Raw genomic sequence first — 44,738 nt, 5'->3', positions numbered from 1 at the left:
CCCCGGTACAATACCGGGACCATTTATTAGCTGCTTAGGCACTTTTTTATACTGTCCGTAAAATGGGGCACAGTTCAAATGGGATAGCCGCTTTCTTAGTTTATTCCATCGAAATTCATGATTTTATCTTTTAAGCGGGACAGGATGTACGATCGTACGTGACTGTTTTTTTGTAATGGAATTTTGGCGATGAAGGATTGCATTTATTTCTCCGCCAATCACAAAAATCAGACCACTCAAATACAGCCATAGCATCAAGATGATGACGCCTCCTAAACTGCCGTATGTGGAAGAATAGTTGGCAAAGTTACTGACATAGAATGAAAATCCAAGTGATATTCCCAGCCAAAGTACAGTTGCGGTCACTGCCCCGGGGATGACATGTTTAATGGGAAAACTTTTATTAGGTGCAAAGCGATATAGAAAAGTCAGGACGAGTGAGATGACTGCAACTGCGATAACCCACCGTAATAAGCTGAATAAAATTTGCATTTCTTCAGGAATCGGAATGACTTGCTGTAATATATCGATGATGACTTTTCCGAAGACTGGGAGACCCAACATGACGATGAATGCTACAACCAAGCCTAATGTCAACATAATGGAGATGAAGCGGGCTTTAAGGAAATTCCTTGTTTCTTCGACATCATAAGCGATATTCATGGAATGGATGAATGCATTCATTCCGTTGGAAGCGGACCATATGGTGCCAAGGAAACCAAAAGTCAGTAAGCCGCCGTTCCGTTCAGATAATATGTTGATGATATTTTTCTCGATGACTTCCATCGTTTCCGTAGGCATGAAGGTTTTTATCGTGTCCAGGGCTGTCTGAATATCAATATTCAGATAGGGTAATATGGACAGCAGTAAAATGAGTAAAGGGAATAGTGCGAGTAAATAGTAATAAGCTTGTTCAGCGGCCAGCCCCGTTACACGATCTTCCTTTATTTCTTTAATCAGTTCCTTTGAAAATTTAATCGACTTATTCATTCGCATCACTCCTGAATAGTTACTTAGGTTATCTGCTTCTTTTCCCTCTGTTCATGTAAGTTAATCCTCAAAAATTAAAAGAAATTGAAATGGTCTTCCAAAGAAGAAGTCCCTTTCATGTTTAATCCGCCCGCTTGTAGAAGCTTGTAACAATGATATAACCTGCAATTACTCTAGTGATCGTATTTAATGTGGTGGATCCATTTTCGCCGAAATAACCAAAAACCAGCTTTGAGAGGGGCAAATCAATTTTAACTGCTTCAGAGAAATACAAAATCGGAATGATGGCGAAGTAAAGGAATGGCAAGCCAAGGATGACTATTTTTAGCGAATTCCCTTTTAAATTCCCTTTTTTGAAAAAATTTGCAGAATTCGGGGTATGGCGAGTACCATGCCCAGGAAAATCGGGAATGAAGATTCGAACAACAAGTACCCCTTAATCTCGTATGTTTCGCGGCTAAGCTTAAATAGGTGCTGTTGGTACTTTAATCCTATGAATAATCCGCCCGATAATACTACTAGGAATATTAAATATCTAATGGCTCTTTTCAAAGAAAGATTCATGTTTTTTGCCCCCTTTATAACAAGTATAATAATAACTAGGAAAATATGGAGGTTATTTCGAGCGTGTTATTATAGGTAAACGGAAAAAAAAGCCAGACAGCTTGTCTGGCTTTTTTATCTATTGCACTTCTTTTCCCTGTTCCTTTGGAACCTTGGGCGGGGTCCATTTGAAGACTTTATTTAGGATATTATAGATGTGTTTGGATTCTTTTGTAAGGATCGGCCCAAGAATCGCTAAGGTCAAAACATAAAGTGCCGCGAACGGGGTTAGTATAGGCATTAAACCGCCGGCAATGCCTAGGTTTGCCAAAATTATGGAGAATTCGCCACGTGAAACGATCGTTAAACCGATGTTTGCGGAAGCTCTGTGAGATAAACCGGATTTGCGTCCGGCAATCATACCAGCAACAAAGTTACCGATTATAGTGATGATGACAGCTCCAAGAACCATCCAGACAGCTCCACCAAGCGTCGTCGGATCGATACTCAATCCAAAGCTAAAGAAGAATATGGCCCCGAAGAAATCTCTAAAGGGAATGACAAGTTTCTCAATCCTGTCGCTGTGTTCCGTCTCAGAAAAGACTAGGCCGAGCAGTAATGCACCAATGGCTTCCGCAACATGAATCGTTTCCGAGAAACCTGCAATGAAGAATAGTAAAGCGAACACGACGATGATAAAAATCTCATCAGAGGTTATATTGAATAATTTGTTAAGGATCCCAGATGCTTTCCGGGCGATAACAAAAAATACAAGCATATACCCAATCGCGATAAAAGTGGAAAGTAACGTTCCCCAAATGGAACCAGAGGAGCTTAATACCAATCCGGATACGACTGATAAATAAACAGCGAGGAATATATCTTCAAACATGATGATGCCAAGGATAAGCTCCGTTTCATTGTTCCCGGTCCTTTTAAGGTCCACAAGCACCTTTGCCACAATGGCGCTGGATGAAAAGCTGATTATCCCCGTTAATATTAGTACTTCTTTTAAAGGAAGACCGAGAAGGAAACCATATACAAAGGCTAATCCGGCGTTGATTACAATGTAATACGTTCCGCCTGTCACGATATTTTTCCCGGACTTCATAAGCTTTTTAACGGAAAATTCCAGACCTAAGTAAAAAAGAAGGAATAAGATACCGACACGTCCGAGGAACGCTATGATTTCATCACTTTCAATGAAACGTAGGTCAATTAATCCGAATTGTGGGGCATGAGGGCCAACGAGCATCCCGATGATAATTAATAGTGGAACATTTGAGATTTTAAATTTACCTGCAACGAGAGCAGCCAATGCTACTAGAAGTAGGGCAGTTCCCACTTCAAAGACTAAATGGTCCATATGAGCTTAGTCACTCCTTTCGTCGGTCAATAATTCTCTTGTCAGGTTACGGATATCTTTTCTTTCCCCGGATATCACAAGGGTATCGCCTGTTTCGATGATAGAGTCGGGACCAGGATTATTCAGTTGTTTTTTTCCTTTTTTCGAATGGGCAATGACGGTTACGTTATAATTGCTCCTGATATCTATCGATCCGATCGTTTGATTGATGGCCTTGGAACCAGGTTCCACTTTGAACCATTCAATCACTAAGTCTCCCAATGACATTTCAATCGTTTCAAGTGCTTGTGGTTTATAAACCATTCCGCCTATGATGGAAGCCATTTGCCGTGATTCTTGATCGTTAAGGGTGATGCTCGATATGACGTCTTCATGTTCACTATCAAAATGGTATAATTCCCGACGGCCGTCATCGTGAATGACGATTACTAACTTTTCATCATTCCTTGTTATGATTTCAAATTTTTGACCAATACCAGGAAGTTCACTTTCTCTAATTCTCACTGGAATTCCTCCTTAAAATGTTGGTTAGAGTTTACAGAAGATAGCAGAATGTTATAAGTTAACGTCAATATTCGTCTTGAATTTCTTCTCCTTGGATATGCCGATGTATTTTAATGTCTCCGATGGACTTGAATGATGGTAATGCTTTTGTATCAAGGCTAGTGAAACTCCTTGTTTATAGGCATGGTAGCCAAAAGTTTTACGCATCGAACTTGCTCCGAATTTACCTGTCAGACCTGCACCTTCCACAGCATCATGGATAATCCGGTGCGCCTGTTGACGTGTAATTGGCTTTTTCGTCTTAGGGGAAAGAAATAAAAACTGACCTTCGATAACCTTCGAACCTTTAAGGTATTCTTGTAAGGCAGTTCGGACTTTCAGGTTCAAATAAATTTGGTTGACCTCGTCATTTTCCATCCGTTGCTCATAGAACTCCTTGATTTTTCCAGTTTCATCGAGAACGTTGGCGGCGGTGATTTCGAGCATTTCATTTATCTTCATACCAGTATTGATGCCAAGTACGAACAATAAATAATCCCGACTGGAATGAGCTCGTAAGTATGTTTTAATTTTGCTGATCTGATTGATATCCTTAAAGGCTTCTACATATTCCATAAGATCTTCTCCTCTTACCAATGTAACATAATTATATTGTATCATAACTTATGTTACATTGCATGAGTTTAGTCCTGGAGAAATAATCTTTCCCAAAAAGCAACGCATACTGTCGAACTAAAAACCATTTTCCTTATTCTCCACCCAAACGAGGTAAAATATATCAGGGAAGTTATTTAACTTTAAAATGTGGAGATTATTTTTAGCATCATGGGAACATCAGGCTTTGTAGATAAAAAAAAGAAACCCCAAGTTGGGATTCCTTCATCATTTTAATATACGGCTTTTTGTAATTTGTGAATGACCTCAAGTGAAAGCCCTGTTCCGATGGCAACTGATTCAAGCGGATTATCTGCAAGTTGGACTGGGACGACAATTTCATTCGTCAGCCATTCTTGTATCCCGTTGAGAAGTGCACCCCCGCCGGATAAAATGACACCTTGATCGACGATATCCCCGCTTAATTCAGGAGGACAGTCTTCCAAAGTGGCCCTGATTGCTTCCAATATATGAAGAAGCGATTCTTGGATGGCTTCCTGGACGTCAGTGGATGATATTGTAATCGGCTTTGGAAGACCCGTTACAAGATCGCGGCCCCTAACTTCCATGGTGATCACAGGATGTTCAACGAGTGCGTAGCCAATTTCTTTTTTTATTTCCTCGGCTGTTCTTTCCCCGATCAGCACATTATGTTTTTTTCTAACATATTGGCTGATATCTTCATCCAATTGATCTCCGCCAATTCTAATTGAATTACAAGAAACGACGCCGCCGTAAGATATGATTGCGACCTCAGTCGTGCCGCCGCCGATATCAACGATGACATTGGCAATGGGCTCTTCGACAGGCAGGCCTGCGCCGATTGCTGCCGCTACTGGTTCCTCGATAAGGTGGACCTGTTTGGCTCCGCAGCTTTTGACAGCATCCTGAATGGCCCTTCTCTCAACTGATGTGGAACCTGATGGTGTACAGACCACTACACTAGGCTTTCGAATCGATAAGCCTAATGCCTTACTTGCTTTTTTCATGATTTCCCGAAGCATTTGCGCGGTTACATTAAAATCCGCAATGACACCGTCCTTAAGTGGACGGATCGCAACGATATTTCCAGGTGTTTTCCCGATCATGTTTTTAGCATCCACACCGACTGCCAATACTTTATTAGTCTCTATATCAATGGCCACCACCGATGGCTCATTAAATACGATTCCTTTATTTTTACTGTAAACTAGCGTATTTGCAGTTCCTAAGTCAATGCCTATTTCTGTATTTGATAACATCTAGTCACCCCTCCATAAGAGTTTGACCCCTATATATTCATTCTACCTTTTGTAGCGAGTTTGTGGGGGTGGGAAATCTAGTAAATAGTGGAAATGCCGAACTGTTCCTATTCCATAGAGCGAAAACATGATGAAATATAAAAATGCGCTGGCGATGGAGAGCGGGGCCAACATTCTGCCTATTGCAGATGCTGCAAAATATTTCCCCTCATATGTGTAAGGGCAAGCTTGGATACAAATGCTTGCTGTTGACTACCAAATCGATCTGCACAATAGCCGCCAAATAAATTGGCCACGACGGCAAAAAAATGTGAAAGGATCAGCGGTAATCCAAGAAAAGGAAAATGAAACCCAGGATGACCGGCAAGGCAGATTTTTAAATTATTTCCAATCTCGTAAGTCATAAGTAATTCTCGCTTCCTCGTATTTTCCCCATCATACCCCTCGCTTCAGTTGAAAGGGTGCAAGACAGCTTTGAACCAGCTTATTTTATGTTAAAATATAGATGAAAATCCGCTTAGATAAAGTAGGTAATTTTGTGAGTGCAAATTTAATCGAGAGTAAGAGTTTTAGAGTCATCTTTACATCTTTTCTAGCTTTCCTGGGTGGATATGCGTTTGATTGCCTTGGGATATACTTACCATGGATGCTAGGACCATTATTCGTGGTGATGATTGCGAAAGTGAAGTTAGGGAAGTACATGTTTTGGTCTAAAACCTTTAGAAGCACAGGATTAGTCATTCTTGGTTTGCAACTGGGCAGTTCATTCACGAAACAATCGTTAAATGAGATGCTTGAATATTTGCCGGTTATGCTTTTTACGACAATCGCAATCATTTTGTTTACAGTTTTGACTGGCTGGTTTATAGGGAAGCGAATGGACTTATCATTGAGCACTTCCATGCTTGGCAGTTTTCCGGGAGGTCTATCCCAGATGGTGGTCTTAAGTGAGGAAATGAAGGATAGTGATGAAACGGTTGTAGGTTTCATGCAAACACTTAGGGTCATCCTTGTGATATCCATTGTTCCTTGGCTTGTGACCCATGTAATGTCAGTTGAATCAGGTGCGGTATTGGCCAAATCGGAGCGGCCGTTTTTCTTATTTGAATATGATGGGAAGTTAGCAATCATGATGTTGGCAACCTTGCTATTATTCATCTACATCACAAAGAAGGCGAATTTCCCGCTGCCTTTTTTACTAGGACCTCTCATGGCCGCAGCCTTATTTAATTTAGTAGGTCCAGGTGCCCCGCAAATTCCTGACTTTTGGCTGAACTTTTCACAATTGTTGATTGGCGCACATTTAGGCTACACACTGAAGGTTGATAATCCCCGACTTTTCAGAAAGATGTTCGGGGCCGTATTCCTCAGTAATGTCCTGTTAATTGGATTTTGCTATTATCTTTCCATTCAATTTGCTCCGATCCTATCCTTGCAGGCGAACGAATTATTTTTGAGCATGGCGCCAGGCGGCGTGGCCGAAATGGCAGTCACAGCCATGTCTGTACATGTGGATTTATCCGTTGTCACAAGCTTTCATTTATTCAGGATCTTATTCATTTTATTTTTTCTATCACCCATCATAAAATGGTTGGATGGAAGAATCCATGGGAAGCAGAAACAGGGACAAAGCTGACAGGCTTTGTCCCTGTTTTCAATATGGAATTACTATGTCGAAAACTTTTAGCATGTTGCCCATAAAAGGGTAGCACTCACGAGTAAAAGCACGAAACTCACGAGTAAAGCGGCGAAATTCACGAGTAAAAGCATGAAACTCACGAGTAAAGCACCGAAACTTAAGAGTAAATGAACAATTTTCAGGCGCAAAGCGAAACTCACGAACGAAACGCCCTGAAATTCCATTTTCGACGGAATTTTTACCTGGGTTATTGAAATATGGCTGTTGAATTTGACCTTGCAAGTAGTGGAAAAGGTGGGATTTGTGGTAATTTAATTAAATTTAAAATTAGTAAAATAATCCTCACTTTTTTTAAACTTCATCCGATATAAGGAGGAGACGAGACTTTAAATGAATGGGTGAGTAATATGGATATAACATCAGTTTTGGGCGTAGTTCTGGGTAGTGTGGCCATCTTAGTCGGAATGGTGTTGAAAGGCGTTAGTGTTACAGCGTTGATTAACCCTGCAGCTATTATGATCATTATTGTAGGGACGATAGCTGCTGTCGTAACGGCTTTCCCTTTGCCAGAATTAAAAAGACTACCAAAAATATTCAAGATTTTATTCTTTGAACAAAAATTGACAAAGCCTGAAGAATTAATAAAAACTTTTTCGGAATGGGCGGTCATTGCCAGGAAAGAAGGCTTATTGGCATTGGAAAGCATTTCGGATCAAGTGGATAATACTTTTTTGAAAAATGGCTTGAATCTTGCAGTCGAAGGTCAGAGTGCCGATTATATTCGTGATATTTTAGCAGAGGAAATAGACGCGATGGAAGAACGTCATCTGAGTGCGGCAGCGATTTTCAGTCAAGCCGGAACATACGCACCGACACTTGGTGTATTGGGTGCGGTAATCGGGCTGATTGCTGCATTGGGTAATATGGCTGACACGGAGGCATTGGGACATGCGATATCTGCCGCTTTCGTTGCAACCTTGATGGGGATTTACACGGGGTATGTGTTATGGCATCCATTTGCCAATAAGCTCAAACGGAAATCCAAGCAGGAAGTCCGGATCAAAGAAATGATGATAGAAGGGATTTTGTCGATCATCGAAGGGGAAGCGCCAAGGACGATTGAACAGAAATTAACATCATATTTGCCTGCTGGAGATCGTAAAAAGTGGTTAGAAGGCGATGTGAGAGAAGATGGCTAGGCGAAAAAAGAAACAAAGGCATGAAGAGCATATCGATGAATCATGGTTGGTTCCTTATGCCGATATCTTAACATTGCTTCTTGCGCTTTTTATCGTCTTATTCGCTTCAAGTTCGGTTGATGCAGTAAGGTTCCAGCAGTTGTCCAATGTATTTAACCAGGTCTTTACGAGCGGGACGGGTTTTATGGAATTCCCAAGTGATTCCCCCAGCAATGAGCCTACATCACCAGAGCAAAGATCAGGGGCAGAAGATCTTAAGAAGTTAGGGAAAAACGAACAAGAAAAACTTAGGGAAGTTCAGAAACGTGTAAATTCCTATATAAAGAAGAATGATTTAACGGATAAATTGGGAACGAACCTTACGGATGAAGGCATGTTGATTTCAATTAGGGAAAACGTGCTGTTTGAATCGGGTGTGGCTAAAGTGAAAAGTGAAAACCGAAAAATCGCTAAGGAAATCTCGTATTTACTGGTCATGGACTTACCCAGAAACATTATCGTAAGCGGACATACCGATGATGTTCCAATTAAAAATTCCCGGTATGAATCCAACTGGGATCTGAGCGTGATGCGATCCGTGAATTTCATGAAACTTCTCCTCGAAAATAAAGAGTTGGATCCCGAAATGTTCAGTGCCAAGGGACATGGGGAATTCAAGCCGGTTGCTTCTAATGCAACGAAAATAGGAAGAGCGAAAAACCGGAGAGTTGAAATCCTGATTGTTCCAAGGGACAGCAATAAATGAGTGAAAACCCTGCCATAATATGGACGGGTTTTTCTTCTTGAAGGAGAATGTATGGAAAGACAATATACAAACGTGATGGAAGAGATCGTTGTGACATGGGTCAAGGTTTTAATATCAGGTATGGAATACCAAACATTTTGTTCGTGCAGCAAATGTAAAAATGACATCATCACATTATCACTGAATAACCTGCCTAATTACTATGTAACCACGGAAGAACGGCGGAAAAGGATATTTGAAAATTTGAATACAGAAGAGAACAAGAAGTGGATCAACAAAAGAATCATCAATCCCATACACGTTGTTGGCCAGTATCCCAAACGTTGATCAGGCTTGGAAAAAGAAAAGAGGTCAGGAACCCCTTATCTTTTAGATTTTAAAGCCGAGGTGTAGCAACCTCCGAAAGAATGTCGGAAATTTTAGCGGGATCTCACTCAAATGAACGGAAATGATTTTTGGTAGTGACATCTTTAAATTGTGTTTTATTCATGCTGCAAGAGGGAACATAATTAAAGTACAAAGTAAGTTCATTCGATCAAAAATTGAGGAGATGAATTTTCATGGGTAAAAATATCGCATGTGTAGTAACGAATATGTTTGAGGACTCGGAGTACAGTGAACCCGCAAATGCATTTGAAGAAGCCGGCCATACGGTTACGACGATTGAAATGGAAAAAGGGAAAATTGTTAAAGGGAAACAAGGGGAAGTAGAAGTAGAGATTGATGAAAGCATCGATTCGGTGAAACCAGAGAACTTCGATGCATTGTTCATCCCAGGAGGGTTCTCGCCTGATCAACTGCGTGCTGATGAACGCTTCGCATCGTTCGCCAAATCGTTCATGGATGATAAAAAGCCTGTATTTGCAATTTGTCATGGACCGCAGTTGCTGATTACAGCGAAAACACTTGAAGGACGCCACGCAACAGGATATACATCCATTAAAGTGGATATGGAGTATGCAGGTGCCACATATTTGGACAAAGAGGTCGTTGTATGCGGCAATCAGCTTGTAACCAGCAGGACGCCAGATGATCTTCCGGCATTTAACCGGGAATCGCTTAATCTATTGAAATAATGAAAAATCCCGGCAGCTGCCGGGATTTTTTATTTAATAAGATTTAAAGGATTCATATACTTCAATCTTTGCAGTAAAATAAAAGGAGAGACGAATAAAAAAGGAAGTGTCACGATTGATTGTATTAAAATCTGCACGTGAAATTCAAGCGATGCATGAATCGGGTAAAATTTTGGCAGCTTGTCATAGGGAGATTGCAAAGTTGATTGTTCCTGGTGTGACAACATGGGAAATAGAAGAATTTGTCGAAGGATTCTTAAAAAAACATGGAGCGAAGCCGGAACAAAAGGGTTACAAGGGGTATGAGTATGCGACATGTGCCAGCATAAATGAAGAAATCTGTCATGGTTTCCCCCGTAAGACCCCTTTGAAAAATGGAGATATCGTAACGATTGATATGGTCGTCAATTATAACGGGGCCCTTTCCGACTCTGCCTGGACGTATACGGTCGGAAAGGTTTCCAAGGAAACTGAACATTTAGTGCATGTGACGAAGGAATCTTTATATAAGGCGATTGAAGTGTGTGTGGAAGGCAATCGGATTGGTGATATTGGTCATGCCATTCAAACCTATGTCGAAGCGGAAGGCTTCTCGGTCGTTCGTGATTTCATCGGACATGGGATAGGAAATGTCATTCATGAAGAGCCGCAAGTTCCGCATTATGGGCTGCCGAATAAAGGTCCGCGTCTTAAAGAAGGTATGGTATTCACTATCGAACCAATGGTAAACGTAGGTACATATAAAGCCAGCAGGGATGCGAATGGATGGACGGCTTCCACTGCAGACGGGAAATACTCGGCTCAATATGAGCATACGATTGCCATCACGAAAAACGGTCCGCTTATTCTGACAGAACAATGAACGTAATAAAACAGCATCAATTATGATGCTGTTTTTTCATTTTAATCAATCGGTCGTTCCAATGAATATAAATCCTCTTCAATATTGCCTAATCTGTCCTCAATCACTTTTTTCGCATCATTAATGCCTTCATTATAAATAAAGGGAGCGATGTTTTCCAAAATGAATTGCAAGTGATTTTCAGCAGCGATTTCACCGATTTCCTTGCCATGTTCCTGATACACATATTCTTGGATACGTTCGATCATCTTGCGGCGTTTCTCTAAGGGAAATTGAATGAACATTGTGCCCTCCTTCATATTTGTTTTAAAAACCATGGAATGAATTGATCCGAATCCAAAGGGAAGACGGGTACTGAAGCATGATCCCTGGTTCGTTCCAGACATTCAGGCCAAGCCACCGCTGCTTTGACATTCGTAAGTCTTTCCAATAGCAGGAGGTCACTCTCTTCTTTGATTATAATGACCTTAGGAAAGTCCTCTTGCTTATAACCTTCAATTAAAATCACATCTGGGAGAAATAGACCCAATAATTGAATCAACTCAGCGATAGGGGCTTCGCCCTTGAAATTGCCGAGCAATTCTATTGTCCCGTCTCCTTCAACAAGTGAAGCGGCTGCCCCAGCCTGAAAGTGTTTATGGGAATCCTTCATACCAGTGATATCTGGTTTTCCGCCATGCCCATGGTGTTTTAAAATGGCTGTTTCTAATTTTACTGCGCGAAGCTTTTCGATTATATTCGTTATGAATGTCGTTTTTCCTCTATTTTGGTAGCCAACCACTTGAAAAATAAAGGGTTTTACCAAGGCCATTTGCTTCCTTCTTGGTCATCGAGAAGCAGAACGTCCACGATATCTCCAGTTTGAAAGCCACGGGTCCCCCCAGGTAATACAGTCAATGAATTGGCACCAGCCAGGCTTGTTGTAATATTGGATTTATCCACACCACTAGGAATTACCTTCAACCGGCCGGATTCGTAAAATAGTCGGGTTCGAAGCAGACGTGAGAATGGGTTGGGCTTTAAGAAGTCCTCTGCCAATTGAGCAGTCTCTTTTCGTAAATGCGGATGTTCCGAAAACAGCATGGTGCGGATGATGGGTCTTGCAAATAGTTCAAAGCCGACATAACTGGCGGATGGATTACCGGATAAACCGAATAAAATCTTGTTATTATATACGGCTACGGTCGTCACGCTGCCAGGGCGCATGGCCACTTTGTTGAATAAGACATCAGCGCCAATTTTTTGATAAATATCTGGGAGAAGGTCAAAATCACCGACGGAAACGCCTCCAGTTGTAATGAGTAGATCGACTTCCTCCAAAGCCGTTGAAATGGCTTCGTAGCTTAATTCGAATTCATCTTTAAGCTTTCCATAAAAACGGACTTCTCCTCCCGCCCTCCGTATTTGAGCGGAAAGGGCATACGAATTGCTGTTGCGAATCTTCCCGGGCTGCAAAGGTTCATTAACATCAAGTAGTTCCGAACCAGTAGCGAATAATCCGACGACAGGCTTTTTGGCAACAGGGACTTCTGCATAACCGAATGTTGCCAGTAAGCCGATGATCCCTGGATTGATCGCTGTTCCTTTTTTTACAAGAAGATCCCCTTTCTTTGCGTCCTCACCTTGAAAAGAAACATTTTCCCCTTCTTTAAGTGAGCGTTTAAATGATATGTACTTCTTTCCATCCTTTTCGAATTCCTTCGTGAGCTCGAGCATAATTACGGCATCACACCCAGCTGGCATCTGAGCTCCAGTCATGATTCTTGCAACTTGTTTTTTTTGCACGGGGATAGTCGATACCATACCTGCAGCTAACTCTTCAACCACTTCGAATTCGAGTGGGTTATTTATGGAACCTTCAACGGTATCCCTGGACCTGAGGGTGAATCCATCATATGGCGAGCGATTAAAATGCGGAACATCATTTGTAGCTGTAATATCTTGAGCCAAAAAACGATCTTGACTTTCTTCCAGGGGAATCAGCTCCACTTCTCCTCCTAATTTATGCTTCATCACTTTTTCCACTGCTTCAGCGATACTGATGGGCGTTCTTCTATCTATCATGCTTACAACTCCTGTCTGTTTTCAACAATAAGTTCTATATCAAATGTAGCAGAAATCTTTAAAAATTGAAAAAATCCTCACCGGAATGGGAGGATTTGAATGTTACTTATTACGCAGTCTTCCAAGTTCTTCAGCGATCGCTTCCATTTCACGGACACTGAAATTGTTTTTTTTCATCACCATTTTATAAATAGCGTGCAGTTCTTCGTACATTTCGATATCAAAATGGGTTGATTTGATTGCACCGAAGTTCATCACCTTCAATTTATCCTTAATTGCTTCAACCATAAACTCGACACTTTCGGCTGTGTTTTGTGTTAAATCCATACCCCTCATCCTTTCATACGTTCCTAAATTATTTACATCTTTGCATGATTACCCCTAGAAGTCAATGAATATTCGGGTGGAAAACGAAGCTTGAGCCTCAATTCACTTTGTCGTCTTTGTGTTTTAAAGTGAGAGAGTTTGGGAAAAGATAGGAAAAAACTTTTTTAAACATTGTATAATGGAGATAGCTACCATTATCATCAACCAATATATGACGAGGAGGAGAATATATGAGCAACATTCGAGAAGAATATAAATGTGCCAAGAAAAGTAAATTTATGCAAGCGGTCTTTATCGGGGCGTTAGCAGGGGCTGCAGTAAGCCTTTTTGATAAAAATACGCGTTATTCGGTATTGGAAAACAGCAAAAGTTGCTTGAGTAATATGAAAGAATTAGTGAAGAATCCCAATGGGGTACTTTCACAAGTACGTGAAACATCATCTAAGGTCCGTTCCACTGTTGAAAAAATTTCCGATGATGTATCATTCATTTCCCAAAAGGTGGAGGAAATGAAAGATATTCCATCGCAAGTTGCGCAAGTGGTGATAGAGACGAAGGAAGTCTTTGCTGCAGAGCCGGAAGATTCGACTTCAAGTCAGGATCCGCAAGGACGGGTTTCCTCAAATTAAAAAATGGGGTGGGGGTATGGCCAGTAAAAAAGAATGGCTGAAAGGCTCATTCTTCAAGACATTCATAAAACGGTTACAGATGGATGATGTGTCGGGACTTGCCGCACAGCTGTCTTATTTCTTTTTGCTTTCCCTGTTTCCGTTACTTATTTTTTTGTTCACTTTATTGGCCTATCTGCCATTTTCCCAAGAAGATATTTTAAATACTATAAGTACATATGCACCCGCGGGTTCGATGAAAATAATTGAGGCTAACCTCTCGGAAGTGATGGAAGGGAATAGTACTTTATTGTCGTTTGGTGTCATTGGAACCATATGGTCGGCCTCGAATGGGATGAATGCAATCATTAAAGCATTTAATCAAGCATATGGTGTAAAAGAAAGTCGAACTTTCTTTATTTCCCGGGGAATGTCGATTCTTCTCACTTTAGCGATGATTTTTGTGTTTATTGTCGTTTTATTGCTTCCGATATTCGGAAAACAGATCGGAGTATTCCTATTTGCTGAAATTGGACAATCCGATGAGTTTCTAATCATTTGGAATCAACTGCGCTGGGTGATCAGCACGCTTGTATTTTTAATAGTGTTCACGATCCTTTATTGGATTGCGCCCAACAAAAGACTGAAATGCCTAACCGTATTGCCTGGTTCTATCTTTGCAACGGCAGGATGGAGCCTCGTTTCCCTTTTGTTTTCTTTTTATGTGGAGAACTTTGCTAATTATTCGGCGACATATGGAAGTCTTGGAGGAATAATCGTATTAATGGTCTGGTTTTATTTATCTGGGCTCATCATCATACTGGGCGGGGAAATAAATGCCCTGTTAAGTGAAAAGGAAAATCCAGAATGTAAATGATCTTCCTGGAGTTCCCGTAATAGAGGACTATCCTGAAGCAGATACTATTCTAGAAATGACATAACTTTTGTAGAGGGGGAGTTCTTTCATGAGTAAAAAGGATGGCAGCACAAAGCAAAAAGGAAAAAAAGGTTCGAACCATAAAACATCAGGTTCAGCAAACGGTAAGAACGGATATCATTAAATGAAACGAACATAAAAAAGGGAGCCTTATAGGCTCCTCAGGCTGTCGACAAAGTCGACAGCTGTTTTTTTATAAAAAGTTTAGCAACAATATATTGTGTCCTTCTTTCAAATTTACAACTAAATATGCTAATTAAAAGATAAAAAAACCCCTTTTTCTCCAACAATTCTTTTGGAAAAGGGGTTTGTCTACACTCTGGGGAGCCTTATAGGCTCCTTCTTTTTCATTTTAGTTTCTCAAAAGTCTTAAGCTATTCAGTATAACAAGGATTGTGCTTCCTTCATGGCCAATGACACCATATGGAAGGTCCAGGAATTGAAGGAAATTGGATGCTATCAGAATCATGATGACCGAGATCGAGAAAATGACGTTTTGTTTGATGATTCGATTCATCTTCTTGGATAATTTGACGGCTTCCGCGATACGCGGGAGGTCATTCTTCATCAGAACAACATCAGCTGTCTCCAAGGCAACATCCGTGCCTTCACCCATTGCTATTCCAACGGAAGCTGTTGCCAGTGCAGGTGCATCATTGATGCCATCCCCAACCATTGCTACTGTACCAAAATTTTCTTTCAGCTTTTTCACTTCATTCACTTTGGTTTCAGGTAGGCACTCGGCAATATATGCATCAATATGGATCTCCGACGCAATCGCTTTAGCTGTTTTTTCACCATCACCTGTCAGCATGATGGTATGGATCCCCTCATTTTTCAAAGCCTCGATGGCAGCGATCGTTTCTTCACGCACGACATCTTTCAAAGTGAGTATACCAGCAATCCCTAGATCATCTTTAGCATAAACAATTGTCTTACCTTGTTCAGCAAATGTCAGCGCAATGCCGTTTTTGAATCGTTCGGCTTCGCTGCGGCCGACGAAATCAGCTTTTCCGACTTGCCAAAGCATGCCTTTGAAATAAGCTTGAACCCCATTACCTGAGATATCTTCCATGTTATCCGGTTTAATGATGTCCTTTTGCAATTTCGTTTTAGCATAACGTACGATTGATGTTGCCAAAGGGTGGTTTGAATAATTTTCAACAGAAGCAACATGAAATAAGAAATCTTCTTCGCTTAAATCTTCACGGATGATAACATCCGTTACCTCTGGTTTACCTTTTGTCAGTGTTCCGGTTTTATCTAGGGCAATAGCCTGTAGATTTCCTAGATTCTCAAGATGGATGCCGCCTTTAAATAAAATGCCATGGCGAGCGCCATTTGAAATGGCAGAAAGTGTAGCTGGCATTATAGATGCCACAAGGGCACAAGGAGAAGCGACAACGAGCAGGATCATCGCTCTGTAGAATGTTTCGGTCCAGCTCCAGCCCAATATGAAATGTGGTACGAACATCATCAAGCCGACAACTGTCAATACGACTTTTACATAAGTTCCTTCAAACCGTTCAATGAACAGCTGGGAAGGGGACTTTTCGCTTTGTGCGGATTGAACGAGAGTGATTATTTTTTGAAATAATGTTTCACTTGCTGGTTTGGTAATTTCCACGGTAATCGTCCCACGGAGATTAACCGTTCCCGCAAAAACTTCATCATCCAAGGATTTGCTGACTGGTATGGATTCACCAGTGATGGCCGCTTCATCTAGATTGGTACGGCCGTCCGTGATTTTTCCATCAGAAGGAACTCTCTCTCCTGGTTTCACTAAAATCAGATCCCCGACAAGCAACTGGGAAACGGATACGGTCTCTTCATATCCGTTAGTGATGCGTAGCGCTTCTTCTGGCTGTAAGTCCATAAGCGCCGAAATCTCTTTATGGCTTTTATTCATCGTGTATGTCTCAAGCGCACCGCTTAAAGCGAAGATGAAAATCAATATGGCACCTTCCGTCCAGTATCCGATGATCGCAGAACCGATGGCGGCAAAAATCATCAGCATCTCAACATTCAATTCCCGGTCGGCAATCGTATCTTCTATGCCTTCTTTTGCCTTGGCGTATCCGCCAATCAGGAAAGAGGCTAAGTATATGACTATGGAAGTGGACTCCATTCCGTTCTTTGAAAGAGCCCAGCCCAAAACTATTAATAAACCGCTGAATAATGCAGCAATAAGTTCTAAATGAGGTTTTGCCTTTTCCAACCAAGAGGTTTTGCATGTAGCCGGTTGGGTTAAATGTTTAGTATCTGTAGTCATAAGATTCCCTCCCAAATTCTTCTCTATTTTTGTGTAAATGATATGGATTATCATTTGTGTAATATCTAATTGAGAAAGATAATCAACGTCATTTCTCTGGATAAAATATGAAAGCTGTCATCGTAATTGCGATGACAGCAATGATTACAAAGATTTATTAACGTGATGTCCCTTTTGTTAATATTATATTACCACATATCCTATTCAAAAATAAAGAAGAATGATTCTAATCTAGTAAAAAATATAAAATGCCAGTTATTTCAATATACAAGGGCTATTGTAAATACCATGCAAATTGAATAATAAATGGAATTGTCCAGATAATAAACTATATTACATAACAGATGCAGGCATTTTCTCCTTAAAAAAGGCCAATGAAATAAAGACAAGGAAAAGCATGATATTTATCATATGAAAAAAATTCCCACTGTGTACATGATCTATTACAAGGCCGCCAAAGACTGGACCGCCGATGCTGCCCAGACTATAGAAAATACTGCATAATAAATTTCCTGCTGGTAAAAGGTTTCGAGGTAACAGATCTGCCATATAACTGATTCCCAGAGAGAAAGTCGAACCAACCATCATACCTCCAAGCATGAAGCAGATGAATAGTCCAAGCACTGAATAGGAATAAATACCTGCTAGAGAAAATATGGTAAAGCCCGAAAAGAGGATAGTCAGCAAGGTCTTTCGCCGGCCAAAGCGGTCACTGATCATACCCAGGGGAATCTGTGTAAGCAGAGTTCCGCCTGAAAATGCCGGAATTATGATGGATACCGCAGTTAAATCGATTCCGGAGCGCAGGGCGAAAACTGGAAAGTTGCTATTCAATGATGCTTCGAGCACGCCAAAAGTGAACGGAAGTAAAAAAGCGACCCAAGCTATGCGGCTCACCTTCGTAAACCTTTTAAGTGTGCCCAGAAATGATGTGTTTTCAGGGTCATCCTGTTCAGGAAGCTCATTTCTAATAAGGAAAACAGTTAACCAAGTAAGAAGACTGAGTATGGATGTAAAGATGAAAGGCAAAGACTGATTAATCTCGAGAAGCTTCGTCATTAGCGGGCCAACCATGAAGCCAAGACTGAAGAAAAGCCCGTAAATAGCGAGATTTCTACCGCGCTTCGCTATTGGTGAAATGGCAGTTATCCATGTCTGGGTAGCAAAGTGAAGTGTATGATCGCCGATTCCAATGAAGAAACGTAGTACGAACCAAAACCAGAATGATTTCCAAACAGGAAATAAGGCAAGAGAGAGAATGACCGTTATCCCGCCAAATAATATCAATGGCTTATACCCATATTTACGGAGTGGTGCTTCCATAAAAGGAGAAATCAACAGAATCCCAATATAAAGGGAGGCGGCATGAAACCCGTTTAAGGATGAACTAATTCCGTCATTTTCAAAAATGATGGCAATGATCGGCAGAAGCATTCCTTGAGAAAAACCTGATATGCCGACAATAAAGATTAAAACACTTAAAAGCAGTTTATTATTCATAAAATCATGTCTCCTAAGAAATGTGTACAATTTTGATGTTACATCTTAGAAAGAGGATTAAGCAATAGGGATTTGGGTAAATATTGACAAGAAGAGGAGCGGTGAAAAATTTTCCTTTGTCTTTGCCCGAAGTTTATGTATGATAGTTTTTGTTATATGAAAAGAACTATAGGATTGTGAGGAGAAGTATGGTGAATAAAATATTTTTGGGGCTTGTTCTATTAGGCGTCCCATTATCTGTCCTTGGGTCTTTATTGCATTGGCCGAGCGTAATCATGTTCATAGTATATTGCTTAACAATCGTCGCGCTTGCAGGCTTCATGGGCAGGGCGACTGAAAGCTTAGCGATTGTTATGGGACCAAGGATTGGCGGTCTATTGAATGCAACCTTTGGTAATGCAGTTGAATTGATCATATCCGTCTTTTCGTTAAAGGCGGGGCTGGTTGGTGTTGTATTGGCGTCTTTGACTGGTTCCGTTTTAGGAAACTTATTGTTGGTGGCTGGCCTTTCGTTCTTCATCGGAGGGACCAAATACAAACGGCAGAAATTTAATGTTTTTGATGCCAGGCATAATGCCGGGCTGTTAATATTTGCAGTTATTGTAGCCTTCGTCATACCGGAAGTATTCACACAAAACATGAGTGAGTCAAGTACGATGTCGTTAAGTGTCGGAATTTCCATCATTTTGATCTTATTATATCTTGCTGCATTATTCTTTAAATTGGTTACTCACCGCGGGGTATATCAGCATAACCAGAAAACCAAGGAACATGAAGAGGAAGAACCGGAATGGAGTAAGAAAAAGGCAATTATAATACTTGCTGCCGCTACTTTGGCTGTTGCGTTCGTATCGGAGAAGCTTGTACATACCTTCAGCGAAGTGGGGGAAACCTTCGGATGGACAGAGCTATTCATCGGTGTCATTATCGTTGCGATCGTGGGTAACGCGGCAGAGCATGCGTCCGCCGTCATAATGGCCTATAAAAATAAAATGGATGTCGCTGTGGAGATTGCCGTTGGTTCCACACTTCAAGTAGCGATGTTCGTAGCTCCTGTACTCGTATTGATTTCGTTAATGTATCCAACTCATATGCCGCTTATTTTCACATGGCCAGAACTGATTTCAATGGTTTCAGCAGTCTTTCTGATGATCATGATTTCGAATGACGGGGAAACGAACTGGTTTGAAGGCCTTACCCTATTGGCTGCTTACTTCATCATGGGGATTGGATTTTACTTATTATAATAATGCAGGCCTTCCGATGCGGAAGGTCTTCTTTTATATAAATAAAAATGACTCTGCTCAGGTTAGATTTAGCAGAGTCATTTCTATATTAGTAAATTACCATTCATAAGTTTTTCCAAAATTTTTCATCATGCTTTTGTAAAAGTTGAGAAAATATTCTAGAGTGTTACACCATCCTTTTACATCAGATTTAAGTATGGGCGAATTCGTTTTCTGTCATCCTTTAAAAGGGTGTCATGGATTGTTCGATAAGCATACCTCCTGAGAGTGTAATAGGTATGAACGATTTCGCCTCCTTTTTATAATGTAAATTAAGTATAACCGATTCCGATTGAAAAGTAAATATTCTGAACTTTAAAAATATATTACAAATTCGACAGCAGAATGAAATGTATAGAATGTTGGCTAAAAACAAAATCTATAAACAAAATGATTGAACCCCTCAAAAGGAGTGCGACAGCATGAAAAGAATTATTCTTATTACGATGATTGCCCTAATTGCCTTCATTCAGGCGAATGTAAGTTTTGCAGCCAATAAACCAGGAGATAAAGCAACTCCGAATAAGGTGAATATCCCGCCTTCCGTATTGAATATTGCAAAGGAGAATACGTATCCGAACCCGACTCAGGATCTTCCGATGCTGCAGCCGAGTAAGTTTGCCAAACAATTGATCGGCTCGTCGGATATAAAGATTGAAAATCCTGAACTCATTCATATGTTGAATGAATCAGCAATTGCAAAGGCTCCGCTTGCTTTTGGTTATAGGGCGACCATATACCTTGGTCATTGGGCCTTGAATTATGAGTCTTCGGAAACGGCCCCAAACTGGGAATACCAAAAGATCAATATGAATTACTATGATAATCGCGGCGGTGAAGTTCCATACAGGATCCGTTACATCCAGGAGAGTCAGAAGGCAGTGAGCGGCGGTCTTACCGCGAAAATCCCTAAGGCTGAGGATGTTCAAAAGATGATGCTGTTAAAAGCCACAGAAAAAACCAATTTGCCATTGGCTTTCGAAACGATCATCGGAGCTGGTACGAAAAAAGATGAGGTATACAATGTTGCTTCAAATAGGATAGGTTACTTATCCAGTTATGCTTCTGCCGTCAATGAAAAAGGAAAGGTCACATATGGGGAAGTATATTTGAACCTAAAAGGAAATAAGCGAACCATAACGATCAAGAACATCACTTCTCAAGGCATCGGTGCATGGATACCGATTCAGGACCATGTTTCCTTCAGCTTTACAGTCTCTCAGCAACCTAGGTAAAAAGAAAAACTCGCCGGATTGGCGAGTTTTTTCTTTATATGGAAGACTTCCTAATCCTGAAGTCTTCCATCGGGTAGTATGCATTTTTGACGAGAACATTCGGGCCTAGACATTTGACTGCCGGGCAGTGGCAGTTCAATTCATTGGCCAGTTTCGAATTCATCCATGTGTCATACGATTCGGTCAATGGTGAATCAATGATATTTCCCAAAGTAGGTGCGTCCCCGAAATCGGTCACGATCACTTCCCCAGTGAAAATATTGACGTTCAACCTGGAACGTCCATCAGGGTCATTTCGAACCGTCACTTTATGTGAACCATACAGGCGTTGAAGCAGCTCTATATCCTCTTTAGCGTTATTGCAAGGATAGAATGGCAGGGTACCAAAAAGCATCCATACATTTTCATCACGGATATCAAGCAAATGATGAATCGCTTCACGCATATTTTCCAATGATAACGTTTCAAGTGCCGAAGCGAAATCGCTTGGATACATCGGATGAATTTCATGTCTTTGACATCCCATTTCATCGACGATTTGTCTGTGAATATGCTCAAGATGCGGCAATGTGCGTTTATTAAGCATCGTTTCTGCAGAAACCAGCACACCAGCTTTTGTCAGGGCACGGGAATTTTCGATCATTTTATCAAATAACTTCTTTCGCTGTTCCCGTGATGGTTTTCGATCCATCATGGCGAAGCCTATATCAATGAATTCATCGATCGTTCCCCAGTTATGGGAAATGTGCAGAACATCCAAATAAGGAATGATTTCCTCGTACCGTTCCAAGTCAAGGGTCAAATTGGAATTGATTTGTGTGCGGACCCCACGGCTACGGGCATATTTCAATAAAGGTAAAACATAATTCTTCACTTGTTTCCTAGATAGCATCGGTTCCCCGCCAGTGATGCTGAGCGAGCGAAGCAAAGGAATCTCATCAAGGCGCCGAATCAGTAATTCCAAAGGCAGAGCATCCGGATCCTTAGGCTGAAGTGTGTAACCGACAGCACAATGTTCGCAACGCATATTGCAAAGAGTGGTGGTAGTGAACTCCACATTGGTCAAGCAGAGTTTTCCATATTGTTCAACGTCCATATATGCTTCCCAAGGATCATACTTGGGTGTAATTGGTGTTAAAAGATCTTGCTTGATTATTGACATGTTTAAAACTCCTTACGTAATAATGCACTAACCCATTATGAACAATGGGGACAAAAATTGTCAAATGGCGGAGAGCTGCATTTTAGCTTGCCATTGCACTTTCAAGCAGATTTCGTTACGATGAAAGAAGAACGGAAGGAGAGTGCCTCATGGGAAAATCCATTACAGGTAAAAACGAACAATTAACATACTTAAAAGAACGCCTCACGATGTTCATGGAGGTTCTTGATCATATCGAACCAGAAAATACTGAATTGGAAGATATAGACCGCTTAATCGGCATGATAGATGATTTGGAAGGCAAAGTTGAACAATTCAAAACCCGCGAAGAATAATATCTGTTTCGATAGTATGATTTTTTCAATGTTAATATTCATGAAGGGATGACGAGCAACCTGCGTCATCCCTTTTTTATATATAATGATTGATTGCGTTCATCATAAATAGGTAAAGATTGGTGATGACATTTTACTCATGGGCTTATTCTTTGCGGCTTGAACATTCCTCTTCAAATTGCTTTTCATTAAGAAAAATAATTACTTGTTTTCGAAAGATTATGTTAGATGTATAATAAAACGGGTGTTGTATCATTCGCTCTTTATAGAGAAGCAGGGAAATGATTAAATCTAGGGGAAATAAGAGGGGGAAGAGAAATTTGGATATTCAAAAATTCCAAGAAAGTATGTACAGTCTTATCGTTGAAACTTCAACGAATCTTCCAAAGGATGTTCGTCGTGCGGTAAAAAGCGCAAAACAACGTGAAAATGCAGGCACTCGTTCAGCGTTGAGCTTGGCCACCATCACGAATAATATTACAATGGCTGACGACAATGTATCACCGATTTGTCAGGATACTGGTCTGCCGACTTTCAAAATTAAAACTCCAGTTGGCGTGAACCAACTTGAAATAAAAGACGCAATCCGTAATGCAATCATTTTAGCAACAAAGGGCGGAAAACTTCGTCCAAACGCAGTTGATTCTTTATCGGGTGAAAATAGCGGGGATAATCTTGGGGAAGGTCTTCCTGTCATGAAATTCGATCAATGGGAAAAAGACTACATTGATGTTCGTCTCATCTTAAAAGGAGGCGGCTGTGAAAATAAAAACATTCAATACAGTCTGCCTATGGAGCTTGAAGGATTGGGGAAAGCGGGCCGTGATTTGGACGGAATCCGTAAATGTGTCCTACACTCTGTCTACCAAGCACAAGGACAAGGATGCAGTGCCGGCTTTATCGGCGTTGGTATTGGAGGGGACCGTTCATCCGGATATGATCTGGCTAAGGCTCAACTTTTCCGCAGTAATGAAGATGTGAATCCGAATGAAGATCTTCGTAATCTTGAAGATTACATCATGAAGACAGCTAATGAATTGGGAATCGGCACGATGGGATTTGGCGGCGAAACCACACTGCTTGGATGTAAAATCGGTGTCATGCACCGTATTCCGGCAAGCTTTTTCGTCTCCGTTGCTTACAACTGCTGGGCTTTCCGCCGTTTAGGTGTGAAAGTGAATCCCGAAACAGGAGAAATCAATGAGTGGTTATACCAAGAAGGCGAGAAAATCGACTTTGCTCTAGAAGAAGAAAAAGCAGCGAAGGAAGAAGTGGCAGCCACTGTAGAATCTGACGTTGAAGCTTCCCGTGAAATCACCCTACAAGCACCAATCACGGAAGAACAAATCCGTGAATTAAAAGTTGGTGACGTAGTTCATATTAACGGCAGAATATATACGGGCCGTGACGCTATCCATAAGCACTTATCTGAAAATCCTGCACCAATCGACCTAGACGGACAAGTCATTTATCACTGTGGACCAGTTATGCTGAAGGACGAAGAAGGTAAATGGCATGTGAAGGCTGCGGGACCAACAACAAGTATTCGTGAAGAACCATACCAAGGCGATATCATGAAACGATTCGGCATCCGTGCAGTCATCGGTAAAGGCGGAATGGGACCGAAAACATTAGAAGCACTAAGTGAACACGGCGGCGTTTATCTAAACGCAATCGGCGGGGCTGCTCAATATTATGCAGACTGCATCAAATCCGTCGAAGGTGTTAACTTTACTGAATTTGGTATTCCAGAAGCAATGTGGCATTTGAACGTTGAAGGATTTACAGCAGTTGTTACCATGGATTCACATGGAAACAGCCTCCATAAAGATGTTCAGCAATCTTCATTGGAAAAATTGGCACAATTCAAAGAACCAGTATTTAAATAATGTATGGTAAAAGACGCTCACCAATCGGTTGAGCGTCTTTTGCATATCTTACTCGTCCATTTCCGGAAGTGGATCAATCCTCGATGAATCCTCCAAATTCAATCCACTTTTCACAAAATGAATAAACACTCCACCACCTAAACCAAGACAACCAACAAAGCCTAACGTGATAACCCATTCCAGCATTTCATTCCCCCCTTGTTAAATGTATATGAAAAAAAAGGCGATAATTACCTCATAAAAGTACAATCTTTTGGAACGGCCGCACATATATTAGAAGAGAAAGGGGGGATTTTCATGCAGAATAGCTACTTCTTATTCTTTATCGCCATGTTATCAGGTTTTGCTTTCATCCAACTTCCTGTGGCAAACACTATTTTCTCCGGTCTTGAAACATTCCTAGACGTAATCGGAATTGTAATCGTTCTCATTTTCGCCATCACCATTATTTGGAAGGCTGCACAGGCGCTATTTAAAGGATAAACAAACAGAAGGGCCAATCCTTTTCGGAGGAAAGGCCTTTTTTTTTGTGGGATTAAGGTTATAATTCAGCCTAGAGCAGCAGAAATCGTCCAACCGGATAATTCGCCCCACGGAGCGAGATTCGACCTTCGCAATATCATGCATATAAATCTCTATGTTCCAAACACTAAGAAAAAAGAACATGGGGGATATTCAAATGAAAAAAATCGTGATTTTATCCGTTTTTATATGCTTGATATGCTCTTTGGCAAGTCCAGCTTTTGCAGAATCCTATAACTGGGGCTTCAATAAAGGGAAAAATGGGACACCTGCCGATGCTGGTAAAAACTTCAATGAGATGCTGCCTAAATATGAGGCGATTTATAAAGGGGATACAAAGAAAAAAGATATATACTTAACGTTTGATAACGGTTATGAAAATGGGTACACGGCGCAGATTCTAGATGTTCTGAAGAAACATAAGGCTCCTGGGGCTTTTTTCGTCACGGGTCATTATTTAAAAACGGCACCCGAGCTTGTTGTCCGTATGGCGAATGAAGGACATATCGTCGGGAATCATTCTTGGAACCATCCTGATATGACCAGTGTGACGGATGATGTAATTCGCACTGAACTGGAGAGGGTTAAAAAAGCGACGGAAAAATTAACCGGTCAACAGGGGATGAACTACCTTAGGCCCCCGCGTGGTATATTCAATGAGAGAACAATGAAAGTCGCACAAAAAGAAGGATATTACCACATTTTCTGGTCGCTTGCATATAAAGACTGGATTGTTGACCAACAAAAGGGTGCCGCGTTCGCTCACGATGAAGTGCTTAAGCAGATTCATCCCGGGGCGATATTATTACTGCATACCGTATCAAAAGATAATGCGGAAGCACTCGACTCGATTTTGACGGATCTTGAAAAACAGGGATACAAATTCAGTAGCCTTGATGATTTAATGATTGCGAAACAATTGCCAAACCGAATGCTTTATTAAAATAAAAAGCGGGTCCTGTAATGATAATTCAGGTCCCGCTTTTATCCATTCTCTTCAATTTCAAGTAATATTCCTGGAAACATGCTATAATACGTGGAAAACTGCTAAAGGATGGATCGCTTGTGTGGACAGAAAAATTACAGGTTCAAGGACCCTATAATTTCGATCTTGTTCTCGAACGATTATCGTTAGACCCACTTCAGGTAGTTGATTTTACTAACAGGACGGTAAAAGTTCCGCTATATATAGAAAGAGAACCAATCGTTTTGCAGGTTCAGGCAATAGGAAATATCGATGAGCCATCTTTCATCATCAAAGGTCATTCAGAGGTTTACAAGTCAAAAGCAATCGAACGGTTAAAAAAGGTTTTTCATTGGCATCAGCCATTAGAAGGCGTTTCCCGGCATTTCCGGGAATCAGATTTAAGGGAAATCTTCGAAGAGCACCGCGGTGCAGCCATAGTCTTGGACTTCGATTACTACAGTTGCCTCGTCAAATGCATCATACATCAGCAATTGAATTTATCTTTTGCACATACGCTCACGGAACGATTCGTTAAAACATTCGGTTACCAGATAGAAGGTGCCTGGTTTTATCCGACATCGGAAACAACCGCCCAACTTCAAATCGAGCAATTAAGAGCCATTCAATTCAGTGGCCGAAAAGCGGAATACGTCATCGGACTTTCCGAGCAAATCATTCAGGGCCATCTCAATCTTGATATAATGGACAAGTTATCCGATCAAGATGTTATGGATACACTAATAAAAATACGCGGTATCGGTAGATGGACGGCTGAAAACTTCCTGCTTTTTGGACTCGGCCGACCGAATCTGTTTCCCAAAGCCGATATTGGCATTCAAAATGCCTTGAAAAAATTATATGGCTTACCGCAAAAGCCAACCCAAGAAGAAATGGAAACCTATAGTGTGAAATGGGCTCCATATCTAAGCTACGCTTCCCTCTATTTGTGGAGAAGCATTGAAAAACGGAGTGAAAAGAAATGACAAACATTCAAGATACAAAACTAGAAGTGGATCAAACGCTTCCCCTTACCATTAAACGGCTTGGCATTAACGGGGAGGGAGTCGGTTATTTCAAAAAGAAAGTCGTCTTCGTCCCAGGAGCATTACCAGGTGAAGAAATAGTAGCTTTAATAACGAAAGTACAGCCGAACTTTTCTGAAGCAAAAATAAAAACCATCCGGAAAGAATCACCGCACCGCATTGCAGCCCCATGTCCGGTTTATGCTGAATGCGGAGGATGTCAGTTACAGCATTTAAGCTATGACCAGCAGCTTATTGAAAAACGCGATATCGTCATTCAAGCGATGGAACGTCATACGAAATTCCCGATTTCTTTATTAAATATAAAAGAAACAATCGGCATGGAAGATCCTTGGAACTACCGCAACAAAAGTCAGTACCAAGTCGGTCAGAAAGATGGCAAATTGATTGCCGGTCTTTACGGCTTAAACTCCCATAACTTGATCGATATTCCCAACTGTCTTGTACAGCATAAGGCTACTAATAAAGTAACACGTACAGTGAAGAAGATCCTAAAGAACCTGAATATCTCGATCTATAATGAAAGAAAGAGAAAAGGTGTGATCCGTACAGTCATTACAAGAGTTGGCTTTGAAACAGGTGAAGTGCAGGTGGTCTTAGTTACAGGAGCGGAAGAAATTCCACAAAAAGATCAATTGCTTAAACAAATTCGTGACCAACTGCCGGAAGTGAAATCAGTCGTTCAAAATATTAATAACCAAAACACATCACTTATTTTTGGCGAAAAGACGATCCATCTTGCAGGCGAAAAAGTCATCAACGAAACATTGGGTGACCTATCATACGAACTATCGGCCCGTACTTTCTTCCAACTTAATCCGGTCCAAACAGTCCGCATGTATGACGAAGTGAAAAAAGCGGCAGCCCTGACCGGCACTGAAAAAGTCGTAGATGCTTATTGCGGTGTAGGCACTATCGGACTTTGGCTGTCTGAAGATGCAAAAGAGGTTCGCGGAATGGACGTCATCAAAGAATCCATTGAAGACGCCAAGAAAAATGCCATAAGACACAAACGCACCAACATGCATTATGAAACAGGCAAAGCCGAGAATATCCTGCCACGCTGGACCAAAGAAGGCTGGAAACCGGACGTGCTGGTCGTCGATCCACCAAGATCCGGCTGTGACCAATCCTTACTGCAGGCCATCTTGAAAGTTAAACCGAAAACCATAGTGTACGTATCTTGCAATCCGTCTACATTGGCGAAGGACCTTCAAGAATTGAGCGCATTATACGAAGTAGAATCCATGCAGCCTGTGGATATGTTCCCGCAGACGAGCCATGTGGAGTGTGTCTCGCAACTCATTTTAAAAGAAGGCAACTAACCCTATACGGGAGTTGCCTTTTCCTTATTCCATTTGTAGCGGATTAATAAATTTTTTATATTGAATATGAATATCGCCAGGATGTAAGAAGATAGTTTTTCACAAATTATAAATGTCCAAATGTACTTGTGTTTGATAATAAGTTATTAAGCATGATATAAGTGTAAAAGAAGTGGAACATTTGGCTTTATATTTTTTGACCGAGAGTTTGAAGTTGTATCCATAGTGAGAGGATTTGAGTTTGAAATGATAGATAATTTTTGGCGTGATTTACCACGACCATTTTTTGTACTTGCACCAATGGAAGATGTGACAGATGTTGTTTTTCGCCACGTAGTAAGTGAAGCAGGTCGACCGGATGTATTTTTCACAGAGTTTACAAACTCGGATAGCTATTGTCATCCAGAGGGCATGAAAAGTGTGCGTGGCCGTTTGATTTTTACAGAAGATGAACAGCCAATGGTGGCACATATTTGGGGGGACAATCCCGAATATTTCCGTCAAATGAGTATTGGCGTGGCAGAGCTAGGATTTAAAGGCATCGATATTAATATGGGCTGCCCTGTACCGAATGTGGCATCAAGAGGGAAAGGTAGTGGCCTTATTCTGCGTCCAGATGTTGCGGCAGAACTTATTCAAGCAGCAAAAGCGGGCGGACTGCCAGTCAGCGTGAAAACACGACTTGGCTATAATGATGTAAATGAGTGGGAGGAGTGGCTAAAGCATATTTTAAAACAGGAGGTTGCGAACCTTTCTATTCATTTACGTACAAGAAAGGAAATGAGCCAAGTGGATGCGCATTGGGAGCTAATTCCGGAAATCAAAAAATTACGTGACCATATCGCACCAAATACGCTACTAACAATCAATGGAGACATTCCTGACCGTCAAACTGGGCTGCAGCTTGCTGAACAATATGGTATTGATGGCGTTATGATCGGGCGAGGTATTTTTAAAAATCCTTTTGCTTTTGAAAAAGAGCCAAAAAAGCATAGCAGTAAAGAATATCTTGATCTTCTAAGACTGCAGCTTGATCTTCAAGATCAATATGCGGAAGCACTGCCACGTTCAATCACAGGGCTTCATCGCTTTTTCAAAATTTATGTCAAAGGATTCCGTGGAGCTGGTGAATTAAGAAATCAATTAATGAACACGAAATCAACAGATGAAGTGCGTGCATTGCTGGATAACTTTGGAAAAGAATGTTGATGGGGCGGGGACAGTGAAATGATGTAGCTCTCCAAAAGTCAGAGAAAAAATGAATCACATCAACTCATGTGTACTTATTTTATTCAGTTTCAAGTTCCTTTGCAGCCGGCAACTTTTGTTTTGATAAAGTCTGTTTTCTAAGTAATCATGAAACTGAAAAGAAAATAATAGGCAGATTGATCCGGGAATCCGTAAAGGGTTCCAGGATTTTCAGCTGCGTTTATTCCCATCCATTTGTGAAATAATGAAGGTACTGTGAAAAAAGAAAAATATACAGGAGGTTTATGAATGCATAATCATGATATATTAATTCGATTAAGATATGCGCTGGATATAAAAAATAAAGATATGGTAGAGATATTTAAACTCGGGGATATTGAAGTGACAAGAGAAGAAGTCATGCAGATGCTCACAAAGCCGAAAGACGGTTTCTATGATGAATACGACGAAGATGATATGGATGATGAAGGTATAAAATGTAACAATACGATGTTGGAGTCCTTTTTAAATGGCTTGATCATTTTTAAAAGAGGGAAACAAGAACCAAAACCCGGCCAGCCAGAAAACCCGGCACCTACTGCAAAGAATAAGGAAAGCATGAATAATATTCTGCTAAAGAAAATGAAAATCGCGCTGACATTAACAAGCGAGGATATGATTGATATCTTGGAAGAAGCAGGAGTCATGATAACCAAAGGAGAATTAAGCGCCATTTTAAGAAAAGTTGGTCATAGAAATTATAAAGAGTGCGGGGATAAATTCGCCAGGAATTTCTTAAAAGGGTTAGCTTTGAGATATAGGGGATAAGGGTTCAGTAATAGCGGCTATATTAAAAAAATGCACATTATGATAATTTCGCCTTGATTTCGTGAAAATACTTTTCCGATTTCGGGGTCTTTTTCGTTCGTTTAAACATATAAAAAGTGTGGAATCGTATAAAAAATCGAATGTGCCCATAAGGCACCTCCTGCACACTCATGCCGAATTCCTGTATGATTCAATACACTGTTGTATGTCTGTTTTCAAAATAATTGGGTGTCTATTCTATAAGTTGGCTTTATAAAGTTGTGTATAATGTGTGGACAAAAAAAGAGAAGTAGGAATTAATCACATCGCTCATACCTATTAAATCCGTTCACTTGATTTTCCCTTTGGATAATATGGTAGATAATAGATTGTACGTATTTCTCATTTCATCATTAAATGGTAGTTGCCTATTGCATTTCAGCCTCAACCACATAGTTTAATAATAAAAGGTTGAACGAGGTGCAGAAATGGATGATAACAAAAAAGTGATAACCATTTTAGGAAGTGCGGGAGGGGCCGCAAAATCAATACTTTCCATATTGAATAAATCAGTTATTGATAAAAGGGATCCAATCCATCATTTTATTTCCAGTTGTACTTTACATTTAATCGATATTAAACAAAAAGAAGAAAAATATTATCATGAATTATTTCCACAGCTAAAAAATCACTTTGTATTCCATCAACTTGATTTAAAAGATACAAAGAGGTTTACTAAGCATCTTGAAAGCACAAAAACATTTTGTGTAATAGATCTATCACGAGCGGATACGGTTGAAATACTAGATTGCTGTAATGCATTAGGTGTTAATTATGTTAATTCCGCTATAGAAAAAACAACGATTGACGAAAAGGAAGAATTATCTCATGGATTTCCTTTAATTGAACGAATCAGGCATTTTGAAAAGTATAAAGATCAATTTTCAAATTCAACAGCCATCATTGGTTCGGGAATGAATCCAGGGGTGGTTCAATGGATGGCCGTTGAGCTGTTAAAGAAAGATTCAGGAGAACGTCCACTTGGCTGTTATATTGTAGAGCATGACAATTATTTTTTTAAGGACAAGGCGAAGGCAAAAAAGGACGTCATTTACACAACCTGGTCTCCCGAGTGCTTTCTGGACGAGGCTATTTCAAGCTATCCGATGTTTATGAACCACCATACACCGCTCTTTTTATATGAAAATGTTTATGATGTCGAATTTAAAGTCTCTTTAGGGGACAAGCAGTTTTACGGTTGTTTAATGCCTCATGAAGAAGTATATTCTTTGGGCAAATTGTATGATATGGAAGGCGGCTTTTTATATAAGGTAAATGACCATACGACGGAGTTAATCCGCTCAAAACTGGATGATGTTGATCAATTATGGGACCATGAAATGGAGGTTCTCGATCCGCTTGAAGACGAACTTGAAGGGGAAGATCTAGTTGGTGTCCTTATTGTTTATCAAGAAAAGGAGCATTATATGTACAATGTATTAGAGAATGGCGAAATCTTTTCCAAATACAAAACCAATGCAACATACTTTCAAGTGGCCTGCGGTATATATGCTGCCTTATCGGTGCTGCTAATGGATCGAATCCCCAAAGGAGTTTACTATGTGGATGAGTTATTGTTAAAAACCAATAATCATTATGGTCAATATTTGACCTATTATATGACGAATTTTGTAATAGGGGAAAATAAACATTCAGATGGTCCTTTACTTCACAGGATGAAAAGGGTGAACCCATAATGTACATTTGAAGTCGTCATCAATGAAAGGGACTGGCTTCAATTTTTCAATTTAATAAAGTTGTGCACAAGGTGTGGATAAAGGAAGGGGGAAATAGGGGAAATCCTTATTCTTCAGACTTTGCTCCTGATTATGTGCATAACTTTTTTTTTTGATGAACTAAAGGGTCCGTTTAGTCAAAGGATGTATGGACCCTATGTATTGAACACTAGAGCAATGTAAACAGATAAAAGAGGATAATTAATCCGCTAAGTTTACTTGTCTTCATTTTCTTCTTCAACAGATTTTTGGACGATTTCTTTTATTTCTCCTATATCACCTTTTGCATTGATGATTTCAAAGATCTCATTTAAGCCTTCTGAGGTTTTTTCATCTTCTGTTTTCACTATATCCCTCCTTTTTTATGGTTATTTGTTAAAGTCTCCAAAAGCCAGAAGATAAAACATATGTCTCTTTGGAAAATTGATGATATTCTCATTGTATTTCCAGCGATTTGAACGACTTTTTTAGCGGCTTTTATTGTAAAACTACAAAAATTCCGATTTTTTTGTCCACACAATATGGACAACGTTGAAAATTTCTATTATTATAATTGTTATAACTATTAGTATAAAAGGATTTAGGTTACTTCCTTATGTGTTTTTAGAGAGGACACATGTGTTTTTAGAAAAAATGGTCAAATTCAATAAACTTGAAATAGGGGTAAAACATATAAAATTCCTGCATTTATTCCAAACATCAATGAGGGGGTATATTAAATGTCAAGTGAAATATTAAATCGATTTTTGAAAGAAAATTTGGAAGATTTAAAAGATAAAGGACTTTACAACGTTATTGATCCGGTAGAAGGTCCAAACGGCCCGGTAATCACCATTGCGGGCAGAGAATTAATTAATTTATCATCAAATAACTATTTAGGTTTAGCAACAGATCGACGATTGATAGAGGCTTGCATAGAAGCAACGAAAACATATGGAGTCGGAGCCGGTGCCGTTCGTACGATCAACGGAACATTAGATATTCATGTTAAATTAGAAGAAAAGCTTGCAGAATTTAAACATACAGAAGCGGCCATTGCTTATCAATCGGGCTTTAATTGTAATATGGCTGCCATTTCAGGAGTGATGGATAAACATGATGCCATTCTTTCAGATGAACTGAATCATGCATCCATCATTGATGGATGTCGATTATCTAAAGCAAAGATTATTCCATTTATCCATTCCGACATGGACGATTTACGAACAAAAGCGCGTCAAGCAAAAGAGTCCGGATTATTTAACAAAGTCATGATTATTACCGATGGAGTTTTCTCGATGGATGGGGATATTGCCAAGCTTCCTGAAATTGTGGAGATTGCAGAAGAGTTTGATTTAATTACTTATGTTGATGATGCACACGGTTCGGGGGTACTAGGCAATGGTGCAGGAACGGTAAAACATTTCGGGTTATCGGATAGAGTGGATTTCCAAATTGGAACATTATCCAAAGCCATTGGTGTTGTAGGAGGCTATGTAGCAGGAAAGAAAGATTTAATTGATTGGTTAAAAGTGAGAAGCCGTCCATTTTTATTTTCAACGGCTGTCACACCGGGAGCAGTTGCAGCTAGTATAGAAGCCATTGATATTTTGATGACTAGCTCAGATCTTCAAAATAAGCTGTGGGAAAACAGTGATTACTTGAAAAAAGGCCTAAAAGAATTAGGGTTTGATATCGGAGCGAGCGAAACACCGATTACGCCTTGCATTATAGGTGATGAAGCAAAAACGCAGCAATTCTCAAAGAGGCTGAATGAAGAAGGCGTATATGCTAAATCCATCGTATTTCCTACCGTTCCAAAAGGAACAGGAAGAGTGCGGAATATGCCCACTGCTGCTCATACAAAAGAGATGCTGGATCGTGCATTAGCGATTTATGAAAAAGTAGGAAAAGAAATGTCGATCATTTAAGAACATTGCATGCTGTAAAGAGAAAAAGGGGAGGGATTTTTGATGAAAAAGGTCTTAGTAACGGGTGCTTTAGGTCAAATTGGTTCAGAACTGACGCTGAAAATGAGAGAGATCTATGGATCTGACAATATCATTGCAACAGATATTCGAAAAACGGACAGCGATGTTGCCCAATCAGGCCCATTTGAGATTTTAGATGTTACAGATGAAAAAGCGATGTTTAATATGGCAAAAAAACATGAAGTGGATACGATTATACATTTAGCTGCTTTATTGTCAGCAACAGCTGAAAAGAAGCCTCTTTTAGCTTGGCATTTAAACATGGGCGGATTGGTTAATGCTTTGGAATCGGCACGAGAACTCGATTGCCAGTTATTCACACCTAGTTCTATTGGTGCGTTTGGTCCATCGACTCCTAAAGATTGGACACCGCAAGACAGCATTCAACGGCCGAATACGATGTACGGAGTGAATAAGGTATCCGGGGAGTTATTATGTGATTATTACCATCAAAAATTTGGGGTTGATACGAGAGGTCTTCGATTCCCGGGATTGATTTCGTATGTTACACCTCCTGGCGGTGGAACTACCGACTATGCAGTTGAAATTTACTATGAAGCGATTAAAAACAAGCGATATACTTCTTACATTGATAAGGGAACGTATATGGATATGATGTATATGCCTGACGCTTTAGCTGCCATCATTACGCTAATGGAGGCAGATGCTTCAAAATTAAAACATCGGAATTCTTTCAATGTGTCTGCCATGAGCTTTGATCCGGAGCAAATTGCAGCCGAAATTAAAAGGCATATTCCGGAATTTGTCATGAATTATGACGTCGATCCTGTAAGACAATCCATTGCCGATAGCTGGCCAAATACAATAGATTCAACTTGTGCAAAGGAAGAGTGGGGATTTAAGGCGGAATATGATTTGGAGAAAATGACGAATGACATGTTGGTGAAACTGAAATTAAGGTCACTTTTAGTAACCGCATAAATAAACCTGCTTGCCGAATAAAAGAGTTGTAATACTCTTTTATTCGAGTTTCTTTATTCAGATGAATTTTAAACGTTTAAAGGATGCACTTTCAATAACCAATGAAAAGTAAGCGCTTTCTATAAGGCGTAATTGAACAACCTCGTATTAATTATTCGGAAATAGGTTGATTAGGATAAAGCTATGCTTCTAAGTTCATATGATACTTAATAACTAGAAATTCATGTTTACAAGAACCTTTCTAACTGTCAGGAATGCTTAAATTAAAAGTGAAGAATGATTTTAAGAGGCAGCTTTAAGATAGATTTAAAAGAGTGGGAGCCTGCTATATCATTTCTATACTAAATAGGGAGAGCATTAAGCATCTTGCATCAAATTTCGACTATTAATAGTGTGGGGGGAAATGGAATGGCAAACAAAGATTTGAATAGGGACTTGAAAGGCCGTCATATTCAGATGATCGCTTTGGGCGGTACGATTGGTGTTGGTCTTTTCATGGGTTCAGCCAGCACAATCCAATGGACAGGTCCGTCTGTAATGTTAGCTTATGCAATCTCAGGGATTTTTATATTTTTGATTATGCGTGCTATGGGGGAAATGCTGTATTTAGAGCCAAGTACAGGTTCATTTGCAACATTTGGTTATAAGTACATTCATCCATTGGCAGGGTATATGACAGCTTGGAGTAACTGGTTCCAGTGGGTTATCGTCGGGATGGCAGAAATTATTGCAGTTGGAACGTACATGCAGTATTGGTACCCGGATCTCCCTGCTTGGATTCCAGGCTTAATCGCAATGGTTATTCTTGGGGCAGCAAACTTAATTTCCGTTAAGTCCTTTGGTGAAATTGAATTTTGGTTTGCACTGATAAAAATCGTAACGATTATATTAATGATCGTTGCAGGATTTGGACTTATTTTCTTTGGCATCGGTAACGGGGGAGAAGCATTAGGGTTATCAAATCTTTGGGAACATGGTGGTTTATTTACAGGTGGTTGGAAGGGTTTCTTCTTTGCATTATCACTAGTTGTTGCTGCTTATCAAGGTGTAGAACTAATAGGGATTACAGCTGGTGAAGCAAAAGATCCGCAAAAAACGATAACTAAAGCGATTCAAAGTACCATTTGGCGTATTTTAATTTTCTATATCGGTGCGATTTTCATTATTGTAACCGTTTACCCTTGGGATCAATTAAGTGCGATTGGCAGTCCATTTGTTGCTACTTTTGCGAAAGTTGGTATCACGGCAGCAGCTGGAATCATTAATTTTGTCGTAATCACGGCTGCTATGTCTGGCTGCAATAGTGGTATTTACAGTGCAGGACGTATGCTTTACACATTAGGGATGAATGGCCAAGCGCCAAAATTCTTTGCGAAAGTATCTAATAGCGGTGTCCCTTTATTCGGAACGTTCGGCGTGATAGTCGGGTTAGCAATTGGGGTTGTTTTAAGTTATATTGCACCAGAAAATTTATTTGTGCATGTATACAGTGCGAGCGTACTTCCTGGTATGATTCCGTGGTTTGTCATTCTGATCAGTCAAATTCAATTCAGAAAAGTAAAAAAAGCTGAAATGGATAATCATCCATTCAAAATGCCTTTTGCACCTGTTACAAACTACCTGACCATCGCTTTCTTGATTATGGTATTAATAGGTATGTGGTTTAATGATGACACACGTATATCACTTATGGTTGGAATAGGTTTTCTGGCTATCGTTGTAATTAGTTATTTCGCTTTTGGAATAGGCAAGCGTGTACAAGCCGATGTTCAGACAGATCCTCAGACAGAAGATAAAGTGATTAATTTATAATTCACTTTGGATATTTCTAAGTGAGACGATTGTTTTTCATGCATTTTTAATGATCGAAGATAAGAAAATCTAAATAGTCTGATGCTTAACTCAAAATAAGGGCTGCTGCTGCAGCCCTTTTCTAATGCATTATAGGGGCAGGCTAATTACATTAGAAAGTGAGAAGCACATTAGACACATTATGTAGCATATTAAGTAGGTTGTTATTTTTGCTCTGTTCTTTTATATTTATGGAGCAAACCATTTATGAACAACTATTCGATATTCATTTTTTAATATTCTAGTTTTACCGGATAATAGGTCTTGGTAAACCGTTGATTGATTGCAATCGATATACTAGCTTTATCGATATACTTATTGTCAGCTTGGATGGTCCTTTTCGATTTTTAAATATGATTTTACTTTTACGATGGCCAATGTTTAGTTACTTATTTATAGTTTTTTGACTAGTGAAATAGTATCCTAGTTCAATTAACTGGTGTGCCGGCTTAAAATCTGAGCGGGTCTTAAGGCAACTTTTTCTTTCTTCATAAGTGAGTTTAGTTGCATTACATAACATCATGAACGTGGCGAATACATATCCACTAATACTTAGCGTGATATACCTATGATGTTAGTAGTTTTAAGTATTCCATTGAAAAGTTGGCAGAAGATAGAAGGCAAAAAAGTGAGAAAAGGAGACAGAAAAAATGACAACTTCAAAGAAAATTTTAAGGACTTGCAACAAAGGACACAAATACTATAAATCCACCGACTGTCCGATCTGCCCTATTTGTGAGCAAGAACGGAAACCTGACAATGGATTTCTTTCACTGCTCTCGGCACCAGCCAGACGGGCATTGGAAAACAATGGGGTAACTTCATTGCAACAGCTATCAACATATAGTGAAAAAGAGATTTTGAAATTTCACGGTATGGGACCAGCTTCTTTGCCTAAACTTAGGACTGCTTTGCAGACAAATGGGTTATCATTCAAAAATTAACCACCAAGAAAGGAATGCATTTTATGTCTCCTAGAGCATATTTCATTCAATTTCTTTCGCAAGTCACAGGGGGATTTACGTCAATAAGGGATTAGGAATCGATTATTCCTGAATTTTTATGGGCACCATCCTTGTTAAACTGAAAGTAACTCTAAAAAGTGAGGTAACGAAAAGCATGAGTTCCTATACTCCCTATTTTGAATTCAATAGAAAAAAGTGGGCATCTTTACGAAACCATACTCCCCTTCCTTTAAATGAAGAAGAATTGGATGACTTAAAAGGAATAAATGAAGAAATATCTATTCAGGAAGTAGAAGAGATTTATTTGCCCTTGACTCGTTTAATTAATTTATATGTCGAAGCTTCTCAGCAACTTAACACTGCTACTTCTTCATTTCTAAAAACAAATGCTAAAAAAGTACCCTATATCATTGGAATTGCAGGGAGTGTTGCTGTAGGAAAGAGTACGACAGCAAGGTTACTTCAGACATTATTATCTAGATGGGATAATCATAGAAACGTAGGCCTGGTCACAACAGATGGTTTTTTGTATTCAAATGCCTCTTTAGAAGAAAAAGGATTGATGAAAAGAAAAGGGTTTCCTGAAAGTTATGATACTCAAAAATTAATTAATCTTATCGGTGATGTAAAAGCAGGGAAAAATAAAGTGGAAGTTCCAATTTACTCACATTTAACGTACGATATTTTGTCAAATGAAGTACAAACTATCTGTAATCCAGATATTTTAATAGTGGAAGGTGTTAATGTTCTTCAAGTTGACAAAGAAAATCAAGTATTCGTCAGTGACTTTTTTGATTTTTCACTCTATGTTGATGCAAACGTAGTTGACATAGAAAGGTGGTATGTTGAAAGGTTTCTTCTACTTCAAAAGACTGCATTTCAACGTCCCGAATCATATTTTCATCGCTATACTAACTTGTCTAAAGAAAATGCTATTGAACAAGCGACTCAAATTTGGGAAGAAATCAATTTGAAAAATTTACATGAAAATATACTACCGACAAAAGGACGGGCCAATCTAGTTTTAAAAAAAGGATCAGATCATAAAGTTGAAAATATCTATTTACGAAAATGATATGGCTATTAATAACGGATTAAGAATGAGGTAAGACTTTAATACTTTTAAATATAACCAATCTATTTCCAAATTGTATAAAAGGAAGCAGGGAGGTTTTGTTCAGTAAGTTTATTTGAATTATGAATTTCTTACTATGAGCTTAGAATGATATAGATCCACAATTTCTTTATATTATTTACTTTGAACTAAACCTAGGTTCTGTATTTGTTTTGAAGTCAAGGAGGGTGATGGAACAATGTCGAAATCTGTAAAGTTGTATCATTTAAGCAAAAAAGTACATAAATGGTCAGGATTAATTTTATCTGTTTTTTTTATGTTCATAGCAGTCACAGGCCTCTTGCTTGTTTATATGATACCACTGGGAGTGGCTGATGAGTTAAGGACGGGAAAAGAGGCGAGTCCAAGTCAATCGATACCTATGGACAGGGTCGTGTCTATTGCTACGTCTCAGGGGCTTCCAAATGTAGACTCGGTTGAAGATATATTTAGAATTGAATATAGACCAAGTGCAAATGTTTACCAGGTTCGCTTTAACAATAGTCAAGGTGTTCAAATCGATGCGAGTACGGGAAAAGTATTATCTACAAACCCGGATTACTCAACTTTCCTCATTACTTTGCATGATGGATCCTTCTTTGGTAATTGGTATAGATACAGTATCCTTACAATAACAGGTATATCTTTAATACTGCTGTCATTTTCAGGGTATTATATGTTTGGCTTTCCCCTTTATAAGCGTCGAATGGCGAAAAAAAAAGCAAGAGATTTGGAGGTTTAATCGTATGAAAAAGCTTTTCCATTCAATCTAACCATTCCTACTCACCTAGCTTTTAGTAGGAATTGGAGCATATCATGCTGTAAGAGTAACTGGCAATATTTTAGAAGATGGAAAAGCCTACAATACAATTTCGGTTCAAACCATACGTATTGGGGGCACGATCAAATCAATCGTAACTGGAAACTCAGAAATTAAATGGGTGTTTTCTGAAATGTAAATGCGCCAAAACACTTCCAGGCCGGAAGTGTTTTGGTTCCATATATTAATATTCATTGAATAGGGATAGTTCAGAAAAAGACCACAAATAAAAGGTGAATTAAGTTAACACTCAATCAAATCTCTGACTGTAGGCTCACCTTTAAATTTCCACGCTTCATCTGCACAAAATGCTACACCGTAGCCTGTTACAGCATCGTTTAAAAGGAAGCAATCTATTTTTGTAGCTAACATAGCATTAAAGTCTTTTATACCTTTATGAACAATTAAATCTTCCTTCATAGATTTAGTTAAAGGTATTCCAATGTTGAATTCATCAAATACTCTTAGTACTTCCTCATACTTCGTACCTAAATCACTACCTAATGATACTCCTACATCTATATATGGCATCATCGCAATCAGAAACCTTCTTAGCACTTCATACGCATCCGGGGCTTTATAATCGTAAGAAATTCCTGCTTTACACCCTCCGGTGGTTACACTTTCAGAAGCGTTATATTTATAGGCCATTGCCTCTGCTAATCGCTCTACTTCTTCTCTTGTCACTGTTGGATGCATCCTTGTGCCTCTCCTGCGTACCCTTTAACAAAGTTATGCACCACTAACCAACTCTTTGCCTCTGTTTCACAATCATTCCACTCTATGACTAAGTAAGGTTTTTTCATAATTTATAGCCCCCTATAATTTAGTTAAGGTGTATTTCAAGAACCTCTTTTAGTTTGGTATTATCAGTAAGTCCAATTTTAAGAGATTCGTGCACAGCACCCAAAACTGAACCTATTCTCATACTCTACTTTTGGGTGTTGTTACCTCTCCATGGTCTTCCTTCAGTATTATCTTAACTTTAATACTTTTCCCGTAACGTATAAAGTAATAAAGATAACAAGCCCCCATGAAGCCTAAGCCAACTACCAGGGAAGAACGCTGTGCCGGATCAAGTGCCATAAACAGTATAGAAATTCCACATAAAACAAGACACAGAATGGGTATTAGCGGAAATAGGGGAACTTTGTACTTTAACTCCTTCACACCTCCACCAGTTTTAATAAATTGCCTCCTGAAATTGTATTGAGATAGGGCGATGGTCATCCAACTGATTGTACCTTCTAGACCATTTACAGAAAGCAGGACGACAAAAATGGTTTCTACTGAAACTACACTTGTAAGTAAAGATACTAGGGAAAAAAGCAGACTAAATAATACTGCATTAAATGGGACACCTCGAGAATTTAACTTCCCGAATACTGAAGGTGCCATACCATTTTGCGAAAGTGACCAAAGCATACGAGAACAAACATATAATCCGGAATTCCCTACAGAAAGCAACGCCGTTAAAATGACGAGGTTCATAATATCAGCTGCAAAAGGAATACCTACGCTGTCAAAAACTGCAATAAATGGACTTTGTACTACTCCTGCTTTCCTCCATGGAATCAATGCTGCTAAAACCACGATTATTAGATGTTGTCTAACAATTGGGGTGCAGTTCACTCCGGCAGCTCTTTTTCTTATGGAGCTAACGGAGAAGTTAGGTACAAACAAATCAGGGTTCGGGAATGATGTTTTTTCTTGGTCACCTAGTTAGGAACCTTTAAATCTTCCACTAACGTGACCAGGATAGTTTAGGGGAAAATGGTATAATTTATAATGTAATTTAATTGAAAGGAGGTCGTTTCATATGCCAACCTGTCAGCACTGTGGCTATAAATGGGGCTGGATAGAGACTTTTTTTAAAATGTTTACCTTTAAAAACAAGTTAAGTTGTCCATCCTGTGATTCATCCCAATACGTTTCCAAGAAATCAAGAAACCAATTAAGCTTATTTTCATTTATACCTTTACTGATTTTACCATCAATATCATTTGGGGTACCTAAAGGTTATGTCTTAGCTTTTGAAATAGTTGCTTATGCTTTGGTTCTTATTTTGATGCCATTTATATATAAGCTAAGTAACAAGGATGAACCGATGTGGTAGTCTTTCCAGTAACGGATGCTTTAGCTTAAGATGGGAACTGTCTTTAAGGCAGTTCTTTCTGTTTGCAACGATCGAGGCAGCTTAGTTCATGAGAAACTAACTTTTTGAAGTTTTAGAAAATGGTATAATATGTGAAAAGTAAATAACAAGGAGAAATACTAATGAGCCTTTGTTTTATTGGGGGAGGAAACCCTTCAGCTGGGGAACTTGATGATGTAATGAATTATTTATCAAATCACGTTGAAGCAGGTAATAAAACCTTAATAATTCCTTTCGCTACGGAGGATTCAAAAATTGATAGATGGTTTAATTCTGCAAAGAAATCATTTGGGGATATAGGAATAGAGCATATTAAACTACTAGACTATCGACTCACAAATCAAGAAATGCAAAATGAAATAAAAGACCATAATGTTCTTTATTTTACTGGCGGAAGACCAGAGAAGTTAATGGAAAGTTTGATTGCAAAAGAATTGATACAAGCTATTAAAGGTTTCTCGGGCTTAATGGTGGGTGTTAGTGCTGGGGCGTTAGTTTTTTGTAGAGATTGTATCATCACAAAAGATGAAGATTATCCCGAAACACAAGTAATAAAAGGTTTAGAGTTAGTAGATTTTAGTGTAGAAGTTCACTATGACGGAGCCCTTGATGAAGAATTATTCCCTTTATCATACAATAGGGATATATACGCTATTCCAAATGGTAGTGCAATATATTGGGATAAACAAGTAATTACACCTATTCACAATGTGACGCTTTTTAGAAAAAGAAATAAACAAATTTTTGGTGAAGATTAGACTAACGGGTGCGATAGCTTTAGATCAGAGCTGTCTTTAAGGCAGCCTTCTTTATGCAACTATCGGGGCAGGTTAGAGAAAGAAGGAAATTTGACATACAGGAACAAATGTTCTATTCTGGTATATCCAGTAATAAATAATTCATTGAATGGATTTAGGAGGAATTATATATGTATTTAACGATTTCAGATTTTATCAAAGAATGGAATAAGGAATCTATGCTAACTCAAAACGTTTTGGATGGTTTGACAGATGATTCATTAGAACAATTAGTTTATCCAAAAGGTCGTACTTTAGGAAGAATTGCGTGGCATTTAACAACAAGTATTCCAGAATACTTAGCTAATTTCGGGTTAAAAATCAATGTGGTAGAAAATGCAGAAAACGCCCCAACTTCAGCAAAAGAAATTGCTGAGACATTTAGAAATGTAAGTTCATATTCAGCAAAAATGATTGAAGAACAATGGAAGGATGAAACTCTAAAACAAGTGCAAAATGCATTTGGGAGAGAAGAAACAAATGCTATGATTATTATGGGACTAATCAAACACATCGTTCATCATCGCGGACAAGTTACAGTTCTTATGCGTCAAGCAGGAATAAAACCTTTTGGGGTTTATGGACCACCAAAAGAAGATTGGATTCATTTAGGTGTGGAAAATCCACCACTATAATAACATTGTGCTAACAGGTGCTTTACTTCAATTAAAAGAAGCTGAGATCAGCTTCCTTTTTGTTATGCAGTTAAAGGGGCAGCATTCCTGTAATGAATAAAGTTAATACTGTAAAATCGACAAAGTTTGTGAAACATATACTTAAACTATCGGGTGCGTTAGTTGAAGGTCGGGGCTGTCTTTAAGACAGCTTTTTCCTTATGGAACTAAAGGGGTAGGATAGTTGAATAATGAATTGGATAATTATGCCAATATCAAACTTAAGTTAGGTGGCGATAATGTGGATGACAAATTAATGGAAATTCCCTTTCCAGAACTTATCTCAAAATTAGCGGTAGCACCTTTATATATTTTTATGGTAATAATGGCTATTTTAAATGTAATACTAAATAGAAAAAATAAAGGATGTTTTAATTTTTTCTTGATAATGGCTTCTTGGGTATACATTTGTATATATTTATTAGCACTGTATTTCTTTTTCTTTGGAAAATAATTTGTTATAGAACTAACGGGTGCTTTAGTTCATTGACAGGGGTTGCTGCGGCAGCCTTTTTCTTATGGCACTAACGGGGCAGGATAGTTCAACAAGCATGGTACTCGTACTGTGCTGTATTAAAGATAAACACTACTTAATAACTCATATCTTCAATGCTTCAGGGCATCTTATTTAATAATAAGAAAGGGCGTGATTGTTATGAGGTTATTAAGATTATTTGTCCTATGTATTCCTTTTTACTTCACATTCACTGGAACAACTTACGCAAGTAATGACAGTAAAGAGTTTGAAAAGTCGCTTTCTGAAATTGGTTATACTTCAGTACATCAAGCTTTACAAGATAGTAATAAGCATTTTAATCATACTATTTCTTTGCCTATTCAATTACCTCCAGTACCGTTCACTCATAATTACGGCAGATTTAATAACCTTGAAGGTAATATCAATGATGGCTTTGAGGCAGAATACTTTAATAAAGACCTATCTGAAAACCACTATGCAATTCGGGTTAGACCGGTTGAAAATAAAATTAAATTTAAAAAAGATAATATTGACCAAACTTTTAAATTAAATGATGGTAATACTGCCATATATAGTAGCAAGGCTTCTGGAGTGGTTAACCTTTTAATTTTCGAAAAAGATGGATGGCAATATATGTTAAGTGTTGATAAGAGAATTTCTAATAAAGTAACATCGGAAATATTGGTAGAAATCGCAAATTCCATAAAATAAATTACCACAGATTATGGGTCAACCCTACAATAATCCTTAATGAACTAACGGGTGCTTTAGCTGAAGATCGGAGCTGTCTTTAAGGCAGCTCTGTTCTTATGGAACTAAAGGGGCAGTTTAGTTAAAGAAGAAAATGTTATAAAATAGAGAGTTGAAAGGTGATGAGGATAGTAAGTAAT

The 44,738-nt window shown here is 39.3% G+C and carries 48 protein-coding genes; 30 read left to right on the top strand and 18 right to left on the bottom strand.

From position 1 onward, the window contains the following. Positions 1-123: 123 nt before the first annotated feature. The 6 genes from ACFX4X_RS19840 to ACFX4X_RS19815 form a co-directional block, all read right to left on the bottom strand. Complete coding sequence (locus ACFX4X_RS19840; protein ID WP_377385684.1) at positions 124-990, bottom strand: YihY/virulence factor BrkB family protein; 867 nt, start codon at positions 988-990, stop codon at positions 124-126. Positions 991-1,672: 682 nt separating this feature from the next. Further along, a complete protein-coding gene (locus tag ACFX4X_RS19835) occupies positions 1,673-2,899 on the bottom strand; it encodes a cation:proton antiporter (RefSeq protein ID WP_125162353.1) in 1,227 nt (408 codons plus the stop codon). 6 nt (positions 2,900-2,905) lie between these two features. Further along, positions 2,906-3,403, bottom strand: a complete 498-nt coding sequence (locus ACFX4X_RS19830; protein WP_061461485.1) for a cation:proton antiporter regulatory subunit — start codon at positions 3,401-3,403, stop codon at positions 2,906-2,908. Between the two features lie 51 nt (positions 3,404-3,454). Further along, positions 3,455-4,018, bottom strand: coding sequence for a tyrosine-type recombinase/integrase (locus ACFX4X_RS19825; protein WP_061461487.1), 564 nt, complete (start codon positions 4,016-4,018; stop codon positions 3,455-3,457). A gap of 272 nt (positions 4,019-4,290) precedes the next feature. Beyond that, on the bottom strand, positions 4,291-5,298 hold the full coding sequence (gene mreBH, locus ACFX4X_RS19820) for a rod-share determining protein MreBH (protein ID WP_061461488.1): 1,008 nt from the start codon (positions 5,296-5,298) through the stop codon (positions 4,291-4,293). 179 nt (positions 5,299-5,477) lie between these two features. Then, positions 5,478-5,702, bottom strand: a complete 225-nt coding sequence (locus ACFX4X_RS19815; RefSeq protein WP_377385679.1) for a hypothetical protein — start codon at positions 5,700-5,702, stop codon at positions 5,478-5,480. Between the two features lie 134 nt (positions 5,703-5,836). Here ACFX4X_RS19815 and ACFX4X_RS19810 point away from each other — a divergent pair, with 134 nt between their 5' ends. From ACFX4X_RS19810 to map, 6 genes are all read left to right on the top strand, one after another. Further along, positions 5,837-6,934 carry an AbrB family transcriptional regulator gene (locus tag ACFX4X_RS19810; protein WP_377385677.1) on the top strand — a complete coding sequence of 366 codons (1,098 nt, stop codon included), beginning with the start codon at positions 5,837-5,839 and terminating at the stop codon, positions 6,932-6,934. A gap of 410 nt (positions 6,935-7,344) precedes the next feature. Continuing rightward, complete coding sequence (gene motA, locus ACFX4X_RS19805; protein WP_377385674.1) at positions 7,345-8,136, top strand: flagellar motor stator protein MotA; 792 nt, start codon at positions 7,345-7,347, stop codon at positions 8,134-8,136. Further along, positions 8,129-8,881: a flagellar motor protein MotB gene (gene motB, locus ACFX4X_RS19800; protein ID WP_377385671.1), complete on the top strand. Its 753-nt coding sequence runs from the start codon at positions 8,129-8,131 to the stop codon at positions 8,879-8,881. Before motA ends, motB begins: the two co-directional genes overlap by 8 nt. Positions 8,882-8,932: 51 nt before the next feature. Next, a complete protein-coding gene (locus ACFX4X_RS19795; RefSeq protein WP_377385668.1) occupies positions 8,933-9,208 on the top strand; it encodes a late competence development ComFB family protein in 276 nt (91 codons plus the stop codon). Positions 9,209-9,441: 233 nt separating this feature from the next. Continuing rightward, entirely contained in the window at positions 9,442-9,957 is a 516-nt protein-coding gene (locus ACFX4X_RS19790) for a type 1 glutamine amidotransferase domain-containing protein (protein ID WP_317777268.1), read from the top strand. 115 nt (positions 9,958-10,072) lie between these two features. After that, positions 10,073-10,819 (top strand): type I methionyl aminopeptidase, encoded by a 747-nt coding sequence (gene map, locus ACFX4X_RS19785; RefSeq protein WP_061461499.1) that lies wholly within the window; start codon positions 10,073-10,075, stop codon positions 10,817-10,819. 41 nt (positions 10,820-10,860) lie between these two features. On the opposite strand, the gene ACFX4X_RS19780 is transcribed toward map, so the two are convergent. From ACFX4X_RS19780 to ACFX4X_RS19765, 4 genes are all read right to left on the bottom strand, one after another. Beyond that, positions 10,861-11,103 (bottom strand): DUF2164 domain-containing protein, encoded by a 243-nt coding sequence (locus ACFX4X_RS19780; RefSeq protein ID WP_089362615.1) that lies wholly within the window; start codon positions 11,101-11,103, stop codon positions 10,861-10,863. An 11-nt stretch (positions 11,104-11,114) separates the two neighbouring features. After that, positions 11,115-11,630 carry a molybdopterin-guanine dinucleotide biosynthesis protein B gene (gene mobB / locus ACFX4X_RS19775; RefSeq protein WP_289321108.1) on the bottom strand — a complete coding sequence of 172 codons (516 nt, stop codon included), beginning with the start codon at positions 11,628-11,630 and terminating at the stop codon, positions 11,115-11,117. Then, complete coding sequence (locus ACFX4X_RS19770) at positions 11,618-12,883, bottom strand: molybdopterin molybdotransferase MoeA (RefSeq protein WP_377385663.1); 1,266 nt, start codon at positions 12,881-12,883, stop codon at positions 11,618-11,620. The genes mobB and ACFX4X_RS19770 overlap by 13 nt, the downstream gene beginning before the upstream one ends. Positions 12,884-12,985: 102 nt before the next feature. Continuing rightward, positions 12,986-13,210: a DUF1128 domain-containing protein gene (locus tag ACFX4X_RS19765; protein WP_377385660.1), complete on the bottom strand. Its 225-nt coding sequence runs from the start codon at positions 13,208-13,210 to the stop codon at positions 12,986-12,988. A 230-nt stretch (positions 13,211-13,440) separates the two neighbouring features. On the opposite strand from ACFX4X_RS19765, the gene ACFX4X_RS19760 reads away from it, so the two are divergent. Continuing rightward, positions 13,441-13,839 (top strand): YtxH domain-containing protein, encoded by a 399-nt coding sequence (locus ACFX4X_RS19760; protein WP_284471877.1) that lies wholly within the window; start codon positions 13,441-13,443, stop codon positions 13,837-13,839. Positions 13,840-13,855: 16 nt separating this feature from the next. Beyond that, positions 13,856-14,695 (top strand): YihY/virulence factor BrkB family protein, encoded by an 840-nt coding sequence (locus ACFX4X_RS19755; RefSeq protein ID WP_377385657.1) that lies wholly within the window; start codon positions 13,856-13,858, stop codon positions 14,693-14,695. A gap of 412 nt (positions 14,696-15,107) precedes the next feature. On the opposite strand, the gene ACFX4X_RS19750 is transcribed toward ACFX4X_RS19755, so the two are convergent. Both ACFX4X_RS19750 and ACFX4X_RS19745 read right to left on the bottom strand, forming a co-directional pair. After that, positions 15,108-17,027, bottom strand: coding sequence for a heavy metal translocating P-type ATPase (locus ACFX4X_RS19750; protein WP_377385654.1), 1,920 nt, complete (start codon positions 17,025-17,027; stop codon positions 15,108-15,110). 333 nt (positions 17,028-17,360) lie between these two features. After that, on the bottom strand, positions 17,361-18,527 hold the full coding sequence (locus ACFX4X_RS19745; protein ID WP_377385651.1) for an MFS transporter: 1,167 nt from the start codon (positions 18,525-18,527) through the stop codon (positions 17,361-17,363). Positions 18,528-18,715: 188 nt separating this feature from the next. Here ACFX4X_RS19745 and cax point away from each other — a divergent pair, with 188 nt between their 5' ends. Both cax and ACFX4X_RS19735 read left to right on the top strand, forming a co-directional pair. Further along, positions 18,716-19,774: a calcium/proton exchanger gene (gene cax, locus ACFX4X_RS19740; protein WP_061465948.1), complete on the top strand. Its 1,059-nt coding sequence runs from the start codon at positions 18,716-18,718 to the stop codon at positions 19,772-19,774. 461 nt (positions 19,775-20,235) lie between these two features. Next, positions 20,236-21,048, top strand: coding sequence for a YfkD famly protein (locus ACFX4X_RS19735; protein WP_377385648.1), 813 nt, complete (start codon positions 20,236-20,238; stop codon positions 21,046-21,048). Positions 21,049-21,082: 34 nt separating this feature from the next. Here the strand turns inward: ACFX4X_RS19735 and yfkAB are convergent, their stop codons facing one another. Next, entirely contained in the window at positions 21,083-22,204 is a 1,122-nt protein-coding gene (yfkAB, locus tag ACFX4X_RS19730; RefSeq protein ID WP_375166318.1) for a radical SAM/CxCxxxxC motif protein YfkAB, read from the bottom strand. Positions 22,205-22,359: 155 nt separating this feature from the next. On the opposite strand from yfkAB, the gene ACFX4X_RS19725 reads away from it, so the two are divergent. Beyond that, the gene (locus ACFX4X_RS19725; protein WP_089362622.1) at positions 22,360-22,545 is read left to right on the top strand and encodes an SE1561 family protein; all 186 of its coding nucleotides are present in this window, start codon (positions 22,360-22,362) and stop codon (positions 22,543-22,545) included. A gap of 320 nt (positions 22,546-22,865) precedes the next feature. Further along, positions 22,866-24,434 carry a fumarate hydratase gene (locus ACFX4X_RS19720; protein ID WP_377385645.1) on the top strand — a complete coding sequence of 523 codons (1,569 nt, stop codon included), beginning with the start codon at positions 22,866-22,868 and terminating at the stop codon, positions 24,432-24,434. 48 nt (positions 24,435-24,482) lie between these two features. On the opposite strand, the gene ACFX4X_RS19715 is transcribed toward ACFX4X_RS19720, so the two are convergent. Continuing rightward, a complete protein-coding gene (locus tag ACFX4X_RS19715; protein ID WP_176431897.1) occupies positions 24,483-24,620 on the bottom strand; it encodes a hypothetical protein in 138 nt (45 codons plus the stop codon). 111 nt (positions 24,621-24,731) lie between these two features. Here ACFX4X_RS19715 and ACFX4X_RS19710 point away from each other — a divergent pair, with 111 nt between their 5' ends. The 7 genes from ACFX4X_RS19710 (at position 24,732) to ACFX4X_RS19680 (ending at position 32,043) form a co-directional block, all read left to right on the top strand. After that, positions 24,732-24,917, top strand: a complete 186-nt coding sequence (locus tag ACFX4X_RS19710; RefSeq protein WP_089362623.1) for a hypothetical protein — start codon at positions 24,732-24,734, stop codon at positions 24,915-24,917. 196 nt (positions 24,918-25,113) lie between these two features. Continuing rightward, positions 25,114-25,899: a delta-lactam-biosynthetic de-N-acetylase gene (pdaA, locus tag ACFX4X_RS19705; protein WP_284471872.1), complete on the top strand. Its 786-nt coding sequence runs from the start codon at positions 25,114-25,116 to the stop codon at positions 25,897-25,899. 122 nt (positions 25,900-26,021) lie between these two features. Continuing rightward, a complete protein-coding gene (locus ACFX4X_RS19700) occupies positions 26,022-26,906 on the top strand; it encodes a DNA-3-methyladenine glycosylase family protein (protein ID WP_377385641.1) in 885 nt (294 codons plus the stop codon). Next, entirely contained in the window at positions 26,903-28,291 is a 1,389-nt protein-coding gene (rlmD, locus tag ACFX4X_RS19695) for a 23S rRNA (uracil(1939)-C(5))-methyltransferase RlmD (RefSeq protein WP_377385638.1), read from the top strand. Before ACFX4X_RS19700 ends, rlmD begins: the two co-directional genes overlap by 4 nt. Positions 28,292-28,537: 246 nt before the next feature. Next, the gene (locus tag ACFX4X_RS19690; protein WP_377385635.1) at positions 28,538-29,500 is read left to right on the top strand and encodes a tRNA dihydrouridine synthase; all 963 of its coding nucleotides are present in this window, start codon (positions 28,538-28,540) and stop codon (positions 29,498-29,500) included. 288 nt (positions 29,501-29,788) lie between these two features. Beyond that, positions 29,789-30,307 (top strand): YehS family protein, encoded by a 519-nt coding sequence (locus ACFX4X_RS19685; protein ID WP_089362628.1) that lies wholly within the window; start codon positions 29,789-29,791, stop codon positions 30,305-30,307. Positions 30,308-30,774: 467 nt separating this feature from the next. Beyond that, positions 30,775-32,043, top strand: coding sequence for an S-adenosylmethionine decarboxylase related protein (locus ACFX4X_RS19680; RefSeq protein WP_317777278.1), 1,269 nt, complete (start codon positions 30,775-30,777; stop codon positions 32,041-32,043). 254 nt (positions 32,044-32,297) lie between these two features. Here ACFX4X_RS19680 and ACFX4X_RS19675 read toward each other — a convergent pair whose 3' ends face one another. Then, entirely contained in the window at positions 32,298-32,429 is a 132-nt protein-coding gene (locus ACFX4X_RS19675) for a hypothetical protein (protein WP_286140827.1), read from the bottom strand. 372 nt (positions 32,430-32,801) lie between these two features. Between ACFX4X_RS19675 and ACFX4X_RS19670 the strand changes: the two genes are divergently transcribed. The 6 genes from ACFX4X_RS19670 (at position 32,802) to ACFX4X_RS19645 (ending at position 39,666) form a co-directional block, all read left to right on the top strand. Next, the gene (locus tag ACFX4X_RS19670) at positions 32,802-33,992 is read left to right on the top strand and encodes a glycine C-acetyltransferase (protein ID WP_284471867.1); all 1,191 of its coding nucleotides are present in this window, start codon (positions 32,802-32,804) and stop codon (positions 33,990-33,992) included. A 42-nt stretch (positions 33,993-34,034) separates the two neighbouring features. Next, positions 34,035-34,994 (top strand): L-threonine 3-dehydrogenase, encoded by a 960-nt coding sequence (locus ACFX4X_RS19665; RefSeq protein ID WP_377385630.1) that lies wholly within the window; start codon positions 34,035-34,037, stop codon positions 34,992-34,994. A 408-nt stretch (positions 34,995-35,402) separates the two neighbouring features. Further along, entirely contained in the window at positions 35,403-36,806 is a 1,404-nt protein-coding gene (locus tag ACFX4X_RS19660) for an amino acid permease (RefSeq protein WP_317777280.1), read from the top strand. Between the two features lie 689 nt (positions 36,807-37,495). After that, entirely contained in the window at positions 37,496-37,789 is a 294-nt protein-coding gene (locus ACFX4X_RS19655; RefSeq protein WP_284471864.1) for an RNA polymerase alpha subunit C-terminal domain-containing protein, read from the top strand. 175 nt (positions 37,790-37,964) lie between these two features. Then, a complete protein-coding gene (gene coaA, locus ACFX4X_RS19650; protein ID WP_061465949.1) occupies positions 37,965-38,885 on the top strand; it encodes a type I pantothenate kinase in 921 nt (306 codons plus the stop codon). A gap of 238 nt (positions 38,886-39,123) precedes the next feature. Beyond that, positions 39,124-39,666, top strand: a complete 543-nt coding sequence (locus ACFX4X_RS19645; RefSeq protein ID WP_284471863.1) for a PepSY-associated TM helix domain-containing protein — start codon at positions 39,124-39,126, stop codon at positions 39,664-39,666. Positions 39,667-39,987: 321 nt separating this feature from the next. Here the strand turns inward: ACFX4X_RS19645 and ACFX4X_RS19640 are convergent, their stop codons facing one another. The 3 genes from ACFX4X_RS19640 to ACFX4X_RS19630 all read right to left on the bottom strand — a co-directional run bounded on the left by ACFX4X_RS19640 (position 39,988) and on the right by ACFX4X_RS19630 (position 41,376). Beyond that, positions 39,988-40,443: a Glu/Leu/Phe/Val dehydrogenase dimerization domain-containing protein gene (locus ACFX4X_RS19640; RefSeq protein ID WP_377385625.1), complete on the bottom strand. Its 456-nt coding sequence runs from the start codon at positions 40,441-40,443 to the stop codon at positions 39,988-39,990. After that, a complete protein-coding gene (locus tag ACFX4X_RS19635) occupies positions 40,428-40,550 on the bottom strand; it encodes a hypothetical protein (protein ID WP_377385622.1) in 123 nt (40 codons plus the stop codon). The genes ACFX4X_RS19640 and ACFX4X_RS19635 overlap by 16 nt, the downstream gene beginning before the upstream one ends. 118 nt (positions 40,551-40,668) lie before the next feature. Continuing rightward, positions 40,669-41,376: an amino acid permease gene (locus ACFX4X_RS19630; RefSeq protein ID WP_377385619.1), complete on the bottom strand. Its 708-nt coding sequence runs from the start codon at positions 41,374-41,376 to the stop codon at positions 40,669-40,671. A gap of 187 nt (positions 41,377-41,563) precedes the next feature. Here ACFX4X_RS19630 and ACFX4X_RS19625 point away from each other — a divergent pair, with 187 nt between their 5' ends. The 5 genes from ACFX4X_RS19625 (at position 41,564) to ACFX4X_RS19605 (ending at position 44,559) form a co-directional block, all read left to right on the top strand. Continuing rightward, positions 41,564-41,860, top strand: coding sequence for a TIGR04104 family putative zinc finger protein (locus ACFX4X_RS19625; protein ID WP_377385616.1), 297 nt, complete (start codon positions 41,564-41,566; stop codon positions 41,858-41,860). Positions 41,861-42,021: 161 nt separating this feature from the next. Continuing rightward, positions 42,022-42,657, top strand: coding sequence for a Type 1 glutamine amidotransferase-like domain-containing protein (locus ACFX4X_RS19620; protein WP_377385613.1), 636 nt, complete (start codon positions 42,022-42,024; stop codon positions 42,655-42,657). 170 nt (positions 42,658-42,827) lie between these two features. Further along, entirely contained in the window at positions 42,828-43,331 is a 504-nt protein-coding gene (locus ACFX4X_RS19615) for a DinB family protein (protein ID WP_089364564.1), read from the top strand. A gap of 223 nt (positions 43,332-43,554) precedes the next feature. Further along, positions 43,555-43,824 (top strand): hypothetical protein, encoded by a 270-nt coding sequence (locus tag ACFX4X_RS19610; RefSeq protein WP_377385610.1) that lies wholly within the window; start codon positions 43,555-43,557, stop codon positions 43,822-43,824. Between the two features lie 201 nt (positions 43,825-44,025). Beyond that, entirely contained in the window at positions 44,026-44,559 is a 534-nt protein-coding gene (locus ACFX4X_RS19605; protein ID WP_377385607.1) for a hypothetical protein, read from the top strand. The last annotated feature ends 179 nt before the right edge of the window (positions 44,560-44,738 follow it).

The sequence above is a fragment of the Peribacillus sp. YIM B13481 genome, assembly GCF_042787985.1.
Lineage (GTDB): Bacteria > Bacillota > Bacilli > Bacillales > DSM-1321 > Peribacillus > Peribacillus simplex_A.
Note: the sequence above shows the minus strand (reverse complement) of the source record. Positions and strands in the feature narration are given on the sequence as shown.

Coding starts and splice junctions, on each gene's coding strand:
- ACFX4X_RS19765 (WP_377385660.1), bottom strand. CDS start 13,210: ATGGATTTAACACAAAACACAGCCGAAAGTGTCGAGTTTATGGTTGAA.
- pdaA (WP_284471872.1), top strand. CDS start 25,114: ATGAAAAAAATCGTGATTTTATCCGTTTTTATATGCTTGATATGCTCT.
- rlmD (WP_377385638.1), top strand. CDS start 26,903: ATGACAAACATTCAAGATACAAAACTAGAAGTGGATCAAACGCTTCCC.
- coaA (WP_061465949.1), top strand. CDS start 37,965: ATGAGTTCCTATACTCCCTATTTTGAATTCAATAGAAAAAAGTGGGCA.
- ACFX4X_RS19755 (WP_377385657.1), top strand. CDS start 13,856: ATGGCCAGTAAAAAAGAATGGCTGAAAGGCTCATTCTTCAAGACATTC.
- motB (WP_377385671.1), top strand. CDS start 8,129: ATGGCTAGGCGAAAAAAGAAACAAAGGCATGAAGAGCATATCGATGAA.
- motA (WP_377385674.1), top strand. CDS start 7,345: ATGGATATAACATCAGTTTTGGGCGTAGTTCTGGGTAGTGTGGCCATC.
- ACFX4X_RS19635 (WP_377385622.1), bottom strand. CDS start 40,550: ATGAAAAAACCTTACTTAGTCATAGAGTGGAATGATTGTGAAACAGAG.
- ACFX4X_RS19780 (WP_089362615.1), bottom strand. CDS start 11,103: ATGTTCATTCAATTTCCCTTAGAGAAACGCCGCAAGATGATCGAACGT.
- ACFX4X_RS19835 (WP_125162353.1), bottom strand. CDS start 2,899: ATGGACCATTTAGTCTTTGAAGTGGGAACTGCCCTACTTCTAGTAGCA.
- cax (WP_061465948.1), top strand. CDS start 18,716: ATGGTGAATAAAATATTTTTGGGGCTTGTTCTATTAGGCGTCCCATTA.
- ACFX4X_RS19680 (WP_317777278.1), top strand. CDS start 30,775: ATGGATGATAACAAAAAAGTGATAACCATTTTAGGAAGTGCGGGAGGG.
- ACFX4X_RS19620 (WP_377385613.1), top strand. CDS start 42,022: ATGAGCCTTTGTTTTATTGGGGGAGGAAACCCTTCAGCTGGGGAACTT.
- ACFX4X_RS19710 (WP_089362623.1), top strand. CDS start 24,732: ATGCAGAATAGCTACTTCTTATTCTTTATCGCCATGTTATCAGGTTTT.
- ACFX4X_RS19625 (WP_377385616.1), top strand. CDS start 41,564: ATGCCAACCTGTCAGCACTGTGGCTATAAATGGGGCTGGATAGAGACT.
- ACFX4X_RS19660 (WP_317777280.1), top strand. CDS start 35,403: ATGGCAAACAAAGATTTGAATAGGGACTTGAAAGGCCGTCATATTCAG.
- ACFX4X_RS19825 (WP_061461487.1), bottom strand. CDS start 4,018: ATGGAATATGTAGAAGCCTTTAAGGATATCAATCAGATCAGCAAAATT.
- ACFX4X_RS19760 (WP_284471877.1), top strand. CDS start 13,441: ATGAGCAACATTCGAGAAGAATATAAATGTGCCAAGAAAAGTAAATTT.
- ACFX4X_RS19665 (WP_377385630.1), top strand. CDS start 34,035: ATGAAAAAGGTCTTAGTAACGGGTGCTTTAGGTCAAATTGGTTCAGAA.
- ACFX4X_RS19750 (WP_377385654.1), bottom strand. CDS start 17,027: ATGACTACAGATACTAAACATTTAACCCAACCGGCTACATGCAAAACC.
- ACFX4X_RS19605 (WP_377385607.1), top strand. CDS start 44,026: ATGAGGTTATTAAGATTATTTGTCCTATGTATTCCTTTTTACTTCACA.
- ACFX4X_RS19745 (WP_377385651.1), bottom strand. CDS start 18,527: ATGAATAATAAACTGCTTTTAAGTGTTTTAATCTTTATTGTCGGCATA.
- mobB (WP_289321108.1), bottom strand. CDS start 11,630: ATGGCCTTGGTAAAACCCTTTATTTTTCAAGTGGTTGGCTACCAAAAT.
- ACFX4X_RS19685 (WP_089362628.1), top strand. CDS start 29,789: ATGCATAATCATGATATATTAATTCGATTAAGATATGCGCTGGATATA.
- ACFX4X_RS19715 (WP_176431897.1), bottom strand. CDS start 24,620: ATGCTGGAATGGGTTATCACGTTAGGCTTTGTTGGTTGTCTTGGTTTA.
- ACFX4X_RS19725 (WP_089362622.1), top strand. CDS start 22,360: ATGGGAAAATCCATTACAGGTAAAAACGAACAATTAACATACTTAAAA.
- ACFX4X_RS19640 (WP_377385625.1), bottom strand. CDS start 40,443: ATGCATCCAACAGTGACAAGAGAAGAAGTAGAGCGATTAGCAGAGGCA.
- ACFX4X_RS19670 (WP_284471867.1), top strand. CDS start 32,802: ATGTCAAGTGAAATATTAAATCGATTTTTGAAAGAAAATTTGGAAGAT.
- ACFX4X_RS19655 (WP_284471864.1), top strand. CDS start 37,496: ATGACAACTTCAAAGAAAATTTTAAGGACTTGCAACAAAGGACACAAA.
- ACFX4X_RS19795 (WP_377385668.1), top strand. CDS start 8,933: ATGGAAAGACAATATACAAACGTGATGGAAGAGATCGTTGTGACATGG.
- ACFX4X_RS19790 (WP_317777268.1), top strand. CDS start 9,442: ATGGGTAAAAATATCGCATGTGTAGTAACGAATATGTTTGAGGACTCG.
- ACFX4X_RS19815 (WP_377385679.1), bottom strand. CDS start 5,702: ATGACTTACGAGATTGGAAATAATTTAAAAATCTGCCTTGCCGGTCAT.
- ACFX4X_RS19770 (WP_377385663.1), bottom strand. CDS start 12,883: ATGATAGATAGAAGAACGCCCATCAGTATCGCTGAAGCAGTGGAAAAA.
- ACFX4X_RS19645 (WP_284471863.1), top strand. CDS start 39,124: ATGTCGAAATCTGTAAAGTTGTATCATTTAAGCAAAAAAGTACATAAA.
- ACFX4X_RS19735 (WP_377385648.1), top strand. CDS start 20,236: ATGAAAAGAATTATTCTTATTACGATGATTGCCCTAATTGCCTTCATT.
- mreBH (WP_061461488.1), bottom strand. CDS start 5,298: ATGTTATCAAATACAGAAATAGGCATTGACTTAGGAACTGCAAATACG.
- ACFX4X_RS19615 (WP_089364564.1), top strand. CDS start 42,828: ATGTATTTAACGATTTCAGATTTTATCAAAGAATGGAATAAGGAATCT.
- ACFX4X_RS19690 (WP_377385635.1), top strand. CDS start 28,538: ATGATAGATAATTTTTGGCGTGATTTACCACGACCATTTTTTGTACTT.
- ACFX4X_RS19840 (WP_377385684.1), bottom strand. CDS start 990: ATGAATAAGTCGATTAAATTTTCAAAGGAACTGATTAAAGAAATAAAG.